The 57,671-nt window shown below is 39.6% G+C and carries 57 protein-coding genes (1 of these 57 running past the window's edge); 40 read left to right on the top strand and 17 right to left on the bottom strand.

Features of this window, described 5'->3' with window-relative positions; genetic code table 11:
• From SCSH_RS05220 to SCSH_RS05165, 12 genes are all read left to right on the top strand, one after another.
• Positions 1 to 974 carry the 3' portion of a glycoside hydrolase family 1 protein gene (locus SCSH_RS05220; protein ID WP_057490835.1) on the top strand. 490 nt of this gene lie to the left of the window's left edge, so only the last 974 of its 1,464 coding nucleotides appear in the window; its start codon lies off the left edge, out of view; it ends in the stop codon at positions 972 to 974.
• 58 nt (positions 975 to 1,032) lie between these two features.
• Positions 1,033 to 1,635 (top strand): histidine phosphatase family protein, encoded by a 603-nt coding sequence (locus SCSH_RS05215; protein ID WP_057490834.1) that lies wholly within the window; start codon positions 1,033 to 1,035, stop codon positions 1,633 to 1,635.
• A gap of 5 nt (positions 1,636 to 1,640) precedes the next feature.
• Positions 1,641 to 2,249, top strand: a complete 609-nt coding sequence (locus SCSH_RS05210) for a histidine phosphatase family protein (RefSeq protein WP_057490833.1) — start codon at positions 1,641 to 1,643, stop codon at positions 2,247 to 2,249.
• Positions 2,246 to 2,845, top strand: a complete 600-nt coding sequence (locus SCSH_RS05205) for a histidine phosphatase family protein (protein WP_057490832.1) — start codon at positions 2,246 to 2,248, stop codon at positions 2,843 to 2,845. Before SCSH_RS05210 ends, SCSH_RS05205 begins: the two co-directional genes overlap by 4 nt.
• Before the next feature lie 1,027 nt (positions 2,846 to 3,872).
• The gene (locus SCSH_RS05200; protein WP_057490831.1) at positions 3,873 to 5,312 is read left to right on the top strand and encodes a 6-phospho-beta-glucosidase; all 1,440 of its coding nucleotides are present in this window, start codon (positions 3,873 to 3,875) and stop codon (positions 5,310 to 5,312) included.
• 141 nt (positions 5,313 to 5,453) lie between these two features.
• A complete protein-coding gene (locus tag SCSH_RS05195; protein ID WP_057490830.1) occupies positions 5,454 to 6,110 on the top strand; it encodes a YczE/YyaS/YitT family protein in 657 nt (218 codons plus the stop codon).
• 70 nt (positions 6,111 to 6,180) lie between these two features.
• Complete coding sequence (locus tag SCSH_RS05190) at positions 6,181 to 7,305, top strand: AI-2E family transporter (RefSeq protein WP_057490829.1); 1,125 nt, start codon at positions 6,181 to 6,183, stop codon at positions 7,303 to 7,305.
• 124 nt (positions 7,306 to 7,429) lie between these two features.
• Positions 7,430 to 8,281, top strand: a complete 852-nt coding sequence (locus tag SCSH_RS05185; protein ID WP_057490828.1) for a Cof-type HAD-IIB family hydrolase — start codon at positions 7,430 to 7,432, stop codon at positions 8,279 to 8,281.
• Between the two features lie 175 nt (positions 8,282 to 8,456).
• Positions 8,457 to 9,422 (top strand): zinc-binding alcohol dehydrogenase family protein, encoded by a 966-nt coding sequence (locus tag SCSH_RS05180; RefSeq protein WP_057490827.1) that lies wholly within the window; start codon positions 8,457 to 8,459, stop codon positions 9,420 to 9,422.
• Complete coding sequence (locus SCSH_RS05175; RefSeq protein WP_057490826.1) at positions 9,419 to 9,901, top strand: MarR family winged helix-turn-helix transcriptional regulator; 483 nt, start codon at positions 9,419 to 9,421, stop codon at positions 9,899 to 9,901. The genes SCSH_RS05180 and SCSH_RS05175 overlap by 4 nt, the downstream gene beginning before the upstream one ends.
• Positions 9,898 to 10,623, top strand: a complete 726-nt coding sequence (locus tag SCSH_RS05170) for an ABC transporter ATP-binding protein (RefSeq protein ID WP_057490825.1) — start codon at positions 9,898 to 9,900, stop codon at positions 10,621 to 10,623. The genes SCSH_RS05175 and SCSH_RS05170 overlap by 4 nt, the downstream gene beginning before the upstream one ends.
• Entirely contained in the window at positions 10,620 to 12,140 is a 1,521-nt protein-coding gene (locus SCSH_RS05165; RefSeq protein ID WP_057490824.1) for an ABC transporter permease/substrate-binding protein, read from the top strand. Before SCSH_RS05170 ends, SCSH_RS05165 begins: the two co-directional genes overlap by 4 nt.
• 137 nt (positions 12,141 to 12,277) lie before the next feature.
• On the opposite strand, the gene SCSH_RS05160 is transcribed toward SCSH_RS05165, so the two are convergent.
• The 4 genes from SCSH_RS05160 to SCSH_RS05145 all read right to left on the bottom strand — a co-directional run bounded on the left by SCSH_RS05160 (position 12,278) and on the right by SCSH_RS05145 (position 15,601).
• A complete protein-coding gene (locus SCSH_RS05160) occupies positions 12,278 to 13,519 on the bottom strand; it encodes an NAD(P)H-dependent oxidoreductase (protein WP_057490823.1) in 1,242 nt (413 codons plus the stop codon).
• A 243-nt stretch (positions 13,520 to 13,762) separates the two neighbouring features.
• Positions 13,763 to 14,365, bottom strand: coding sequence for an NADPH-dependent FMN reductase (locus SCSH_RS05155; protein ID WP_057490850.1), 603 nt, complete (start codon positions 14,363 to 14,365; stop codon positions 13,763 to 13,765).
• A 24-nt stretch (positions 14,366 to 14,389) separates the two neighbouring features.
• Positions 14,390 to 15,325, bottom strand: a complete 936-nt coding sequence (locus SCSH_RS05150; protein ID WP_057490822.1) for an FAD:protein FMN transferase — start codon at positions 15,323 to 15,325, stop codon at positions 14,390 to 14,392.
• A 90-nt stretch (positions 15,326 to 15,415) separates the two neighbouring features.
• Positions 15,416 to 15,601, bottom strand: a complete 186-nt coding sequence (locus SCSH_RS05145; protein WP_057490821.1) for a 4-oxalocrotonate tautomerase — start codon at positions 15,599 to 15,601, stop codon at positions 15,416 to 15,418.
• A 482-nt stretch (positions 15,602 to 16,083) separates the two neighbouring features.
• Between SCSH_RS05145 and SCSH_RS05140 the strand changes: the two genes are divergently transcribed.
• From SCSH_RS05140 to SCSH_RS05100, 9 genes are all read left to right on the top strand, one after another.
• Positions 16,084 to 16,665: a thymidine kinase gene (locus SCSH_RS05140; RefSeq protein ID WP_057490849.1), complete on the top strand. Its 582-nt coding sequence runs from the start codon at positions 16,084 to 16,086 to the stop codon at positions 16,663 to 16,665.
• Between the two features lie 214 nt (positions 16,666 to 16,879).
• Positions 16,880 to 17,959 (top strand): peptide chain release factor 1, encoded by a 1,080-nt coding sequence (gene prfA, locus SCSH_RS05135; protein WP_057490820.1) that lies wholly within the window; start codon positions 16,880 to 16,882, stop codon positions 17,957 to 17,959.
• On the top strand, positions 17,959 to 18,789 hold the full coding sequence (prmC, locus tag SCSH_RS05130) for a peptide chain release factor N(5)-glutamine methyltransferase (protein WP_057490819.1): 831 nt from the start codon (positions 17,959 to 17,961) through the stop codon (positions 18,787 to 18,789). Before prfA ends, prmC begins: the two co-directional genes overlap by 1 nt.
• Positions 18,782 to 19,372 carry an L-threonylcarbamoyladenylate synthase gene (locus SCSH_RS05125; protein WP_057490848.1) on the top strand — a complete coding sequence of 197 codons (591 nt, stop codon included), beginning with the start codon at positions 18,782 to 18,784 and terminating at the stop codon, positions 19,370 to 19,372. The genes prmC and SCSH_RS05125 overlap by 8 nt, the downstream gene beginning before the upstream one ends.
• A 9-nt stretch (positions 19,373 to 19,381) precedes the next feature.
• On the top strand, positions 19,382 to 20,644 hold the full coding sequence (gene glyA, locus SCSH_RS05120) for a serine hydroxymethyltransferase (RefSeq protein WP_057490818.1): 1,263 nt from the start codon (positions 19,382 to 19,384) through the stop codon (positions 20,642 to 20,644).
• Positions 20,641 to 21,618 carry a nucleoid-associated protein gene (locus SCSH_RS05115; protein WP_057490817.1) on the top strand — a complete coding sequence of 326 codons (978 nt, stop codon included), beginning with the start codon at positions 20,641 to 20,643 and terminating at the stop codon, positions 21,616 to 21,618. The genes glyA and SCSH_RS05115 overlap by 4 nt, the downstream gene beginning before the upstream one ends.
• 1 nt (position 21,619) lies before the next feature.
• Positions 21,620 to 22,225, top strand: a complete 606-nt coding sequence (locus SCSH_RS05110; protein WP_057490816.1) for a lysozyme family protein — start codon at positions 21,620 to 21,622, stop codon at positions 22,223 to 22,225.
• Between the two features lie 18 nt (positions 22,226 to 22,243).
• Positions 22,244 to 23,974, top strand: coding sequence for an ABC transporter ATP-binding protein (locus SCSH_RS05105; protein WP_057490815.1), 1,731 nt, complete (start codon positions 22,244 to 22,246; stop codon positions 23,972 to 23,974).
• Positions 23,974 to 25,719 carry an ABC transporter ATP-binding protein gene (locus SCSH_RS05100; RefSeq protein WP_057490814.1) on the top strand — a complete coding sequence of 582 codons (1,746 nt, stop codon included), beginning with the start codon at positions 23,974 to 23,976 and terminating at the stop codon, positions 25,717 to 25,719. The genes SCSH_RS05105 and SCSH_RS05100 overlap by 1 nt, the downstream gene beginning before the upstream one ends.
• Before the next feature lie 72 nt (positions 25,720 to 25,791).
• On the opposite strand, the gene SCSH_RS05095 is transcribed toward SCSH_RS05100, so the two are convergent.
• The 4 genes from SCSH_RS05095 to SCSH_RS05080 all read right to left on the bottom strand — a co-directional run bounded on the left by SCSH_RS05095 (position 25,792) and on the right by SCSH_RS05080 (position 29,470).
• On the bottom strand, positions 25,792 to 27,507 hold the full coding sequence (locus SCSH_RS05095; RefSeq protein ID WP_057490813.1) for a phospho-sugar mutase: 1,716 nt from the start codon (positions 27,505 to 27,507) through the stop codon (positions 25,792 to 25,794).
• 95 nt (positions 27,508 to 27,602) lie between these two features.
• A complete protein-coding gene (locus SCSH_RS05090; RefSeq protein ID WP_057490812.1) occupies positions 27,603 to 28,175 on the bottom strand; it encodes an ECF transporter S component in 573 nt (190 codons plus the stop codon).
• 76 nt (positions 28,176 to 28,251) lie between these two features.
• Positions 28,252 to 28,791, bottom strand: coding sequence for a phosphopantothenoylcysteine decarboxylase (gene coaC / locus SCSH_RS05085; RefSeq protein ID WP_057490811.1), 540 nt, complete (start codon positions 28,789 to 28,791; stop codon positions 28,252 to 28,254).
• Positions 28,784 to 29,470, bottom strand: coding sequence for a phosphopantothenate--cysteine ligase (locus SCSH_RS05080; RefSeq protein WP_057490810.1), 687 nt, complete (start codon positions 29,468 to 29,470; stop codon positions 28,784 to 28,786). The genes coaC and SCSH_RS05080 overlap by 8 nt, the downstream gene beginning before the upstream one ends.
• 197 nt (positions 29,471 to 29,667) lie before the next feature.
• Here SCSH_RS05080 and SCSH_RS05075 point away from each other — a divergent pair, with 197 nt between their 5' ends.
• Both SCSH_RS05075 and SCSH_RS05070 read left to right on the top strand, forming a co-directional pair.
• Positions 29,668 to 31,338 carry a formate--tetrahydrofolate ligase gene (locus tag SCSH_RS05075; protein WP_057490847.1) on the top strand — a complete coding sequence of 557 codons (1,671 nt, stop codon included), beginning with the start codon at positions 29,668 to 29,670 and terminating at the stop codon, positions 31,336 to 31,338.
• Positions 31,339 to 31,542: 204 nt separating this feature from the next.
• The gene (locus SCSH_RS05070; protein ID WP_152972517.1) at positions 31,543 to 32,391 is read left to right on the top strand and encodes an alpha/beta hydrolase; all 849 of its coding nucleotides are present in this window, start codon (positions 31,543 to 31,545) and stop codon (positions 32,389 to 32,391) included.
• A gap of 256 nt (positions 32,392 to 32,647) precedes the next feature.
• On the opposite strand, the gene guaA is transcribed toward SCSH_RS05070, so the two are convergent.
• Positions 32,648 to 34,201: a glutamine-hydrolyzing GMP synthase gene (guaA, locus tag SCSH_RS05065; RefSeq protein ID WP_057490808.1), complete on the bottom strand. Its 1,554-nt coding sequence runs from the start codon at positions 34,199 to 34,201 to the stop codon at positions 32,648 to 32,650.
• A gap of 200 nt (positions 34,202 to 34,401) precedes the next feature.
• On the opposite strand from guaA, the gene SCSH_RS05060 reads away from it, so the two are divergent.
• The 10 genes from SCSH_RS05060 to radC all read left to right on the top strand — a co-directional run bounded on the left by SCSH_RS05060 (position 34,402) and on the right by radC (position 43,879).
• Positions 34,402 to 35,100, top strand: a complete 699-nt coding sequence (locus SCSH_RS05060) for a GntR family transcriptional regulator (protein WP_057490807.1) — start codon at positions 34,402 to 34,404, stop codon at positions 35,098 to 35,100.
• Between the two features lie 10 nt (positions 35,101 to 35,110).
• The gene (locus SCSH_RS05055; protein ID WP_057490806.1) at positions 35,111 to 35,743 is read left to right on the top strand and encodes a GntR family transcriptional regulator; all 633 of its coding nucleotides are present in this window, start codon (positions 35,111 to 35,113) and stop codon (positions 35,741 to 35,743) included.
• Positions 35,744 to 36,010: 267 nt separating this feature from the next.
• Positions 36,011 to 37,219 carry a quaternary amine ABC transporter ATP-binding protein gene (locus SCSH_RS05050; protein WP_057490805.1) on the top strand — a complete coding sequence of 403 codons (1,209 nt, stop codon included), beginning with the start codon at positions 36,011 to 36,013 and terminating at the stop codon, positions 37,217 to 37,219.
• A gap of 2 nt (positions 37,220 to 37,221) precedes the next feature.
• A complete protein-coding gene (locus SCSH_RS05045; RefSeq protein WP_057490804.1) occupies positions 37,222 to 38,958 on the top strand; it encodes an ABC transporter permease/substrate binding protein in 1,737 nt (578 codons plus the stop codon).
• A gap of 262 nt (positions 38,959 to 39,220) precedes the next feature.
• Positions 39,221 to 39,457: a hypothetical protein gene (locus tag SCSH_RS05040; protein WP_057490803.1), complete on the top strand. Its 237-nt coding sequence runs from the start codon at positions 39,221 to 39,223 to the stop codon at positions 39,455 to 39,457.
• Between the two features lie 132 nt (positions 39,458 to 39,589).
• Entirely contained in the window at positions 39,590 to 39,922 is a 333-nt protein-coding gene (locus SCSH_RS05035; protein WP_057490846.1) for a putative DNA-binding protein, read from the top strand.
• A 27-nt stretch (positions 39,923 to 39,949) separates the two neighbouring features.
• Entirely contained in the window at positions 39,950 to 41,500 is a 1,551-nt protein-coding gene (ffh, locus tag SCSH_RS05030; protein ID WP_057490802.1) for a signal recognition particle protein, read from the top strand.
• 155 nt (positions 41,501 to 41,655) lie between these two features.
• Complete coding sequence (locus SCSH_RS05025) at positions 41,656 to 42,336, top strand: SatD family protein (RefSeq protein ID WP_057490801.1); 681 nt, start codon at positions 41,656 to 41,658, stop codon at positions 42,334 to 42,336.
• Positions 42,329 to 43,060, top strand: a complete 732-nt coding sequence (locus SCSH_RS05020; protein ID WP_057490800.1) for a DUF3307 domain-containing protein — start codon at positions 42,329 to 42,331, stop codon at positions 43,058 to 43,060. The genes SCSH_RS05025 and SCSH_RS05020 overlap by 8 nt, the downstream gene beginning before the upstream one ends.
• A 138-nt stretch (positions 43,061 to 43,198) precedes the next feature.
• Positions 43,199 to 43,879: a RadC family protein gene (gene radC / locus SCSH_RS05015; protein ID WP_057490799.1), complete on the top strand. Its 681-nt coding sequence runs from the start codon at positions 43,199 to 43,201 to the stop codon at positions 43,877 to 43,879.
• Here radC and SCSH_RS05010 read toward each other — a convergent pair.
• The 6 genes from SCSH_RS05010 to SCSH_RS04985 all read right to left on the bottom strand — a co-directional run bounded on the left by SCSH_RS05010 (position 43,876) and on the right by SCSH_RS04985 (position 48,611).
• Entirely contained in the window at positions 43,876 to 44,577 is a 702-nt protein-coding gene (locus SCSH_RS05010; RefSeq protein WP_057490798.1) for a gamma-glutamyl-gamma-aminobutyrate hydrolase family protein, read from the bottom strand. The two genes, radC and SCSH_RS05010, sit on opposite strands and share 4 nt — an antisense overlap.
• Positions 44,578 to 44,586: 9 nt before the next feature.
• Entirely contained in the window at positions 44,587 to 45,249 is a 663-nt protein-coding gene (locus tag SCSH_RS05005) for a redox-sensing transcriptional repressor Rex (RefSeq protein WP_057490797.1), read from the bottom strand.
• Between the two features lie 247 nt (positions 45,250 to 45,496).
• Positions 45,497 to 45,844 carry a DUF1831 domain-containing protein gene (locus SCSH_RS05000; RefSeq protein WP_057490796.1) on the bottom strand — a complete coding sequence of 116 codons (348 nt, stop codon included), beginning with the start codon at positions 45,842 to 45,844 and terminating at the stop codon, positions 45,497 to 45,499.
• Position 45,845: 1 nt separating this feature from the next.
• Positions 45,846 to 46,961 (bottom strand): cysteine desulfurase family protein, encoded by a 1,116-nt coding sequence (locus SCSH_RS04995; RefSeq protein WP_057490795.1) that lies wholly within the window; start codon positions 46,959 to 46,961, stop codon positions 45,846 to 45,848.
• A 2-nt stretch (positions 46,962 to 46,963) separates the two neighbouring features.
• A complete protein-coding gene (locus SCSH_RS04990) occupies positions 46,964 to 47,944 on the bottom strand; it encodes a ribose-phosphate diphosphokinase (protein ID WP_057490794.1) in 981 nt (326 codons plus the stop codon).
• Positions 47,945 to 48,035: 91 nt separating this feature from the next.
• Positions 48,036 to 48,611, bottom strand: coding sequence for a CYTH domain-containing protein (locus tag SCSH_RS04985; protein ID WP_057490793.1), 576 nt, complete (start codon positions 48,609 to 48,611; stop codon positions 48,036 to 48,038).
• A gap of 94 nt (positions 48,612 to 48,705) precedes the next feature.
• Here SCSH_RS04985 and yjbM point away from each other — a divergent pair, with 94 nt between their 5' ends.
• The 4 genes from yjbM to pta are packed head-to-tail and all read left to right on the top strand — an operon-like array spanning position 48,706 to position 52,084.
• On the top strand, positions 48,706 to 49,371 hold the full coding sequence (gene yjbM / locus SCSH_RS04980; RefSeq protein ID WP_057490792.1) for a GTP diphosphokinase: 666 nt from the start codon (positions 48,706 to 48,708) through the stop codon (positions 49,369 to 49,371).
• A complete protein-coding gene (locus SCSH_RS04975) occupies positions 49,346 to 50,182 on the top strand; it encodes an NAD kinase (RefSeq protein WP_057490791.1) in 837 nt (278 codons plus the stop codon). Before yjbM ends, SCSH_RS04975 begins: the two co-directional genes overlap by 26 nt.
• Complete coding sequence (locus tag SCSH_RS04970; protein ID WP_057490790.1) at positions 50,179 to 51,078, top strand: RluA family pseudouridine synthase; 900 nt, start codon at positions 50,179 to 50,181, stop codon at positions 51,076 to 51,078. Before SCSH_RS04975 ends, SCSH_RS04970 begins: the two co-directional genes overlap by 4 nt.
• A gap of 13 nt (positions 51,079 to 51,091) precedes the next feature.
• Complete coding sequence (gene pta, locus SCSH_RS04965; RefSeq protein WP_057490789.1) at positions 51,092 to 52,084, top strand: phosphate acetyltransferase; 993 nt, start codon at positions 51,092 to 51,094, stop codon at positions 52,082 to 52,084.
• Between the two features lie 147 nt (positions 52,085 to 52,231).
• Here pta and SCSH_RS04960 read toward each other — a convergent pair whose 3' ends face one another.
• Together SCSH_RS04960 and SCSH_RS04955 are read right to left on the bottom strand one after the other, a co-directional pair.
• Entirely contained in the window at positions 52,232 to 53,845 is a 1,614-nt protein-coding gene (locus SCSH_RS04960) for a hypothetical protein (protein ID WP_057490788.1), read from the bottom strand.
• Positions 53,842 to 54,588 carry an ABC transporter ATP-binding protein gene (locus tag SCSH_RS04955; RefSeq protein WP_057490787.1) on the bottom strand — a complete coding sequence of 249 codons (747 nt, stop codon included), beginning with the start codon at positions 54,586 to 54,588 and terminating at the stop codon, positions 53,842 to 53,844. Before SCSH_RS04955 ends, SCSH_RS04960 begins: the two co-directional genes overlap by 4 nt.
• 168 nt (positions 54,589 to 54,756) lie before the next feature.
• Here SCSH_RS04955 and SCSH_RS04950 point away from each other — a divergent pair, with 168 nt between their 5' ends.
• The 3 genes from SCSH_RS04950 (at position 54,757) to xerS (ending at position 57,601) form a co-directional block, all read left to right on the top strand.
• Positions 54,757 to 55,515, top strand: coding sequence for an SDR family oxidoreductase (locus SCSH_RS04950; protein WP_057490786.1), 759 nt, complete (start codon positions 54,757 to 54,759; stop codon positions 55,513 to 55,515).
• Between the two features lie 21 nt (positions 55,516 to 55,536).
• Complete coding sequence (locus tag SCSH_RS04945; protein ID WP_057490785.1) at positions 55,537 to 56,379, top strand: glycosyltransferase family 8 protein; 843 nt, start codon at positions 55,537 to 55,539, stop codon at positions 56,377 to 56,379.
• A 151-nt stretch (positions 56,380 to 56,530) separates the two neighbouring features.
• Positions 56,531 to 57,601 carry a tyrosine recombinase XerS gene (gene xerS, locus SCSH_RS04940; protein WP_057490784.1) on the top strand — a complete coding sequence of 357 codons (1,071 nt, stop codon included), beginning with the start codon at positions 56,531 to 56,533 and terminating at the stop codon, positions 57,599 to 57,601.
• The last annotated feature ends 70 nt before the right edge of the window (positions 57,602 to 57,671 follow it).

Raw genomic sequence — 57,671 nt, 5'->3', positions numbered from 1 at the left:
TTATTGATTTCTTTGTGCATTATGCTGAAACGGTCTTCAAACGCTACAAGGATAAGGTCAAATACTGGCTGACTTTTAATGAAATCAACATTATTGGTATGACAGGTTATCTTTCAGGAGGTCTTCTTTTTGAAGATGGCAAATTAAATCTGCAGGAAATGTATCAAGCAGCCCATCATCAATTTGTAGCATCAGCCTTAGCTACCAAAGCCGGTCATGAAATTAATCCTGATTTTAAGATTGGCTGTATGCTAGCGCGCATGCAGGCTTATCCGGCGACCTGCAATCCGGATGATGTCATGGAAGAAGTTCGAAAGGATCATGAAAATCTTTTCTTTTCAGATGTTCAGGTGCGCGGCAAATACCCGTCTTATGCCAAACGGTTTTTCAAAGAAAATGGGATTGAACTGGAAATTGCTGATGATGACTTGGAAATTCTTCAGGACTATCCCGTTGACTTTATGTCTTTTTCTTACTACATGAGCTCCCTTGCTCGTAAGAAGAAGTCTGATGAAGAAACGGCAGGTAATCTTATTCTCAGCGAACCCAATCCTTATCTTCAAGCTTCGGATTGGGGCTGGCAAATTGATCCCGTCGGACTTCGTATCACCTTAAATAAACTTTATGACCGCTATCAGATTCCTCTCATGGTTGTTGAAAATGGACTGGGAGCTCTTGATAAGCTTGAAGAAGATGGTTCTGTGCACGATCAATACCGTATTGATTACCTCAAATCCCATGTCGAACAGATGTATGAAGCCATTGAAGACGGTGTCGACTTAATAGGTTATACGTGGTGGGGCTGTACTGACCTTGTCTCCGCATCGACATCAGAAATGTCTAAACGTTACGGTTTTGTTTATGTTGATGCAGATGACCAAGGCCAAGGAACGTTCAACCGTTCACGTAAGGATTCATTCTTTTATTATAAAAATTTAATTGCGACAAATGGAGCAAGTGTTTTAAATGATTGAGACAGCAAAAGAGTTGGACTGTGATTGTCTGACAATTAGAAAGAGAGTATAGAAATAAATGGTTCAGACGCTTTACCTTATGCGCCATGGGGAAACCTTGTTCAACACACAAAAACGCGTTCAGGGATGGTGCGATTCTCCCCTGACTGAAACAGGAATTGCTCAGGCCAAATCAGCAAGAGATTATTTTCAGGAAAAGGGTATTATCTTTGATAAAGCTTATTCTTCAACACAGGAGCGAGCAACAGATACTTTGAAACTCATTACAAATCAACCTTATCAGCAATTGAAGGGGCTAAAGGAAATGAATTTTGGTATTTTTGAGGCTCAGCCAGAAAGTCTATTGCCGCGTTTCAGACCTGGCGGATCTTCTTTTGAAGATTTGCTGGTTCCTTATGGCGGTGAAGACATTGCTCATGTCGGCAAACGTGTTTATGAAACGGTTCTTGCAGCTCTAGAAGATAAATCAGCTCAGACCATGCTGATGGTCAGTCACGGGGCTGCCTTATATGGACTGATACTTGAGTTAAACATTCAATTGCCTCAGGGACTTCATTTTGGAAACTGTGCCATTTGCAAGTATCAATATGATAACAACCATTTAGATTTAATCAGTGTTATTGATCCGCTGAAAAATCTTTCTGTTGATCTTAAAGGATAATGGTCATGAGTAAACAGTTTTATTTGATGAGGCATGGACAGACACGTTTTAATGAACAGCACCGTATTCAAGGAGTCTGCGATTCTCCCTTAACAGAGCTTGGCATTAAACAGGCCCAACAAGCTGCTGATTATTTTAAAAGCAAGGGCATTGTTTTTGATGAAGTTTATTCTTCTACGCAAGAGCGAGCCTGCGACACTGCTGAAATTGTTTCAGGCAGGCGCGATATTATCCGCTTGAAAGGACTGAAAGAATGGGACTTTGGAGCTTTTGAAGGCCAGCAAGAGTACCTCAATCCACCTTTGCAGGCAGGCGGTATCGGCTATGGCGATTATTTTGTTGTTCACGGCGGTGAATCAAATCGGGAAGTGCGTGAACGCATGGGAAAAGCAGTAAGAGAACTTTTGGAAAAAAGCTCTGCCAAGACCATTCTTGCTGTCAGCCATGGTGCGGCCATAGCTCAGTTTTTCCGCCATGTTTTGTCTGATCCACCGCAGATTCGCGGTATGCACAATTGTGCTATCCTGCATTTCTGCTATGATGGTGCTTTTGATCTCTTGTCAATTTATAATCCTGATGACAGCAGCTTTGTTTATCAAAAGGAGGAGAAATGACAGCAGATATTTATCTCATGAGACATGGTCAGACTTTATTTAATGTTCAAAAACGGATTCAGGGTTGGTCAGACTCACCTTTAACAGAAGAAGGGATTAAGCAGGCTAAGCAAGCCGGAAATTACCTTAAACAGTTAGGTCTGACATTTGACAGCCTTTATTGCTCAACTGCCGAACGCGCCAGTGATACATTGGAATTAGCAACAGGCCGAACCGATTATAGACGCCTTAAGGGACTTAAGGAAATGAACTTTGGAGTTTATGAAGGTCAGCAGGAATACCTTCATCCGCCGTATAAAGTTCGGCAAGAAACTGGTAACTACTATGAAAAATTTGGCGGCGAGACAGACAGAGCCGTTCAAGAGCGGTTGCTAAAAACGATGACAGCTATTGCAGAAGCAGAAACTGGCAAAACTGTTTTAGCGGTCAGTCATGCAGGTGCCCTAGCTCAATTTCTGCTAGCTCTTGGTTTAGAAAAGAAACTAACTTTCTTTCCAGGCAACTGCTGTGTTTTAGAATTTCACTATGAGGCAGGAAAATTTAATTTGCTGCGCTTTATCGATACTTTAGAAGAAAAAATAATACAGTTAAATTGAACATGGCTACGACACTGTGCAAAAAGAGAAAGACTTCCTAGATGCCAACTTTCCTATTCTGCCTTTGCTCGCTTACGCCTTTTGCGACACTTCGTTTGGTTAGTCGATCTTACTAACCAAACGACGTTAGCGGGAGAGGTAGCCAATTCACTATAGTGATTGGCGTTTGTTATCAAGTGCAAAGCACTTAGATAACATTCCTCTGCCGTATCTTATTAATTGAACACGCCGACGACACTGTGCAAAAAGAGAAAGACTTCCTAGATGCCTAGGCATCTTCGTCAGCTTTCCTATTTTGCTGTGTGTCGTTTACGCCTTTGTATCTTATTAATTGAACACGCCGACGACTCTGTGAAATTAGACTCGCCTTCCTAGAATCTTTAGGGATTCTTCGTCAGGCTCCCTAAATTTCTTTGAGTCGCTTAACGGCTTAGTACCTTATGTAATCGAACACGGGCTAAAAGCGTCGAGAAAAAGATAGCCTGCCTTATGCACAAAACGCATGGCGTTAGGCTCCTATTTTCTTCTCGCTTTCTTAACGCCCTTAGTATCTTATTAATTGAACACGCCTACGACTCTGTGAAATTAGACTCACCTTCCTAGAATCTTTAGGGATTCTTCGTCAGGCTCCCTAAATTTCTTTGAGTCGCTTAACGGCTTAGTATCTTATGTAACTGAACACGGGCTAAAAGCGTCGAGAAAAAGATAGCCTGCCTTATGCACAAAGCGCATGACGTTAGGCTCCTATTTTCTTCTCGCTTTCTTAACGCTCTTAGTATCTTATTAATTGAACACGCCGACGACTCTGTGAAATTAGACTCGCCTTCCTAGAATCTTTAGGGATTCTTCGTCAGGCTCCCTAAATTTCTTTGAGTCGCTTAACGGCTTAGTATCTTATGTAACTGAACACGGGCTAAAATCCTAGTAAAAAAGATAAACTTCCTTGTGTCTTAACGACACAGCGTCAGTTTCCTATTTTTATACGGATTTCTTAACGCCCTTTGTATCTTAATTAAAGGAGTTTAAAATGACACAATTAAAACCATTTCCAGACGGATTTTTATGGGGCGGCGCAACAGCTGCTAACCAATGCGAAGGAGCATATGATGTTGACGGACGCGGATTAGCCAATGTTGACGTGGTGCCGATTGGCGAAGATCGCTTTCCAATCATTGCCGGAAAAAAGAAAATGTTCGACTTTGAAGAAGGCTATTTCTATCCAGCCAAAGAATCCATTGATATGTACCATCATTTTAAGGAAGATATTGCGCTTTTTGGAGAAATGGGTTTTAAAACCTATCGTCTCTCTATTGCCTGGACGCGTATTTTCCCGCAAGGAGATGAATTGGAGCCTAATGAAGCTGGCTTGCAGTTCTATGAAGATTTATTTAAAGAATGCCATAAGTACGGTATTGAACCGCTGGTAACCATTACCCATTTTGACTGCCCTATGCATTTGATTAAAGAGTACGGCGGCTGGCGCAATCGTAAGATGTTAGAGTTTTACGAACGTCTCTGCCGCACCCTGTTCACTCGTTATAAAGGGCTGGTCAAATATTGGCTGACCTTCAATGAAATCAACATGATTCTTCACGCGCCGTTTATGGGAGCTGGCCTTTATTTTGAAGAAGGCGAAAATGAAGAAGAAGTGAAGTATCAGTCTGCTCACCATGAATTGGTAGCATCAGCCATTGCCACTAAGCTGGCTCATGAAATTGACCCTAATAACAAGGTTGGCTGTATGCTGGCTGCTGGTCAGTATTATCCAAACACCTGCAATCCTAATGACTATTGGAAGGCTATGCAGGAAGACCGGTCTAACTATTTCTTTATTGATGTACAAGCACGCGGCGAATATCCCAACTATGCTAAGAAGCAATTTGAACGCGATGGGCTTAACATTGTCATGACAGATGAAGATTTGCAGCTGCTTCGTGAAAATACGGTTGATTTTGTTTCCTTCTCTTATTATTCCAGCCGAGTGGCTTCTGCCGATCCAAAAGCCAATGATAAGACACAGGGTAATATCTTTGCTTCCATTAAAAATCCTTACTTGGCATCATCTGAATGGGGTTGGCAAATTGATCCGCTTGGTCTTCGGATTACCCTTAATACCATCTGGGATCGCTATCAAAAACCTATGTTCATTGTTGAAAATGGTCTTGGTGCAGTAGATAAACCAGATGAAAATGGCTATGTTGAAGATGATTACCGCATTGATTACCTGCGTGAGCACATTAAAGCCATGAATGCCGCTATCAATGAAGACGGTGTTGAGCTTTGGGGTTACACAACTTGGGGCTGTATTGACCTTGTGTCAGCAGGTACAGGTGAAATGAAGAAACGCTACGGTTTCATTTATGTTGACCGTGATAATGCTGGAAACGGTACTCTCAAACGTTCCAAGAAGAAATCATTTGACTGGTACAAGCAAGTTATTGCTTCAAATGGAACAGACATTGATTAATAACATAGGGAGTGAGGTTGGACTTTTGCCCAACCTCTTTTAAGGCTTGAAAGTTCTGTATAGGCATGAAGAGCTGATTAAATAGAAAAGACTGAGTGATTAGTTTATTTGCTGTAAGATTTTAGAAAGTTTGGTGAAAAGTTGAATTCAAAGAAAATAGGATTAAAGCAGGTGCTGATTTATTTGCTGGGAAATATCATTTTGGCAGCGGGAATCTGTCTGAATACTAAGACACACTTGGGAGTATCCCCTGTTATTTCAGTAGCCTATAATGGTGCACAAATTTTTAGACTCTCGATTGGGGTAGCCACCTTTGTTTATTACTGTTTTTTGATTTTCTTGCAATACTGCCTTTTAAGAAAGAATTTTGAAGCTGTGCAGCTATTGCAGGTTATCGCTAGTTTTTTAAGCAGTTTTTTTATCCAAATTTATGACACTATTTTCCCTGTCCCAGAAAGTCTCCTGTCCAAGTGGCTCTTGCTCTTTATAGCTATTATTTTAACTGGAATCGGCGCTTCTTTAACCATTGCTATGCAGATTATTCCTAATCCTGCAGATGGCTTGGCAAACACCCTGGGTTTTGTCTGCCGCAGAAATTTTGGCTTTGGTAAAAATCTTTTGGATGCCATTTGTATTTTCATCGCCTTATTTTTAGGCTGGTTTTTCAGGCGAAGTTTTTTAGGTATTGGTTTGGGAACAGTAGTGGCTATGCTGATGACAGGACGCGTTATTGCCTTTTGCCATCCTTACTCAGAAAAGCTGTTTAAAAAATTACAAAATCACACCGCAAAAGTCTAACTGCTAGTAAATTGCTTATTTTTAGGCAATAAGAATTCCCTTAAAGAAATTTTAGTGTATAATAACAGTTATGAAAATTAAAAAATCCTATATTGCTTATCCTGTTTTTGTTTTTCTGATTTGCTATGCTCTTGTAGCAAACTGGTCAACAGGAGCTAAACTATTAAATACCTTTTTGGCTGCTCTTTCTCCTTTTTTGACAGGAGCAGCTATCGGCTATATTGTGAATATTGTCATGAGTGCCTATGAAAAGCTATATGACAAGCTCATAAAGCCGCCTCGCCTGCAAAAGGTCAAGCGCCCCTTAACCATGATTTTGGCTTATGCTACCTTTGTTCTTGTTGTAACCTTGATTTTCACTATTGTATTGCCGGATTTGATTGCTAGTATTCAGTCGCTCTTAGCTATTAATCCTAAAGATGTTCAAGAGTTCATCAAAGATGTTCAGCACAACAAATGGGTTTCAAAATTTTTAACCACTTTTGGGTCAGATGCTCAGCTTGGCAGTTTAATTTCAAACTACAGCCGTCAGATTTTAAGTCAGTTTTTAGGAGTACTGACCAATATCTTATCTTCGGTGACTTCCATTGCCTCGACTTTAATTTCTATTTTTGTTAGCATCATTTTCTCCATGTATGTTTTGGCCAATAAGGAAAAGTTGGGCTATCAGTTTAATCTTCTAGTGAATACCTATCTTGGCAAGCATGCTGAGAAGGTGCATTATCTCCGTGCTATCTTACATGAGCGTTTTCATGGCTTTTTCGTTGGGCAAACCTTAGAGGCTATGATCTTGGGTAGTCTGACTGCACTGGGAATGCTGCTGCTTGGTTTGCCTTATGCAGCAACTATCGGTATTTTAATTGCATTCACAGCCCTAATACCGGTTGTAGGAGCCTACATTGGGGTGACTGTCGGTGTCATTCTCATTATGACCCAGTCATTTTCACAGGCCATTATTTTCCTAGTCTTTATCGTCCTTTTGCAGCAGTTTGAAGGCAATGTTATTTACCCTAGAGTTGTTGGCGGATCGATTGGTTTGCCATCAATGTGGGTGCTTCTAGCTATTACTGTTGGCGGCGCCTTGGCAGGGATTATCGGTATGCTGGTAGCCGTTCCGATTTTAGCCAGTCTTTATCAGATTATTAAAGACCATGTTTATAAGAAACAAGCTCAAAACCAACACCAAGGCAATTAAAAACCTTGGTGTTTTGCTGTTCTTTCAAGATAGTATAATAGTATCAGATATTAAGAGAATGACACTATCTTTTTACAAACAGCATCATTTATAATAAAACTAGAAAAACATTAGGAGTAGGTACATGAGTAGAAAAATTATTTTTTTAGATGTGGACGGAACTCTGGTAGATTACAACAACCGCATCCCGCAGTCAGCAATAAGGGCCATTCGCAAGGCGCGCCAAAACGGACATCTGGTATTTGTCTCAACAGGGCGCAGCCGGGCAGAAATGCAACCTGAACTTTGGGACATCGGTCTTGATGGTATGATTGGCGGCAACGGATCTTATGTGGAATATGATGATCAGGTTCTTATGCATCAGCTGATTTCTCCAGCGCAAGCTAAAGCGGCCGTTGATTGGCTGCATAAACGCGGTCTGGAATTTTACTTAGAAAGCAACAATGGACTTTTTGCCAGCGAAAACTTTAAGGAGCGTGCACGGGAAACCTTAAGAATTTATGCCATGCGCAAGGGGAAAACATCGGCTGAAGTTGAAAATCAGGAAGTCGAAGATGCCATACACGGTCTTATTTTCGGTGGCCGTCTTTACCGTGATGATCTCAATAAAATCAGCTTTGTCCTTGATTCTTATCAAGATTACCTAGATGCGCAAAAGGCCTTTCCGGATTTAAAGGTTGGAACCTGGGGCGGCCGCGGTGAAACTGCATTGTTTGGCGATCTGGGTGTTAAAAATATCACCAAAGCTCATGCTATTGATGTGCTCTTACAGCATTTAAAAGCCGATAAAAAAGATACCATTGCCTTTGGTGATGCCAAAGTTGATATTCCTATGCTGGACTACTGTGAAATAGGGGTTTCCATGGGCAATGGCGGACCTGAAATTTTAGCTATGGCTGATATGGTGACAGACGATGTGGAAGAAGACGGACTTTACAAAGCTTTTGAAAAATTAGGACTTTTGAGTTCAAAATGATACCAATTGTAAAGATAATGCTATCGTACTAAAATCCCTGACTTATATTTTAGTGATATAGTAAAAAAGATTGGACAATCCAATCTTTTAAAATAGATTTATAATAGTCAAAATATTTGACTATTATAAATTGACATGTTAAACTAAATCTAATCTTTATAGTAGGAGGTTGATGATGAAAGCAGTGCTTGTTGAACAACCAGGAACATCAGAACAGTTAAAAATTGTTGAAAGAGAGATTCCTAAAATTAAAGAGGGCTGGTCGTTGGTCAAAATCAAGGGATTTGGCATCAATCGTTCTGAAATTTTTACGCGCAAAGGTTACTCGCCATCTGTTGTTTTCCCAAGAGTTTTAGGCATTGAATGTGTTGGTATCATTGAAGAGACTTCGGATAAAAATCGTTTTTCCCATGGACAAAAGGTTATTTCGATTATGGGAGAAATGGGAAGAGCTTTCGATGGTAGTTATGCTGAGTATGTTCTGCTGCCTAATAAACAAATTTATCCAGTTACAACTGATTTAGCTTGGGATAAGTTGGCAGCAGTTCCGGAAAGTTACTATACTGCTTACGGGGCCTATAAAACCTTAAATTTGAAAAAGGAGGACCGTGTTCTCATACGAGCGGGAGCAAGTGGTGTTGCCCAAGCCTTTCTCAACTTGCTAAAGGCTTCGCTGCCTGAAATTAAAGTGACTGCCAGTGTACGTTCTCTAGAAAAAAAGGAACAGCTCTTAAACAGCGGTTATGACGATGTCATTAGCGATCATAAAGGCTGTTTGCAAACAAATCAAAAATTTGATAAGATTTTGGATTTGGTAGGTCCTGCCTGCATCGATGATACTTTAAAGCATGCTGCTAAGGGTGCTGTTGTCTGTATTGTCGGTTTATTAGGCGGTCAATGGACTTTAGATAATTTTGATCCCATCATGGCTCTGCAAAACAATGTTTACTTAACAGCTTTCTATTCTGGGGATGTGGATTTAATTAGATTGCAAGAACTCTTTGATTTTATTGCTAAATATAATGTTTCTGTTAAAGTAGAAAAAATTTTCACCATTGATCAAATAAAAGAAGCACATGATTATCTAGAAAGTTCACAAGCTTTCGGCAAAGTTATTGTTTTAAATGGAGATGCCTCATGACAGCAGAGCAAAAAGATAACAAACACTATTTGCGCATCTTTGATCAACAGATGTCTCTTTATGAGCACTATGCTCGAAAAAATGGTCTTCAAAGTAAGTCTTTGTTTATACTTCTTTGGCTTTATTACAGCCCACGGGGAATTACACAGAAGCAGATTGTCGAAAAGACCTATTCTACTAAGCAGGTTGTCAATGCTAGCTTAAAAAGATGGCGAGAAAAGGATTATATTACTTTTCTTGAATCACAAACAGATCACCGTGAGAAAAAAATGATTTTATCGCCTAAGGGTCAAAAATATGCCAAATCTATTATTGATCCCTTGGAAAAGATCGAAGAAGCAGCTTTCAACAGTTTATCTGTTCAAAAACAAAAGGCAATGATTCAGCTGACAGATCATTATTATCAAGCTTTGTTAGCACATATGCAATATTATTTTGTTCAAAAAGAAGCTGAAAAAACCACAAAGGAGAAACCATGATTCGTTTTGAAAATGTCAGCAAATTCTATGGTCGTGAGAAGGTATTAGATGACCTCACTTTTGAAATTGCTGAGGGAGAATTTTTTGTCTTGATTGGCCCCAGTGGCAGCGGCAAAACGACTACTCTCAAAATGATTAATCGCTTAATTGATCCCAGCCAAGGAGCTATTTATTTAAAGGGCAAAAAAATTAATGAGATTTCTTTAAGGGAGCTGCGCTTAGATATGGGTTATGTCTTACAGCAGATTGCCCTGTTCCCAAATTTGACTGTCAGAGAAAACATTGAATTGATTCCGGAAATGAAAGGCTGGTCAAAAGCGCAGAGGCTTGAAAAAACGAAGGGTTTACTGGATAAGGCCGGACTGCCAGCTGATAAGTATTTAGAGCGCTATCCGCGGGACCTTTCAGGTGGTGAACAGCAGCGTGTGGGTATCCTGAGAGCTATTATTGCTAATCCACCTATTCTTTTAATGGACGAGCCTTTTTCAGCTCTGGATCCTATTTCTAGAAAGCAGCTGCAGGATTTAACGCTGTCTTTGCAAAAGGAATTAGGAATAACTGTTGTTTTTGTGACCCACGATATTGAAGAAGCAAAAAAATTGGCTGATCGTATTGCTGTTTTTCAAGAAGGACAGATTATTCAAGTAGCTAATCCTAAAGACATGGCAAAAAATCCTGCCAATGACTTTGTGGCGGATCTATTTGGAGGTGACCGAAAATGACAGATTTAATTACTACCTTTCAAGATCGCTTTGGTGATTGGCTGCAGTCCTTGCTGGAACATTTGCAAATATCTTTGCTATCGCTTTTGATGGCCATTATTCTGGCTGTTCCTTTAGCCATTTTTATCAGTCATCGTAAGAAACTCTCTGAAGCTATTTTACAAATTTCAGGAATCTTCCAGACTATTCCTTCTCTGGCCCTTTTAGGGTTATTCATTCCTTTTATGGGGATTGGAACGGTGCCAGCAGTTGCGGCTTTGATTATCTATGCCCTTTTCCCAATTTTACAAAATACAATCACTGGACTGACAACTATCGATCCTAGTCTGGTTGAAGCCGGTCAGGCCTTTGGTATGACCAAGTGGGAACGACTGAAAAAATTTGAGCTGCCCTTGGCTATGCCAGTTATCATTTCTGGTGTCAGAACAGCGGCTGTTATGATTATTGGAACGGCAACTTTGGCGGCGCTGATAGGTGCTGGCGGTCTTGGCTCTTTCATTCTCCTTGGGATTGACCGCAATAACAGTTCTCTGATTTTAATTGGGGCTATTTCTTCAGCACTTTTGGCTATTGTCTTTAATCTAGCTATTAAATTTTTGGAAAAGGCTTCGCTGAGAAAGATTATGCTTGCTTTTGTGCTGATGCTGGTAGGCCTAGGAGCTTCCTATCTTCCCAATATCATTAAGGCCAGCCAGAGTCAGGAGGAAATTGTTATTGCAGGGAAATTGGGATCTGAACCTGAAATCCTGATTAATATGTACAAGGAATTAATTGAGCAAGACAGCAATCTGTCAGTAAAAATCAAACCTAATTTTGGAAAAACAAGCTTCCTTTATGAGGCTCTTAAAAAAGGTGATATTGATATTTATCCAGAATTTACAGGGACAGTTACGGCCAGCCTACTAAAAAATCCGCCTAAAGTTTCTAATAACTCGCAAATGGTTTATAAAGCAGCGCGTGATGGTATTTTGAAGCAGGATAATCTCGTCTATCTAAAACCGATGAAATATCAAAACACTTACGCTGTAGCCGTTAAGAAATCATTTGCCAAGGAAAATGGCCTAAAAACCATTTCTGATTTGAAAAAGGTTGCAAACACAGCAAAAGCAGGCTTTACCTTGGAATTTAACGATCGAGAAGATGGGAATAAAGGTTTGAAAGATCTTTATGGCCTTAATCTGCAAGTTAGGACAATGGAACCTGCTTTGCGTTATCAAGCCATCAAGAGCGGTGATATTGATATTACAGATGCTTATTCCACAGACTCAGAAATAAAAGAATACGGTCTAGTCACTCTTAAAGATGATAAAAGCCTTTTTCCACCTTATCAAGGAGCACCTTTGCTCAAAAAGAAATTGTTGCAGAAACATCCAGAGTTAAAGAGGATTTTAAATCGCTTGGCTGGAAAGATAAGAGAAGACCAAATGAGCGACATGAACTACCAAGTTAAAGCAAAAGGGAAATCTGCTAAAACAGTGGCCCACAATTATCTGAAAAAAGCAGGTCTGCTGGATTAAAGGATTCTTGCCTGATCTGCATTGATTTTAAAAAAGAGTGGATAGAAATATTTTCTATTTTTAAAGCTAGCTAAAAAGACGAAGATAAGCAGTACTTAAACCGTTTATCTCCGTCTTTTTTTATTTTTGTCTGAAAATCAATGGGCAGAAGCACCAGATGTTGCATCGGCAGCTCCTGAGTCACTGCTGTCGGATGCACCTGAGGTTGCATCAGCACTGCCGCTGTCAGAAGCACCGGAAGTTGCGTCAGCCCCTGCAGCACCACCGACCAGTCTTTGACCAGTTGTTTGCAGATACCAATCTAGCCAAGGTTTAAAGTTAAAAACAATTTCATTGATACCTGCAAAGGAACCATCTGGATAATACATTGCTTGGTAATTGTGAGTATTGAGCACAGCAGGATTTGGATTAGGAATAAGTGTACGAACGTATTCTTGGTTGCCATTACGGAGAGTTCCAATAACCCACTCAACATTTTTCATCCGTTCAGGCGGAAGACTGTTGTGAACTGTTGACAAACGGCTGCCGGATTGGGATGGTACCCGTTTAGCAAACATAGTATCTGGATCCTGATGAGCATTGTTGTAATAGAGGAATTGATTATTATCATCGGAATAAGTCAATTCAAAAGGCATAGCTTTTAAAAACATGTTGATTTGATCGACTGTTAAAATACCGTGATCAAGTTTGACATAGGTATTGCCGGAAACAGCGCCTGTAACCTCGGCAACTTTTTCAACCCATTCTGGATCGTCTGGGTCAACTTCTGTAACAGATGTTGCAATAGGATGATTGCAGTCTAAGTCTTCTGGTTCAATTGGTTTTGGTTTTTGCAATTTTGACACCACCCCTACATAGCTTACAAAATTATCTAAGCAGGTTTCTAAAAAATCAACAGTCCCTTTGTTAATAATATTGCCATCATCGTCAAAGGCTTCTTTTGCTTTACCAAGCAGAAATTCATTTCCCGGAAGGGTATAGGCATTAACTCCTGGAGCATCCAAAATTTTTCTCAGATGCACCTGAGCGCGTGAGGTTCCTTGATCGTAATAGGAAGCCCCGACAATCATAACCGGTTTGTTTTCGAAAGGATGCACTTCACAAGACAGCCATTCTAAGACGCTCTTTAAAGCAGCCGTAATCGTGTGGTTGTGTTCAGGAGTAGCGATAATAACCCCGTCTGCACGTGTGATTTTATTATATAAGAGCCGCAATTGAAAATTGTCTTTCCAGCTTTGATCCTGATTGAACATTGGAACGTCATCAATTTCCAATAACTCTAATTCAAATTTTAACTTAAATTGTTTTCTGATGTACTCTAATAATTTGCGATTGTATGATTGTTCTGCATTTGAACCTACAAGTCCTACAAATTTCATATTGATTTCTCCTTTAATTAAGATACAAAGGCGTAAGCGACACACAGCAAAATAGGAAAGCTGACGAAGATGCTTGGCATCTAGGAAGTCTTTATCTTTTTGCACAGTGTCGTAGCCGTGTTCAATTAACAAGATACAAAGGGCGTTAAGAAAGCGAGAAGAAAATAGGAGACTGACGCTGTGCGCTGGCACACAAGACAGTCTATCTTTTTCTCGACGCTTTTAGCCCGTGTTCAGTTTGCTTTATAAACTTTCCCAATCAAAATTTTCGGCTTCCTTATGCAGAAGCTCTTGGGCACTTGATAGTTTTTCAGTGATTTTAACAAAAATACGGAAGTCATCAAAGATAGCGTCAAGTTTTTGGAAGGTTTCTAAATCAGCGAGATTGCCATCTTTGTCAAATGCCTGCAGAGAGTGAGAAAGTAAAAATTCATCTGGCAGGACATTGGCTTTGATTTCGGGAGCATTGAGAATCTGCCGTAGCTGCAGTTGAGCGCGTGATGAGCCCAGTGTTCCGTAAGAAGCTCCGGTAATCATAACTGGCTTATTTAGAAGCGGATAAATACCATAGGAAAGCCAAGCCAAAGCACTCATTAATACAGCCGGGATGGAATGATCGTATTCAGGTGTTCCGATAATAACCCCGTCTGCAGCTTTAATTTTTTCAGCTATTTCAATAACTCCCTCAGGGAGCTTTTTGTCAGCTGGTTTATTAAACATAGGGAGATCCTTGATTTCGACTAGTTCAATATCAGCCTTATCAGCAAAGTGTTTTTGCATGTATTGTAGCAATTGACGGTTAGTCGATTTTTTTGAATTTGTCCCAACTAATCCAATAAGTTTCATCATGTTGTACCTCTTTCTTTAGGTTTAGTAAAGGGGGATAAAAGTATCTTTTAAGCCGTTTGAAACGGCGATGCGATTATCTCTGGTAATGATAATGCCTTCGATATGTTCGGTTTGATTGATTGTCCTCATAGCCAGCGGAATCGGCAGGCCAAACAAGCGTGTTGTCCAAATCTCACCGTCAAGCGAGAGCTTTGAGATAATACTGAGGCTGGCCATCTGTGTTTCAATCGGGTAGCCTGTATTTTTATCAAAAATATGATGGTAATCTTTTCCGTTGACTTGCAGATGGCGTTCGTAAATACCGGATGTGACAACAGACTGATTGTAGATTTTAACGATTCCAACATTTTGATTTCTAGGTCTTTTAGGGTCTTGAATCCCAATGTTCCAGAATCCGCCAGGACGCTTTGGATTGGGTCCGAAGACCAAAAGATTGCCACCCAGATTAATCATAGCAGAAGTAGCACCTTGACTTTTTAAGTAAGCAATAATTTTATCAGCAATATAGCCCTTGGCCAAAGCACCCAAATCAATTTTCATCCCCTTTTGAGATAGAAAAACTGTTTGTTTTTCTTCATCCAATATAATATTTTGGGGATTAATAAGAGCTAATTGTTCATTTATTTGAGTTTGGCTGGGAAGCTTGGCATCATCAAATCCAATGTGCCAAGTTTGTACCAGAGGTCCGATTGCAATATTAAGATTGCTTGGCTGATCAAGACTGTGCTTTTTTCCAATTTGAATTAATTCAAATAAATCCGGATGAACAGAAACAGCATTCAGTCCGGCTGAATGATTGACAGTCATCAATTCTGAGTCATCACTGTTAGCACTAAAGCGATGTTCGTAAGTTTTCAAAAGCCGGCAGACAAGTTCAACAAGTTCTTGAGCATTGCTGGCTTCAACCATAATATCAATCGTTGTCCCCATCATATGCAAGGTTTGTTGTGCCTGCAAATTTGTCCACCTCCTTCAACTAATCCTTACCTTTATGATAGCGTTTTCTGAAAATAAAATCAAGTCAAAATAAAAGAGTTAAGTACCGGCTTAACCCTTTTTCTTCATCTCACCGTGCGGGTAATAGGTTCCCTCCGGCATATCATTTATAAAGACGTGGATAGCTTCCTTAGGAGCTTTTGCCACACGGGAAACGACCTCAGTCACTTCGCGGGCAAGTTCAATTTTTTGTTCCTCAGTTCGGCCTTCAAACAAATCAATTTTAACAAATGGCATAAGTTTTCTCCTTTAATATAAGATACAAAGGGCGTGAAGAAATCCGTATAAAAATAGGAAACTGGCGCCGTGTCATAAAGACACAAGGAAGTTTATCTTTTTTACTAGGATTTTAGCCCGTGTTCAATTACATAAGATATTAGGGCGTGAGCGACACAAAGCAAAATAAGCGGTAAGTCAGAAATCTGAGATTTCGTTGACGCACCCTCGTCAGGACGACTAGAACTCTCAACGCCTGCAAGGCTCAGAGAGTTCAGACGTCTACGACGAATTTAAAACCAAGATCCGCAAAACTCTGGGAGAAGCTGTCTTTTTGCACAGTGTCGCAGCCGTGTTTAATTTACAATTGACACCTTTATTTTATCATATTTCCAAAGAATAGGCTCCCTTTAAACTGTCTTTTTATTGTGAAAACTCAGTGCGCCTTTTTAGCTTTTATGGTAAAATAGATGAGATACTAGTATGAGATGAGGTTGAAAGTCTTGGCACAGTTGTATTATAAATATGGGACCATGAATTCTGGGAAGACCATTGAAATTCTAAAAGTGGCTCATAATTATGAAGAGCAGGGTAAGCCTGTTGTTATTATGACCAGCAGTCTTGATACACGGGATGAATTTGGTGTCGTCTCAAGCAGGATTGGTATGAGACGTAAAGCAGTTCCCATAACAGATGACATGGATGTTTTTGCTTACATTGCTAATTTGCAAGATAAACCTTACTGTGTTTTGATTGATGAATGCCAGTTCTTAAGCAAGAAAAACGTCTATGATTTGGCTAGAATTGTTGATGACCTAGATGTTCCGGTAATGGCTTTTGGACTGAAAAATGATTTCCAAAATCATCTCTTTGAAGGGTCGCGCGAATTGTTGCTTATGGCAGATAAAATTGAAGAAATTAAAACCATCTGTCAATTTTGTTCTAAAAAAGCAACTATGGTGCTGAGAACTCAAGGCGGTAAGCCTGTCTATGAGGGCGAGCAGATTCAAATCGGCGGCAATGAAACCTATATTCCCGTTTGCCGGAAGCATTATTTTCACCCGGTTATAGGTGATGGCTGCTAAAAGCAGCTCAGCACCTAACGCCATTTCCTATGGGACAATGCCTAAACCGTGCATTAGGCTGAAGCGAAACAAAATTATCGCTTGTCTCTCTTCAGCCGTCCACCCGGTTATAGGTGATGGCTGCTAAAGCAGCTCAGCACCTAAGGCTATTCTGTTGTTATTGATTATGAGTTTAGTTATTTTGTGATGTAAAGAAGGAGAACTGTTTAAGAAAATGAATATTTATGACCAATTACAGGCTGTTGAAGATCGCTACGAGGAACTGGGTGAATTGCTCAGTGATCCAGATGTTGTCAGTGATACCAAGCGCTTCATGGAACTCTCGCGAGAAGAGGCATCTACTCGCGAAACGGTAACAGTCTACCGTGAATACAAACAAGTCATCCAAAATATCGCTGATGCAGAAGAGATGATAAAAGATGCTGGCAGCGATCCTGAACTTGAAGAAATGGCCAAGGAGGAGCTGAAAGAGTCCAAAGCAGCTAAAGAGGATTATGAAGAAAGACTCAAGATCCTCCTTTTACCTAAAGACCCTAATGATGATAAGAACATTATTCTGGAAATCCGCGGTGCTGCTGGCGGTGATGAGGCTGCTCTTTTTGCAGGAGACCTGCTGAATATGTACCAAAAATATGCAGAAAGCCAAGGCTGGAAATTTGAAGTCATGGAGGCTTCGATGAACGGTGTCGGCGGCATCAAAGAAGTTGTGGCTATGGTTTCGGGACAGTCTGTCTATTCTAAGCTCAAATACGAATCGGGTGCCCACCGGGTTCAGCGGGTTCCTGTCACGGAAAGCCAAGGGCGTGTCCATACTTCAACAGCGACAGTTTTGGTAATGCCTGAAGTTGAAGAAGTAGAGTACGAGATTGATCCCAAGGATCTGCGTGTGGACATTTACCACGCTTCCGGTGCCGGCGGTCAAAATGTCAATAAGGTTGCAACGGCTGTTCGGATTATCCACTTGCCAACCAATATTAAGGTTGAGATGCAGGAGGAACGGACGCAGCAAAAAAACCGCGACAAGGCCATGAAAATTATCCGCGCTCGTGTGGCAGACCACTTTGCGCAGATTGCTCAGGATGAGCAGGACGCCGAACGTAAGTCCACGATTGGGACAGGGGACCGCTCTGAGCGCATAAGAACTTATAATTTCCCGCAAAATCGTGTAACCGACCATCGCATCGGACTGACTCTGCAAAAGTTAGATACTATTTTAGTTGGGAAATTAGATGAAGTTATTGACGCCTTGGTCCTCTATGACCAAACACAAAAGCTAGAAGAGTTGGGTAACTAATGAATTACGCTCAAGCTTTTGCTCAGTATGAAGCGGATTTGGCCGCCAATGGTGAGGAAAAAGAAGCCTTGGCTTACGTCTTTAATGATTGGAAAAGCTGGAGCAGGCTTGATTTTATCCTTCATCAGTCTCGTGAAATACCAGAAGCTGATCTTAGGCAATTAGACAGAATCACAAAGCTGTTAAAACAGCACATACCTGCTCAGTACATTACAGGCAAGGCTTATTTTGCAGATTTGACTTTGGCTGTTGATGAACGTGTCCTTATCCCACGTCCTGAGACTGAGGAACTGGTGAATCTAATTTTGGAGGAAAATCCAGATAAATCATTGACAGTTTTGGATATCGGAACAGGTAGCGGTGCGATTGCTGTCGCACTGGCTAAGACTAGAACAAGTTGGCAGATCAGCGCCAGCGATATTTCTAAGGAAGCTTTACTGCTAGCACAGGACAATGCCAAGTCTAATCAGGCAACGATTACTTTCCTGCATTCGGATGTTTTCAGCCAGATTTCAGATAAATATGATATCATTGTTTCCAATCCTCCTTACATAGCGTTTGAGGACAGAAATGAAGTCGGACAAAATGTGCTGCTGCATGAGCCGCACCTAGCACTGTTTGCTGAAAATGACGGTTTAGCTGTTTATCAAAAGATAGCTGAAGGTGCTGCTGAACATTTGAATGCGGGAGGAAAGATTTATTTGGAAATTGGCTATAAACAGGGAAATCTTGTTTCTGAGCTTTTCCGAAATTATTTTTCGGATAAACGTATCCGCCTTTTGCGGGATAGCTTTGGCAAGGATAGAATGGTTGTGATTGATGATGGATAAGATTGAAGAGGCTTTACTGGCTGGACAGTCGGTTATTCTGCCTACAGAAACGGTTTACGGTCTTTTTGCCAGAGCTTTGGATGCCAAGGCTGTTGCAAATGTCTATGCTCTCAAAAAACGTCCGCCGGAAAAGGCCATGAATTTAAATGTTGCCTCTTTAGAAGACATTTTGGCTTTTTCCAAGGAAGTGCCGGCTTATTTGCCAGAACTCTATCAGGCTTTTTTACCAGGGCCTCTGACCATTATTTTAAAAGCTAATGAAAGGGTGCCAGCTTGGGTAAATTCTGGTTTGCCAACTGTTGGTTTTAGAGTTCCCAGCCATCCATTAACGTTAGCCTATATTAAGAAAGCCGGGTCTCTGATTGGTCCGTCTGCCAATCTATCGGGTCACGGCAGCGGTTTGGATTATGCCAGTGTTCAGGCCAGTTTTGGTCATCAGTTATTAGGCGTTCAAGATGATGAAGCGATTGGAAAAGTGGACTCGACCATTTTGGATATTTCCGGCCCAACCGCTAAAATTTTACGTCAGGGAAATATCACACAGGCTGATATTGAAGCCCGTGTGAATGCTATTAAATTTTAAGGAGAATTTATGATTTTTGATAAAGACAATTATGAAGTGTATGATGCAGAAGTATGGGAAGCCATTCATGCAGAAGAAAAACGACAGCAAAACAATATTGAATTAATTGCTTCTGAAAATGTCGTTTCGAAAGCTGTCATGAAAGCACAAGGTTCTATCTTGACTAATAAATACGCCGAAGGCTATCCAGGCCGCCGCTACTACGGAGGTACAGAATGTGTTGATGTGGTTGAAAGTCTGGCTATCGAACGTGCTAAACAGCTTTTTGGCGCTAAATTTGCCAATGTTCAGCCGCATTCCGGCAGTCAGGCCAATGCTGCAGCTTATATGGCGCTTATCAAGCCTGGTGATACTGTTATGGGACTTGATTTAGCTGCCGGCGGACACTTGACGCACGGATCACCTGTCAGCTTTTCAGGGCAAACCTATAACTTTGTTGCCTATAATGTCGATTCTGAAACAGAATTGTTGGATTATGACCAAATTTTAGAGCAGGCTAAAGAAGTTCAGCCCAAGCTGATTGTTGCAGGTGCTTCCGCCTATTCTCGCATTATTGATTTTGCTAAATTCCGCGACATTGCAGATCAGGTTGGTGCTAAGCTCATGGTTGATATGGCTCATATTGCGGGTCTTGTAGCTGCGGGTCTGCATCCAAGCCCTGTACCTTACGCTCATATTACGACAAGTACGACCCACAAAACCCTGCGCGGTCCACGCGGCGGTCTTGTTCTGACCAATGATGAAGACCTCGCTAAAAAGATTAATTCTGCCATTTTCCCAGGTTTGCAAGGCGGACCTTTAGAGCATATCGTTGCTGCTAAGGCCATCACTTTCAAGGAAAATATGGATCCAGCCTTTAAAGTTTATGCGCAGAATGTTCTGGACAATTGCCAGGCCATGGTTGAAGTCTTCAATGCTCATGATAAGTTCCGTGTAGTTTCAGGTGCCAGTGAAAATCATCTTTTCCTCGTTGATGTAACGCAAGTGGTTGAAAATGGGAAAATTGCGCAAAATATTCTGGATGACGTTCACATTACCTTAAATAAGAATTCTATTCCATTTGAAAAACTGTCTCCATTTAAAACTTCAGGTATCCGTATCGGAACAGCAGCAGTAACAGCGCGTGGCTTTGGTCCTAAAGAATGCCGCAAGGTGGCTGAGCTTATTGTTAAAACCCTTGAAAATACTGATAATGAAGCTGTTTTAGAAGAAGTCCGCCAAGAAGTGAAAGTGCTGACTGATGCTTTCCCGCTTTATGAGAGTCTCGCATGATGGATTTGTATTTAAAGAAAATTGTTATTCACCAATTTACGCCAGATGATACTGAGCTGATTTTTTCGGATAAACTTTTAAGCATCACACCCAAATTAGATGAGTATTTTCGAAAGAAATTAAGCAGGGTCTTTTCAGATGAAGCTAAGCGGGGAAAATTTGAGGAGGATAATGTTTTTCTCAGCTATCTCAGTGAGGACTTCTTGGAAAGTTCCAAGAAAGTCGCCCAGTTGTGGAAGGAAGAATTTGTCATCAGTGACAATCAAAAAACCAATGATTTGATTTTTGTCCAGTTTGACAAGGAAGGAATTGAGCATTTTGCTTTTTTGCGCATCGCTCTAAAGGAAAGTTTAGCACACATTACAGACGGCAGCGACAGCCCTATTCGCCTAACTCAAAATAACCTGCCCAGTGCTGCTCAAATGCCGGATGAAGCCTTGATTATCAATCGTCAGAATAGGCAATATTATCTGATTGAAAAACGAATCAAGCACAATGGTTCTTTTGCCAACTATTTTTCTGAAAATCTGCTTCAGGTTCAGCCTGAACAGTCCGTTAAAAAATCCATTAAACTGATGGAAAAAACGGCTCAAAAGGTAGCTGATAATTTCAATCAGGATGATTTTGCCTTTCAGTCTAAAATGAAATCGGCTATTTATAAAAATCTGGAAGAAGATCAAGAACTGTCTCCGGAAAAATTGGCGGATCAGCTGTTTGATGCCAATTTGACAGCGCGGCTCACCTTTGTTGATGAACTGAAAGAGACGATTCCAGAACCAATCAAGGTAGCTGATATTGATCATTCCCGTCAAATCAAAAAATTAGAAAGCCAAAAGCTGTCACTGTCAAACGGCATTGAGCTTTTGGTCCCCAACAATGTTTATCAGGATGCTGAATCAGTTGAATTTATTCAAAATCAAAATGGGACCTATTCTATTTTGATTAAAAATATTGAAGATATACAAAGTAAGTAATATGAAAAAAAAGCTAGTAAAAGTCATTCTTTTAGGCCTCTTACTCTTAATTGGCTACCAGATTTTTACGACCTATCAGAATGTCAAAAATGTTCTTGCTTACCGTCCTATGGTGCGGGAAATTTTAGATGAAAATGACACAAAAACCAATGAAAATTTGGTCCTGGCCATGATTTACACAGAAACCAAAGGGCAAGAAGACGATCTGATGCAGTCCAGCGAAAGCTCAAGCGGTATTGCCAATACCATTACAGACAACCGTGAAAGTGTCCGGCAAGGAGTGACGGTCCTATCAGAAAACCTAGAAGAGGCACAGAAAAAGAAAACGGATGTCTGGACAGCTGTTCAAGCCTATAATTTTGGTAAAAATTACATTGCCTATATCTCTAAAAACGGTGGCAAAAGCACTATCAAGTTGGCCAAACGCTATTCTAAAACTGTCGTTGCACCCAGTCTTGGCAATAAAAGCGGACAGACCTACCGTTATTACAATCTTGTTGCCTTCTTTTACGGCGGCGGTGAACTCTATAAAGACGGGGGTAATATTTATTATGCCAAGCAGGTCAAACTTAATCTTGCCTTGATTAAGTTTGTCAGTGCTTTTTAGAAGAAAGTGAGTTTTTAGATGAAGCACTTATTCATTTATTTTAAAGGCTATCTCAAAGAAACCATTCTAGGTCCTATTTTTAAGCTTTTAGAAGCTTCTTTGGAGCTTTTAGTTCCGCTGGTTATTGCTAGGATGGTGGATCGTTACATCCCTCATAATGACAAAAATCATCTCTATTTGATGATTTTCTTTCTTGTTTTACTGGCCTTTTCCAATATTATTGTAGCCATCATTGCTCAATTTTATTCTGCCAAGGCAGCTGTAGGCTATACCAAACAGCTCAGTTACAGCCTGTTTGGAAAAATAATGCGTCTGCCTAAGGAAAGCCGAGATGAACTGACAACATCAAGTTTAGTAACGCGGCTGGTCAGTGATACCTTTCAAATTCAGACAGGGATTAATCAGTTCTTGCGTCTTTTTCTGAGAGCACCGATTATTGTTTTTGGCTCGGTTTTGATGGCCTTTTTAATAAATCCGAGAATTACCATTTGGTTTTTCCTTATGGTTTTTGTGCTTTTTGCCTTGGTTTATCTGATGTCTGTTGTAGTAAATCCGCTCTATGACAAGATCCGGCATCTGACCGATAAAATAGTTGGACTGACACGTGAACAGTTAGAAGGAAGCCGTGTCATTCGTGCCTTTGGACAAATACAGGCAGAAGAGCAGCAGTTCCAACAAACCAATCAAGATTATACTAATTGGCAGATTAAAACAGGTTATATTGCAACCTTAATAACACCTTTAACCTATTTGGCAGTCAATGTAACCTTGATAATCGTTATCTGGCAGGGACAGACAGCCATTGAGAGCAATGATTTAAGTCAAGGAATGCTGATTGCCTTGGTCAATTATCTCCTGCAAATTCTGGTTGAACTTCTGAAACTGACCATGCTGGTTTCTTCTTTAAATCAAAGTTTCATCAGCGCCAGAAGAATTGCTCAGGTTTTTGAACAAAAAGAAGAAGACCTAACATCTCCTTTAGTTGTTGAGACAGCAACTGATGACAGTCTTGCCAAAGTCAGCGATATGAGTTTTTCTTATCCCCAGGCAGCTAAAGCAGCCTTAAAAGATATTTCATTTACAGTCCGTAAAAAGGAATTTTTCGGCATTATCGGCGGAACGGGTTCGGGTAAATCTAGTCTAATTCAGCTTTTAATGCGCCTTTATTTACCACAGCAAGGACAGGTCAATCTCTTTCGCAGTGGTAAGAGTGCTCGTACAATTAAAGAATGGCGCGACTGGATTAGTTTAGTTCCGCAAAGAGCTGAGTTATTTAAAGGAACCGTTCGTTCTAATCTAACACTTGGTTTGGATAAAATAGTAGGAGATGAAGAACTTTGGCGGGCGCTTGATATGGCGCAGGCTAGTGATTTTGTCCGTCAAAAAGCAGGCCAGTTGGATGCTCAGGTAGAAGCCTTCGGCCGCAATTTTTCAGGCGGTCAGAGACAGCGGCTGACAATTGCCAGAGCCTTGTTGCGTGATAGACCCTTGCTCATTTTGGATGACGCTACCTCAGCGCTGGATTACTTGACAGAAGCAAAGCTCTTAGCTGCTATTAAGAGAAATCTTCAGGAAACAACTCTCATCATGGTGTCTCAGAGAACGAATAGCCTGTCTAAGGCAGATCGGATTTTAGTTCTAGATCAAGGTAAGCAAGTTGCTCTTGCCAGTCACAAAGAATTACTGGAAACCTGCCCGCTTTATCAGGAGATTCACTATTCACAGCATCCAAAAGAGGAGGGAATCTAATGAAAGCAAGAAGCAATAAGAATACCCTTAGACGGTTGGCGGCTGATATAATGCAGCAAAAATTATTGGTTTTCTGTGCTTTGCTTGGAACCTTTATTCAAGTCGGCTTGACTGTTTATTCGCCAGTTCTAATCGGTCAGGCAGTTGATGCTGTAGTTGCTAAAAATGTTCACGAGCTTTTACCGATGATTTTAGGTAAAATGATTTTGGTTGTTACTTTTAACACCTTGATTCAGTGGGTCAATCCTCTCATTTACAATCGCCTGGTTTTCAAATACAGTCAAAAACTGCGCCAGGGAATGATTGAAAAGCTCTATCGTCTGCCTTTGTCCTATCTGGACAGCCACTCTGCTGGCGATTTGGTCAGTCGCATGACAACAGATGTTGAACAGCTTTCAAATGGTTTGCTGATGGTTTTTAATCAGTTCTTTGTAGGGCTTTTGACGATTTTGTTCACCATTTTGACCATGGCTAAGCTGGATTTTTTGATGATGGTTCTGGTATTGGCACTGACGCCACTTTCTTTATTCGTCGCCCGTTTTATCGCTCAAAAGAGCTATCGTCTTTATCAAAGCCAAACAAAGGCCAGAGGCGCTTTTACGCAGCATATTGAAGAAAGTTTACGGCAGGAGAGTCTCGTTCAGACCTTTAATGCTCAAGAAGAATTTATCGATACCTTTGCCCATCTTAATGATAAGTATGCTAAATATTCACAGGGTGCTATCTTTTATTCGTCAACAGTCAATCCTGCCACTCGCTTTATTAATGCCTTGATTTATGCATTGTTAGCCGGTATCGGAGCTCTGCGGATTATCAGCGGGAGTTTTACTGTCGGACAATTAACAACTTTTTTAAATTATGTCACTCAGTATACCAAGCCTTTTAATGATATTTCATCTGTTTTATCAGAACTGCAAAGTGCTTTGGCTTGTGCTGAACGGTTTTACATGATATTGGATGAGGAAGAGGCCAAGGATGAAGGACAAAAAGAATTGAACAGTCAATCCGTCAAAGGAGCCATTTCCTTTGATAACATTAGCTTTGCTTATAATGATAAGCAGCCCCTCATTCAGGATTTGTCTATCAATGTTCCTAAAGGCTCCAAGGTAGCAATTGTCGGCCCTACAGGGGCTGGTAAGTCAACTCTGATTAACTTGCTGATGCGTTTTTACGATTTGCAAAAGGGTCAGATTTTGCTGGATGGAGAATCGATAACAGCCTATAGTAAAGCCTCTTATCGCCAGCAGATCGGCATGGTTCTGCAGGAAACCTGGCTAAAAACGGCTACTGTCCTTGAAAATATTGCTTTTGGCTGTCCTCAGGCCAGCCGTGAACAAGTCATTGCAGCAGCAAAAGCAGCCAATGCCGACTTCTTTATCAAGCAGCTTCCTCAAGGCTATGATACTTATCTGGCGGATGCTGGGGAATCACTGTCACAGGGACAGCGGCAGCTTTTAACCATAGCGCGGATTTTTGTTGACATTCCTAAAATATTAATTTTAGATGAAGCAACCTCATCTATCGATACACGGACAGAAATTTTAGTTCAAGAAGCCTTTGAAAAACTGATGAAAAATCGAACCAGTTTCATCATTGCTCATCGTCTGTCTACTATCCAAAGTGCGGATCTTATCTTAGTTATGGTAGAGGGCAATATTGTTGAGCAGGGCAGTCACAAAGAACTGATGAAGCAGCGTGGTGTTTATTATCAAATGCAAACAGCTCAAGAGCGCATCACTACTTAAAGCAAAAAGAAAGAGCCCAGATTTGAAAATCTAGGTTCTTTTAATTTAATCAATTTTATCTGTTTCTGCTAATCAGCTGATAAAGTCATTAATTTCTTTTTCAATAGTAGCAATTTTACTTTCAGCATCTGCTAGTGAGTTGCCGACTGTCGCAATGTAGAATTTAATTTTTGGTTCTGTTCCTGACGGACGCACAGCAATCCAAGAATCATCTGTCAGAGTATACTTAAGCACATTGCTTGGAGGTGTTGTCAGCTTTTCGACGCCAGCAGCAGTAGTCGCTGTTTGTGCTTGGAAATCTTCCGTTTTGGCAATAGCCGTCGCATTGAACTGATTAGGACCATTGTCACGGAATTTATCCATGATTTTCTTGATTTCAGCGGCTCCATCAACACCTGATAAAGTAACGGAAATAGTCTTTTCAGCAAAGTAGCCGTATTCTTTGTAGATTTCTTCAATGCCATCAGCCAGAGTCAGACCGCGAGAACGATAGTAAGCAGCAATTTCTGCAACAATAAGTACAGCCTGAATAGCGTCTTTGTCACGTACGAATGGTTTGATGAGATAGCCGAAGCTTTCTTCAAAACCAAACATATAAGTGTGATTGTGATGATCTTCAAATTCCTGAATCTTTTCAGCGATAAACTTAAAGCCGGTCAGAACATTGAACATGGTCGCACCATAGCTTTCGGCAATCTTAGTTACCAACTCAGTTGATACGATAGATTTGCAGAGCGCTGCATTGGCAGGTAAAGTACCAGCTGTTTTATGTGCTTCAAGGATGTATTTAGCAATAATAGCACCGATTTGGTTCCCTGAAAGATTCTTGTAAGAACCATCTGCCTGACGAATTTCAACTCCCAAGCGGTCAGCATCTGGGTCAGTTGCAACCAGAACATCAGCATCAACTTGACGACCCAGTTCTTCAGCCAGTGAGAAGGCTTCTTGATTTTCTGGGTTTGGTGATTTTACAGTTGAAAAGTCAGCATCTGGCACAGCCTGTGCTTCCACAACCTGTACGGATTCAAAGCCAGCCTGAGCCAGCGCACGGCGAGCCAGCATTTCACCGGTACCGTGAAGCGGCGTGTAGACAATCTTCATATCTTTGCCATAGTCATCAATCAGTTTTTGATTGATATTAACACCCTTAACTTCTTTGAGGTACTCAGCATCAACGGCTTCACCAATGACTTCAATAAGTCCTGAAGCCTTACTTTCTTCCAAGTCAGCCAATTCGATAGCAAATGGATCATCAATGGCACGGATAAAGTCAGTCAGAGCATCGGCATCACTAGGAGGCATTTGACCGCCGTCTTCTCCATAAACCTTATAGCCGTTAAATGGCGCAGGATTATGACTGGCTGTAACCATGATACCTGCAAATGTACCTAAGTGGCGCACAGCAAAGGACAGTTCTGGTGTAGGACGCAGCGATTCAAAAACATAAGCCTTGATGCCATGCTGAGCTAAAACCTGTGCTGATTCAAAGGCAAATTCTGGAGAGAAATGACGGGAATCATAAGCAATGGCGACACCGCGTTTTTTAACAGCCTCACCCTTGGTTTCGATTAATTTTGCCAATCCTTCAGTTGCTTGGCGAACAACATAAATATTAATACGGTTGGTACCGGCACCGATATAACCGCGCATACCTGCTGTACCAAATTCAAGATTTGTATAGAAGGCATCTTCCTTGGTTTTTTCGTCCATTGCAAGCAGCTCTTCGCGAAGATAGGCAGGAAGTTCAGCGTAATCGAACCATTTTTGATAAGTTTCTTGATATGCCATAATAGTGCAAGACTCCTTTTTGAAAATTTCCGTTAATTTTAATTAACCGCTTTCATTATACCACTTTCAGCAAAAAAAATCACGCCTTCACGTGATTATTTTTTTACTTTTATCAATCGAGGAACAATGATTACAGTTAGGGCTGCCGAGATAATTAATTCTACGATAGAATTTGCAGAAACAATGCTAGCCAGCATGGCTTGAATATTGCCACCATACACCGAAGCAAAGAAAACAAAAATACCAGTCAAAACAAAAACTGTGTTTGTCGCCGATCCAACTGCACCAGCTAAAACAAGTCCCAAACGGTTTTGCAGCACTTTGTAAACAAAATAAGGGAAAATACCGATAAGAATGCGAGGAACCAAGGCCACAATCAAAGATTTAAAATTGCCGTGCTCTACAAAAGGTGAAAAGAGATAGCTGGTTGGCAGTAAAATAATGCTGTTATTAACAACACTAATCATGCCCATCAAACTGCCTAAAATGGCTCCGACACGGGGACCGTAAACGATAGAAGCAATAATAACTGGAATATGGACAATTGTTGGCTTAATCGGAACCGGCCACAGGTTAAAAATAAAACTGGAAAGTAGGTGAATAATCAACATAACCGCAAAAAAGATAGCAATAACAGCGATATCAGATGATTTTCTTTTTTTATTCATGGGATACTCCTTAAAACGGTAAACTATTTTTAGTATACAAGTTTACAGTAGATCTGGCAAGTTTTTCAATAAAATCCTATAAGAAGGCCTCTATTTTTTGGACAATGGTATCTAGGTCTGCCAGAGCTCCGCGCCCCACATCACCGCAGGCCAGAAGGCTTGAGCGAGGCTCTATTTCCTCATAGCCGAATTGTCGCAGCATATCCATATTGTGCTGGGTGGCAGGATTGTCATACATCTTGGTATTCATGGCAGGAGCAAATAGTTTTGGAACTTCCGGCGGCAGGGCTAAAGCAACACTAGTCACCATATTATCGGCAAAACCATGAGCCAAATGAGCAATAGTATTAGCAGATGCTGGCGCTAGTAAGAATAAATCAGCCTTTTTGGCCAGTTCAATATGATTAATAGCCTGGGGATCGTCTTCTTTCATCACATCAGTATGGACGGGGTTTTTTGACAAAACCTGCAAGGTTAAGGGTGTGATAAACTGCTCCGCTGATGCGGTCATTAAGACATTAACATTGTAGCCTAATTTAGTCAGCTGATGACTTAAATCAGCAGCTTTATAAGCTGAGATACTGCCAGAGACAGCTAAGAGTATATTTTTAGTCATGGTCAGTCACCTTCTCAAAAATTAAATCAGCAATTTCAGCCTTTGTCCTTGCCTTATAAGCATTAGTATTATCTAGGAGATAGGCTAGATGGTGGTCTGCTGAAATGTGGCTTAAATCATTAGCCAAAACATAATCCATTTGATTAGAGTTCAGACTAGTGCGTGCCACCTGAAAGAGCTTTTTTTTATCGACATCGACTAAAAGTTTAAAGCCGATTAATTTTATAGCTGGATTCCACTGTTTGACCAAGCTGATAACTTTCGGCGTCTTTTTTAAGAAAAGCACTTGATAATCTGCTTGGGATGAGATTTTGGTTTGCGTATTTTCTTTGGTCAAAAACTGAGCCAAATTGTCAGCATCTTCAACTTCTTCGAAATCAGTCATGTAAACGGGTGTATAGTCGGACACCGCCATGCTGTGAATCAAGACATCGTGTGTTTTGACTAGGGGTTCTAAAGTTTCAATCAAGTCAGCAACTGTTGAGATCTCTACAGTAGATAAGCCTTCTTGTTTAGGAGGTTTTACAGCAGAAGCAGTAGTTACTAAGGTTACTTGGTGCTGTGCAGCCAGAAAGCGCTCTGCTATTTGTTTACCCAAACGGCCTGTTGAGTGGTTGGTAATACCCCTTACTTGGTCGATTTTTTCAGTAGTCCCGCCGGATGTAATCAAAATTTTCATAGTGCTATTTTACTGTAAATTTAAGATTTAGTAAATAAAAAAAGTTCTTACAAATACTCCTGACCAAAACCGATTGCTGATCGAAGCCATCACTAAAATCCATGTAAAAACCGAACATTAAGAATTATTAATTTAAATAAAGTGCGCTTTTTATTGTTATTTGATATAATAAAGAAAAAATATGGATGGGAGCCGCCATGAAAACGGATATTGAAATCGCACAAAGTATTGAGCTGCAGCCAATTGCAGATGTTGTCAAAAATCTGGGAATTGATTTTGATGACCTTGAACTTTATGGTAAATATAAGGCCAAACTGACCTTTGATAAAATTAAAGCAGTTGAAAAAAATGAACCCGGGAAACTGATTCTGGTAACTGCTATCAATCCAACGCCGGCTGGTGAAGGTAAGTCAACTGTAACTATTGGACTTGCGGATGCTCTCAACAAAATAGGCAAAAAAGCCATGATTGCTATTCGCGAACCTTCTTTAGGACCTGTTATGGGAATCAAAGGCGGTGCAGCTGGCGGCGGTTATGCTCAGGTATTGCCCATGGAAGATATTAACCTGCATTTTACAGGCGATATGCATGCCATCACCACTGCCAACAATGCTCTAGCAGCGCTTATTGACAACCATCTGCACCAAGGCAATGAATTGGGAATAGATCAGCGCCGCATCATCTGGAAACGTGTAGTGGATTTAAATGACCGTGCCCTTCGTCATGTTACAGTTGGTTTGGGCAGTCCTATAAACGGGATTCCGCGTGAAGACGGTTTTGATATCACTGTAGCTTCTGAAATCATGGCCATCCTTTGTTTGGCAACAGATATTGAGGACTTAAAAGAACGTTTGGCAAATATTGTTATTGGCTACCGTTTTGATCGCAGCCCAGTTTATGTTCGTGATTTAGAAGTTCAAGGAGCACTTGCTCTTATTCTAAAAGAAGCTATCAAACCGAACTTGGTACAAACAATTTACGGCACACCAGCCTTTGTTCACGGCGGACCATTTGCTAACATCGCCCACGGCTGTAATTCTGTTCTTGCAACTTCAACAGCCCTTCGTTTAGCAGATTATACCATAACAGAAGCTGGTTTTGGGGCTGACCTTGGAGCTGAGAAGTTTCTTGATATCAAAACACCAAACCTGCCAACAAGCCCTGATGCTGTTGTTATCGTCGCAACTATTCGTGCGCTTAAAATGAACGGCGGTGTGGCTAAGGATTCCCTCAGCCAAGAAAATACAGAAGCTGTCAAAGTAGGCTTTGCTAATCTAGCACGTCACGTTGAGAATATGCGTAAATACGGCGTGCCAGTAGTAGTAGCCATCAATGAATTTGTCACAGATACGGCAGAAGAAATTGCTGCTTTACGAGAATTGTGCGCTGAAATTAATGTTCCTGTCGAGCTGGCAAGTGTTTGGGCTGACGGAGCTGATGGCGGAATAGACTTAGCAAATACACTCGTCAATACCATTGCCGACAATCCAGCGCATTATGAGCGGCTCTATGACAATGAGCTTTCAGTTGAAGAAAAAATTGCTAAGATTGCTAAAGAAATCTACCGTGCTGATAAGGTTGTTTTCGAAAAGAAGGCCAAGACACAAATTGGTCAGATTGTTAAAAATGGCTGGGATAAATTGCCAATTTGTATGGCCAAAACCCAGTACAGTTTTTCAGATGATCCAAAATTACTGGGAGCACCGACAGGTTTTGATATCACCATCCGTGAATTGGTTCCTAAATTAGGTGCAGGATTTATCGTTGCTTTAACAGGTGATGTCATGACCATGCCTGGTCTGCCTAAAAAGCCAGCAGCTCTTAATATGGATGTTGCAGAAGACGGAACAGCCCTTGGCTTGTTTTAGAAAAATACTTTTACAAATTAAAAACGGCGAAAATCATGATTCCTTGAAATCAATTTTTGCCGTTTTTATATACCTATTTGTAGATATTTAATATTTTAAAGTGTTTCTTTTTTTGATTTTAAATAATTTGACATATAGTTTTCTCCTATTTTTCTAAAAAGTATGATAAAATGAATTTTCAGATTTTAATTAAAGAAAGCAACTATAATGAAAAAGAAGTATCTACTTATCGGATTATTAACAGCTCTTACAATCATTTTGGGATTATTTTGTTATCAAAGCTGGGCTCATGATTTAAACAAAACTGACTATGTTCAATCCAAAACACCAACAATTTTCTTCCATGGCTATGGCAGCAGCGCTAATGCAGAGACACATATGGTTAATGCCGCCAAAAGTGCTGGTGTGACTAAAACAATTATTCTGGCAGATGTTGATCAAAAGGGACAGGTAACTCTAATAGGTACAATTCCTAAAAATGCCGTAAATCCTATTGTAAAAGTGAACTTTGCTGACAATCGCAATACCAATTATGAAACTGATGCCCTATACGCTAAAGCTGTTGTGACCAAGCTACAGAAAACCTATCATTTCAAGAAAATGAACATGGTAGGTCACTCCATGGGAAATATGGCCATCAATTTTTACATGTTAGCCAATGCTGGGGATAAGAGTCTGCCTCAACTGCAAAAGCAGGTGGATCTTGCCGGACATTTTGATGGTATCAAAGGTTATGAGCTTCCTGAAGGATTAACCGTAGATAAGAAGACTGGCCGTCCCAATAAAATGACAGCTGCTTATAAACGTTTGCTGCAGTTGCGCCAATCTTATCCTGAAAATCAGGTAGATGTTTTAAATCTGTACGGGGACATAGGAGATGGTTCTGATGGGGTTGTGACCAATGATTCCTCACGAACCTTAAAATACCTTATTGGTAAAAAAGCCAAATCTTATCAAGAACACCGTTTCACAGGAAAGTTAGCTAGTCACAGTAAACTGCATGAAAATCCTCAAGTCGATAAAGTCCTGATTAACTTTTTATGGGGAAAATAAAAAGACTGTTGGAGTTTATTGCCAATCAGTCATAGAGCTGGTCTCCAATGTGAAGTCAGCAAAACCATGGCTAATAATATAGGGTGAGTGTGACTTAATTTTGCTTACGCCATTGATATTCAAAATTGGGCTTGGTCATCTTACCTAAGCTCGCTAATCCAGCTCGTATCAAAAACTTTTTATCTCAGATTAACGATTTACAAACAAGAAAAATGCAGTAAAATCAACGTTTTACTGCATTTTTAAGTGTGGTTTTTTATTCCCATTCAACAGTTGCTGGTGGTTTACTGGTAATATCGTAGACAATGCGGTTGACGTGGTCGACTTCATTGACAATGCGAACAGAGATTTTTTGAAGAACATCCCAAGGAATGCGAGCGAAGTCTGCTGTCATGCCATCAATAGAAGTAATGGCGCGAATAGCAATAGTGTAATCATAAGTCCGGCCATCACCCATGACACCAACCGACCGAACACCGGTATTAACAGTAAAGTACTGCCAAATATCCCGATTTAGGCCTGCCGCAGCGATTTCTTCACGCAAAATAGCATCAGATTCACGAACTGTTTCCAGTTTTTCTGGAGTGATTTTCCCCATTATACGGATGGCAAGTCCAGGACCTGGGAAAGGCTGACGCCATACAATTTCATCCGGCATGCCAAGCGCAGTGCCCAGCGCCCGGACTTCATCTTTGAAAAGTGTATTGAGGGGTTCAATCAATTCAAACTGCATGTCTTCTGGAAGCCCTCCGACATTGTGGTGTGATTTAATCGTCTCAGCTGTTTCTGTACCTGATTCAATAACATCAGTATAAAGTGTTCCTTGCGCTAAGAAATCAACACCTTTTAATTTACTGGCTTCATCATCAAAAACATAAACAAACTCATTGCCGATGATCTTGCGTTTTTTCTCTGGATCTTCGATACCCGCTAAAAGATCCAAGAAACGTTTTGAAGCATCAACACGAATAATATTAAGTCCAAATTTACCGCCGAGCATTTTCATAACCTGATCGCCTTCGCCTTTGCGAAGAAGGCCATGATCGACAAAAATACAGGTTAGCTGATCACCAATTGCGCGCTGCAGAAGAACACCGACAACAGATGAGTCAACCCCGCCTGAAAGACCTAAAAGAACCTTGCGGCTGCCGACTTGTTCACGGATTTTTGCAATTTCCATGTCAATGAAATTATCCATGGACCAATCTCCTCTGCCGCCGCAAATATTAAGGGCGAAATTACGTAAAATATCATTACCGTAAACGGAATGGCGAACTTCGGGATGAAACTGAATGCCGAAGATTTTTTTATCTGTATTTTCAATAGCAGCATAAGGACAATCGGTAGATTCGCCGACAAGACAGAATCCTTGAGGAATTTCAGTGACAGCATCCCCATGGCTCATTAAGACGGTCTGATCTTTGGGAGTGTTTTTAAAAAGCTCTGAATCAGCCGCTAAATGCAAGACTGACTGACCATACTCACTATTACCGGTTTCTCCAGCTGGGACAACCTTGCCGCCCAGCCGATCGGTCAGCAGCTGCATTCCATAACAGATACCAAGAATTGGAATACCAAGTTCAAAAATCTCTTCATCGATTCCAAAGGCATTGTCAGCATAAACAGAATTCGGTCCTCCCGAAAGAATGATGCCGATAGGATTGATGGCTCGAACTTCATCAGCTGTAATTTTATGGTTTCTCAATTCAGAAAAAACACCGAATTCACGAATGCGGCGGGCAATAAGTTGGTTGTACTGACTGCCGTAGTCAAGCACGATGATTTTTTGAATGTCTTTAATGTCAGTCATTGTCTCCCTTTCTTTTCACATTTCACTAGGCTAGCTAGCAAAAGACATAATCATCTTATTTTAGCATAATTTGCAGTATTTGACAGCAGATTTTCAGAAAAAACCTTGATAAAACAGCACAGAAGGCTCTAAGGACCTTTGCAAAAGAATTTTAAATTTGGTACCATTAGTATAAAATCGTTTTAGCAGCAAGGAGAGACATGTTACCAGCTTATATTCGAATTCACGATCAAATCAAGAAAGAAATTGATGAAGGACTGTGGAAAATAGGCGCCCGTCTGCCCAGTGAGCGCGATCTGGCAGATCGATTTGAGGTCAGTCGCATGACACTCAGACAAGCTGTAACCCTGCTTGTAGAAGAGGGCATTTTGGAGCGCCGTGTGGGAAGCGGCACCTATGTTGCCAGCAGTCGAGTCCAGGAAAAGATGCGGGGGACAACTAGTTTTACCGAGATTGTCAAGTCGCAAGGAAAGACACCTTCAACTAAAGTGGTTTCTTATAAACGGGTACATCCGAGTGAGCAGGAAATTAAATTTTTAAATATTAAACCGAATGCTCATGTTATTCGAATGGAACGTGTACGGTATGCCGATGATATTCCCGTTGTCTTTGAGGTGGCCGCTATTCCCGAAAGAATTATTAAAAATTTTAAAAAGGAAGAAATTACCGAACATTTCTTTCAGACCTTAACCGATAACGGCTTTGTCATTGGTAAAAGCCAGCAAACCATTTCAGCTAGCAATGCCAGCGAAATAACAGCTGACTATTTAGATATTGCACGTGGTCATGCTGTCTTAAATCTGACTCAAATTTCTTTTTTCGAAGATGGCACCCCTTTTGAATATGTTCGCAGCCAATATGTTGGCGATCGATTTGAATTTTATTTAGAAAATAAGTAGAGTAAATGCAATGGCAGTAAAAGAAAGAATGATCAGCAATCCTCGTTACCAAAAGGTAGCCATCGGAATTGCTCAGCGGATTGTTGATGGAAAATTTCCTCTGGGACAAAAATTAAAATCCCGTTCAACCCTTTCCAGTTACTTTAATGTTTCTCCCGAAACAGCTCGAAAGGCAATTAATGTATTGGCAGATTTAGATATTGTTTCAGTCAAGCAAGGCAGCGGGGTTACAGTCGTTTCAAGAGATAAGGCAATTGAGTTTTTGGAGCAGTTTGAAGCTACTTCGGGCTTACAAGAGATTAAACAGGATATTCAGACTAGCCTTACTAAGCAAAAAGAAGAACTGGAAGAAATGAGCAAGATGGTTGACGTTCTCTTATCGCAGGCTAGCTTGATTCGTAAAAAATTCCCATTCGAACCCTTCGAATTAGTCCTTGACAGTGAGAGTGCCAATTTGAACAAAAGCTTGGCAGATTTAAATTTGTGGCATCAGACAGGAGCAACAGTAGTAGCTTTAAAAAGCCAGGGGGAGCTGCTTTTATCGCCAGGTCCTTATGCCACTGTCAGAAAAGGCGATACTCTTTATTTTGTCGGTGATGATCGTTCCTTTTCTCGTATGAAAAATCTTTTTGACATTTTTTGACATCATAATTTAATAATTATGAAGAGCAGATTAAAAATTATCATTTGCTAGAAATCGACTTTATAGACGTATCAAAGAGAAGCTTATCCCTTGCTAAGCAAGGGATAAGGGCTTTCGAATAACTATTGCCTCAAATGGTCATATTTAAAATAATTGAAAAGAGGAGAGACTTTTGTCTCAGCCTTTTCTTTTTGACATACTGACCATATAACTATATAATAGTGTGGTCAGTTGATTTTTGAATTAGATTAGAAATGAGGGATAAACTTGAACAAACTTGAAGTCAAGCATCTCACCAAAATTTTTGGTAAAAAGCAAAAAGCAGCGCTTGAGATGATCAAAAAACAAAAAAGTAAGACAGAAATTTTAGAACAAACAGGCGCAACAGTCGGTGTCTATGATGTCAGTTTCGATGTCAAAGAGGGCGAAGTTTTTGTCATCATGGGACTTTCTGGTTCAGGTAAGTCAACCTTAATCCGTCTTTTAAATCGTTTAATTGAACCTTCTTCAGGAGATATTTATATTAACGGCAGTGATATTTCAAAGATGAACAGCGAAGAGCTCCGTGAAGTCAGACGCCATGCCTTGAATATGGTTTTCCAAAATTTCGGACTCTTTCCTCATAAAACGATTTTGGAAAATACAGAATTTGGTTTGGAACTAAGAGGTGTTCCAAAAGAAGAGCGGGTCGAATTAGCTGAGCGGGCTCTTGACAACTCTAATCTATTGGCTTTCAAAGACCAATACCCTAGCCAGCTTTCTGGCGGGATGCAGCAGCGGGTTGGTTTGGCACGTGCTCTGGCTAATGATCCTGAAATTCTTTTAATGGATGAAGCTTTTTCAGCTTTGGATCCTCTAATCCGCAAGGAAATGCAGGATGAACTCTTGGATTTACAGGAAAAAGTTCACAAAACAATCATCTTTATCACTCACGATTTGAATGAGGCACTGAGAATCGGAGATCGTATTGCTTTGATGAAAGATGGCCAGATTATGCAGATTGGCACCGGTGAAGAAATTCTGACTAAGCCAGCCAATGATTTTGTCCGTGAATTTGTTGAAGATGTTGACCGTTCCAAAGTTTTAACGGCTCAAAACATTATGATTAAGCCGCTAACAACAATAATCGGTGTTGATGGTCCTCAGGTTGCCCTGACAAAGATGCACAACGAAGAAGTCAGCATGTTAATGGCTACTGATCGGCGTCGACAGCTGGTGGGCTCGGTATCTGCAGAAGCGGCTATTAACGCAAGACGCAAGGGACTTTCATTGTCTGAGGTTGTTGACCATGATGTTCGAACGGTTTCTAAAGATACAGTCATTACAGATATTATGCCTTTAATTTATGATTCTGCCGCACCGATTGCTGTCACAGATGACACTAATCGACTCTTAGGTGTTATTATTAAGGGGCGTGTTATTGAAGCTCTGGCTAATACGAAAGATGATGCGGATACAGAAGGAGGGGAAGAATAGTTTTGAATATACTTTTAGTAGGAAAATTACCTGTTGCTGAATGGATTGAAGCCTTCACCAATTGGCTAACCCATACTTTTTCAGGCTTATTTAATTTTATTCAGTCTGTTGGAAACTTTATCATGGACGGGATTACAAATACACTTTCCTTTGTCAATCCCTTACTTTTGATTGCTCTGATAACTGTAGCAGCCTTTTTCCTCGCTGGAAAAAAATGGACCTTGCCGTCATTTACGCTGATTGGTTTGCTCTTTATTTATAATCAGGGATTGTGGGAAGACTTAATTAATACCTTTACTTTGGTCTTGGTATCTAGTTTTGTTTCCATAATCATTGGGATTCCTTTAGGGATTTGGATGGCCAAAAGCAATACTGTAAAGCAGATTATCAATCCTATTTTGGATTTCATGCAAACCATGCCAGCCTTTGTTTACTTGATACCTGCCGTAGCCTTCTTTGGCATTGGTATTGTTCCAGGTGTGTTTGCGTCGGTTATCTTTGCTCTACCGCCTACTGTTCGATTCACAAACCTGGCCATTCGTGAAATTCCAACAGAATTGATCGAAGCAGCGGATGCTTTTGGTAGTACTTCAAGACAAAAGCTGCTTAAAGTAGAGCTACCCTTAGCGAAAAATACAATTATGGCTGGTGTCAACCAAACGATTATGCTGGCACTTTCAATGGTTGTAACAGGTTCAATGATCGGAGCACCTGGACTTGGACGTGGTGTCTTGTCAGCTCTTCAGCATGCCGACATCGGATCAGGATTTGTCAATGGTTTAGCCCTAGTTATTCTGGCAATCATTATCGACCGCTTCAGTCAGACAGCCAATAATACAACTAAATCGCCTAATGCTAAGAAAAATGCGTCAAAGACAAATACCTTTATTGCTTTGGCAGCTCTGATTTTATTTATATTTGCAAGTTTGGCTCGTTTAATTTTCCAAGGACAGTCTTCTGGTGCAGGTCAAACGGTTAAGTTGACCTATGTTGAATGGGATTCCGAAGTGGCTTCAACCAATGTTTTGGCACAGGTTCTCAAAGAGCAAGGTTATAAGGTAGAAATGACACCGCTTGATAATGCTGTCATGTGGCAATCCATTGCCAAAGGTGAAACTGACGCCACAGTCAGTGCGTGGCTTCCTAATACACATGCAGACCAATATAAGAAATATAAACAAGATGTTGTTGATTTGGGGTCAAACCTTAAAGGTGTTAAATTAGGACTCGCTGTACCAACTTATATGAAAGATGTCAATAGCATTGAAGATTTAAACAATCAAGCTGATAAGAAAATTACAGGAATCGAACCTGGTGCAGGTATTATGAAAGCTGCTAATAAAGCTAAGAAAGCATACAGCAGCCTATCTGATTGGGAATTGGTCTCTTCTTCAACAGGAGCTATGACAACCAGCTTAGATCAAGCATACAAAAACAAGAAAGAAATTGTTGTGACGGCTTGGTCTCCGCATTGGATGTTTGCTAAGTATAAATTAAAATACTTAAAGGATCCTAAGAAATCTTTTGGAAGCACTGAAAGTATTCATTCCATTGTTCGCAAAGGGCTGAAAAAAGATATGCCTAAAGTTAATAAGATTATCAATCGTTTTAACTGGACACAAGACGATATGGAGGCTGTTATGCTAGATATCAATGATGGAATGTCACCTGAAAAAGCAGCTAAAAAATGGGTGAAAAATCATCCTAAAAAAGTTGCTTCTTGGACAGCCAACAAATAAACTTAAAAAGAAAAAATGGGAACAAAAGCAACTATGCCAATCCCTAAACTCTAAACTCAAAAGATTAGTTTTGCACTGCGCAGAACTAATTTTTTTGCTTTTATTGATGGCGTTTGCTCCTGTGAGAAATCGAAGCATTTCTAAGAAACTATTGGCTTATTTTGCCTTTACAACAGTTTTTTCAGAAGGTTAAACAAGAGATTTTACAGTTTATCCAAAAAGGAGTATAGTATCTATTAGAATAAGGAGGATGATAAGTAGTATGACAACTGCTAATGAAAAAATTATTGCCCTGGTCAAACCTGAATACATGGAGCGTATTCCTCGTCTGGTGCGTGGACATGCAACCAAGGCAACCTGCAAATTGATTGCGCGGGAATTTCCGGAAGCCTATGCTGAGGCGGAAAAAGAAGGCGACTTAACTCCAGAAGCTAAAGAGACCTTAACTCTAATTGTCAACGATATTTTCAAAGAGCGTATGGCAAAACACAATCTTTAAGCATAACCTAAAAACCCTTAACTGGCAAGGCTAGCTAAGGGTTTTTAAGTTCTATAATAGATAAATCTAAAAGGGAGAAATTCTTTTCTTCATCAGATGATTTTAAGGCTCAAATATGATAAAATAAAGCTTATGGAAATTGAAAAAACCAATCGTATGAATGCCCTTTTTGAGTTTTATGCAGCGCTGCTGACCGATAAGCAGATGAACTACATTGAGCTCTATTACGCTGACGATTACAGCTTGGCTGAAATCGCTGAGGAATTTAAGGTCAGCCGTCAGGCAGTCTACGATAATATCAAACGAACGGAAAAAATCTTAGAAGATTATGAAATGAAACTGCATATGTATTCTGATTATATTGTTCGCAGTGAAATCTTTGACGATCTGCTAGACAAGTACCCTGAAGATGCTTATCTGCAGGAAAAGATTTCTGTTCTCATCAGTATTGACAATCGAGATTAATATTTCCAACAATAAGGAGAAAATGAAATGGCTTTTGAAAGTTTAACCGAACGCCTGCAGGGTGTTTTTAAAAATTTACGCGGCAAGAGAAAACTCTCAGAAAAAGATGTTCAGGAAGTGACCAAGGAAATCCGTCTGGCTCTTCTTGAAGCAGACGTAGCTCTTCCGGTTGTAAAAGACTTCATCAAGCGTGTGCGTGAGCGTGCTATCGGGCATGAAGTTATTGATACTCTTGATCCATCACAGCAAATTATTAAAATCGTTGATGAAGAACTGACAGCGATTCTAGGATCTGAAACATCTGAACTGGAAAAGTCTCCTAAGATTCCGACAATCATTATGATGGCCGGACTCCAAGGGGCAGGTAAGACAACCTTTGCCGGAAAGTTGGCTAATAAACTGGTCAAGGAAGAAGATGCCCGACCGCTGATGATTGCTGCCGATATTTACCGGCCAGCTGCCATTGACCAGTTGAAAACTCTCGGTCAGCAAATCAATGTTCCTGTGTTTGAAATGGGGACAGAGCACACAGCCGTTGAGATTGTAAGAGCAGGTTTGGCTCAGGCCAAAGAAAATCGGAATGACTATGTCTTAATCGATACAGCCGGACGTCTGCAGATTGACGAAAAACTCATGGCTGAGCTGAGAGATGTCAAAGCGCTGGCTCAGCCCAATGAAATTCTCTTGGTCGTTGACAGCATGATCGGTCAGGAAGCTGCCAATGTAGCTCGGGAATTCAACAATCAGCTGGAAATAACCGGCCTTGTCCTGACTAAGATTGATGGTGATACACGCGGTGGTGCGGCTCTTTCTATCCGTCAAATTACTGGCAAACCCATTAAATTTACAGGTACCGGTGAAAAGATTACTGACATTGAGACCTTCCACCCAGATCGGATGTCCTCGCGTATTCTGGGCATGGGTGACCTTTTGACCTTGATTGAAAAAGCCAGTCGAGATTATGATGAGCAAAAATCAGCAGAACTTGCTGAAAAAATGCGTGAAAACACCTTTGATTTCAATGATTTCATTGATCAATTGGATCAAGTACAAAATATGGGTCCCATGGAAGATCTTCTCAAAATGATTCCGGGAATGGCCAATAATCCGGCACTTGCTAATGTTAAGGTTGATGAGCGCGATATTGCTAGAAAACGCGCTATTGTATCGTCAATGACACCTGCTGAACGTGAAAATCCAGACCTTTTAACGCCGAGCCGCCGTCGCCGGATTGCTGCAGGTTCTGGCAATACTTTTGTTAATGTCAATAAATTCATCAAGGACTTCAATCAGGCTAAAAAAATGATGCAGGGCGTCTTGTCTGGTGATATGGACAAAATGATGAAACAAATGGGACTTAATCCTAATAATATGCCTAAAAATATGGATACATCAGCTTTCGAAGGAATGATGGGACAAGGCGGAATGCCTGATATGTCAGCTCTTGGTGGCAATATGGATATGAGTCAAATGTTTGGCGGCGGCTTCAAAGGTAAGGTCGGAGAATTTGCCATGAAGCAATCTATGAAAAAAATGGCTAAGAAGATGAAGAAGGCAAAGAAAAAAAGAAGAAAGTAAGCTTTTCAAATAGTTTTTATGAAATGTGGTCAAGCAGATTTATCCAAGCTTCATTTCTGGCTATAATTTCCGTTTTAAAGGATATTTTCTGAAATTTCCGTCACAATGGACATTTTCTGAAATTTCCGTTATAATGGAAATTGTAAGGAGTGCTTATGATCTATATAGCGATTATCGGAGATATTATTTCTTCAAGAGAGATAAAAGACAGGCATGAAAGTCAAAAACAGCTTCAGAAACTCTTAAATCAAATCAATTCTCAATACAAAACTGTGCTCAAGTCTCCTTTTACCATAACAACTGGGGACGAATTTCAAGCCCTGCTCTTTCCTGATTCGCGTGTCTTTCAAATTATTGATGATATCGCAATAGGATTCCAGCCTTATCAAATTAGGTTTGGAATTGGAGCAGGCGGTATGCTGACGGCAGTCAATCCTAAGCAGAGTATTGGATCAGACGGACCGGCTTATTGGCATGCCAGAGCCGCTATTGATTATATCCATGATAATGACGATTATGGCAGCAGCCATTTGGCAGTAATGCTAGATGATAAAGAAGCAGCCCAGCAAATTAATGCTGTCTTAGCTGCCTGTGAGTTTATTAAATCGAAATGGACAGCTACTCAGACTGAGCTGCTTAGCGGCCTTTTAGGAAAAGGAATCTATGAGGAGAAATTTTCTCATAAAGAAATGGCTCAGGCGCTCCATTTAAGCCCAAGCAGTTTTAATAAACGTCTTAAATCCAGCGGTCTGAAAATTTACTTAAGAAATAAAAAAGCTGCTACGAATATTTTGTTGAATGCTATCGAAACCAAAGGAGAAGTGACAGATGGTTAATCTAAATCTTGTATCACACTTCCTATCACATAATCCTCTATTAACATTGCTTTTAATTGCTCATTTTTTAGCTGATTTTCAATGGCAAAGCCAAAAGATGGCAGATTTAAAATCTCATAATTGGTTTTATTTATCTGAGCACCTTTGTATTGTCGCTTTGCCTTTGATTTTTATCAGTGTGTTTATTCCTGAAGCTTTTGTTATGGCTTTGTTGATTTTTATCAGTCATGCAGTGATTGATAGTGCTAAGCTCTTGCTTTATCCTTTTTATAAAAACCGTCAGTTAGATAAAATGATTTTTCTTCTTGATCAAGCTTTGCACCTTTTTATGATAGCAATGATTTACCTGCTGAGTAAACACATTGCTATAGACTGGTTAAAAGAAGCACAGTACAGTCTTAAACTGATTTTATTTTTGCTCCTTATTACAAAGCCAGTCAATATCATTTTTAAGCTCTTTTTCAACAAATATCAAGTGAAAAATACTGATGACGACGAAACCATCACAGGTGCAGGAGCAACGATTGGCTTACTGGAGCGCTTGATTATGGGAATATTCTTATTATTTGGTCAATTTGCTTCTATTGGTTTGGTCTTTACTGCCAAGTCAATTGCTCGTTATGATAAGATTTCAAAAAACCAAGCTTTTGCAGAATACTATCTAATCGGCTCACTGTTTAGTATCATCAGCGTTTTGCTTGTTTATGCAGTCTGCTTAATATAATAAAAAAGATTTCTATTTTGGTAAACTAGCTCCAAAAATCTAAGTTTTTGGAGTATCAGTCATAATCAATGGAAATCTTTTTTATTATAGGCAAAAAGTGATCCAATTAAATACGAATAATAGTAATGGAGGTAGAATATGTATAGTATTGAATTTACAAAAGAAGCATTGCTGCCGCGGGAACGCCTGCTCACTTACGGTCCTGAAAGCCTCAGCAATCAGGAACTGTTAGCTATTATCCTGAGGACTGGTACTAGGAAAGAACATGTTTTGAACTTATCCAATAATATTTTAGAGCGTTTAGACAGTATAGCTGACTTTCGGACCTTATCGTTAGAAGAACTGCAGACAATTGCAGGAATTAGTCAGATAAAATCTATAGAAATGAAGGCTATTCTAGAATTTTCAAAGAGAGTCAACCAAGCAGAATACAGTTTTAAAGAACGCATCCTAAGCAGCGAACGTTTGGCTAAAGTAATGATGGCTGAATTGGGAGATAAAAGGCAGGAACATTTGGTTGCTATCTATCTTGATACACAGAACCGCATTATTAAAAAGAAAATTATTTTTATTGGCAGCGTCCGACGCTCTGTTGCTGAGCCCAGAGAGATTTTGCATTATGCCTGTAAAAGTATGGCAACTTCACTGATTGTCGTCCATAATCATCCTTCAGGTACGACCTATCCCAGTGAAAATGATCTACTTTTTACAGAAAAAATAAAACGATCCTGTGATGACTTAGGAATCGTTTTTTTGGATCATATTATAGTTGGGAAGAAAGAATATTACAGTTTTCGTGAAGAAACTGACCTTGTTTAGAGTTCTTTGACAACGTACTCAAAAAGTTTTTGGTCCTCTGTTCGTGATTCAAGCAAAAGTTCCGGATGCCATTGAACGCCTAAAAAAGTAATATCGGGATTAGTTGATACAACGGCTTCAACAGTATCATCAACAGGATCATAGGCAATAACTTCCAAGTTATCCGCCAGCCGCCTGATACTCTGATGATGAAAAGAGTTGATAGAAGTAGAAGTCCCGTAAATTTTTTCCAGAGCAGTTCCAGTCTTTACCAGCATGTTTTGGCTGAGGTAATCACTGGGTTCATCCTGCCAGTGATGTTCAATGTCTTGGTTAAGTGTCCCTCCCAAAGCAATATTCATCAGCTGTGTGCCCCTGCAAACAGAAAAAATCGGCTTTTTTTGCTTAATGGTTTCCTCAACGAGAGCAAATTCAAATAAGTCACGCGCTAAATAAAAATCGTCATCGCTAGTATTTTTTTCTTCTCCGTAAAAAACAGGATCAACATTTTGACCGCCTGTCAAAATAAGTTTGTCAATCATGGAAACATAAGATGCAGCGAAATCCGGTTCACTAACAGGAATAACCAGAGGTAGACCACCGGCATTTTGGACGCCCTTAACATAGCCAGATGGAGTGTAGGACCATAAAATATCTGGAAACTTCGCATGTGGTCTTTCGTTGCCTGAAATACCAATAATGGGTTTAGGTTTGGTCATATACTTTCTTTACTTTTGCCCCTTCTTAGAATTTTTTTCTTGATTCATAAAGTACAACAACGTCTGCAATTCACTAGTTAAATCAACATACTGAGCGACGACTCCTTTCGGAAGTGAAAGATGAACAGGTGAAAAACACAAAATCCCTTTAATACCGGCTTCAATCAAAACATCGGCAACTTCTTGAGCCTTATTGCTGGGAACAGTCAAAATAGCTGTTTTAACGTCTGTTCCAACCAACTTATCTTTTATAGTGGAAATGCCATAAATAGGAATACCATCTTCTGTCTGCTTGCCAACCTGTTCGTTGTCATCAGTATCAAAAGCCATGATAATTTTCATCTTATTGCGCTCATGAAAGCGGTAATGGAGAAGAGCACGGCCGATATTACCGACTCCGACAAGCAGTACATTGGTCGTAGAAGTGTCGTTGAGGATATCTGCAAAAAAATTCATTAACTTTTTAACATCATAACCAAAGCCGCGTCGGCCTAATTCACCAAAGTAAGAAAAATCGCGGCGTACTGTCGCTGAGTCAACACCAATAGCTTCAGCAATTTGTTTAGAACTTGCTTTTTCAATATTTTCAGAATTAAATCGTTTAAAAATACGGTAGTAAAGCGATAAGCGTTTAGCTGTCGCCTTAGGAATAGATTTATCAAAAGTAACCATACTTTGTCTCCTTTGCTATGTAATACTATTTTAAAAAAAGATTGTGAAAATTGCAACATCTTTTCATTAAACTTCATATAAGTTTTTCAGATAGATATGTATCAGCTATACTAATGGATGTAAAAAAGAGAGATAGGCTGAAACTTCGAAAAAACTTATCGAAGTTTCAGCCCACCCTCTCCCTTAGAATATCAAAAATATCGCCCTTTAAAACAGCAGGGGTAGCTGTTATCTGTTATTTATCAGCTTAATTTTCTTTTTTCTCGAAAATATCACGCTCAACCAAACTATCCATCAAAAAATAAAATTTATCTTGGATTATTTTATTTTCCTCAGATTTAAAAATATTAACAATACGAAGTTTTGACTTGTCTGTAATACTTATCTTAAAACCTGTCAAATTCTTATTGATTGTAATTCTTAAAGGGAAACCATCATCACTGTTAGGAACTTTTTCCAAAAGGCGGTTAAGTTCATAATTCCCCAATCTGTTTTGGGTGAAAGTAGTATCTCGTAGAGTAAATTTTTTAATTTTAGGACTAATTGTATAACTGTATTTGCAATCAGGTAAGTTTACTGTTTGTTCAAAAGCCATTTTATTTTCCTACAATCTCTTTTATTTTTGCAGCTAAAGCTTTAGCTTCGTCTAATTTATTTAAATCTGAAAAACTAATACGAACAGATTCTTGAAGCCGCTGAGAATTTGCTCTGTATTTTGCGCTTAAGACATGACTGGGATCAACTGTTCCGGCCGTGCAGGCAGAGCCTGTCGAAATAGCAAAGCCGGCTAAATCCAACTGAGTGAGCAAAATGCCGTTATTATAATTAGGGAAACCAATATTAACAACATAAGGTAAAGCATCTTCGTTGGAATTGAGATAGTAATCAAGGCCATCCAATCCTTCTAAAAAAGTTTTTTTAAGGTTGCTGACATATTCCCAATTGTCTTTTTGATGAGTCTGTGCCTCGATTAAAGCCTGTGCTAGGCCTGTAATGCCAATAAGATTTTCTGTGCTGGCACGGCGCTTTTCTTCTTGCTCACCGCCATGAAGGAAATTATCAAAATGAAGATCACCGGCATAGAGAATTCCAACTCCTTTAGGACCGTGAAATTTATGAGCAGAAGCTGACAGAAAATCAATATTTAATTCTTTGGGATGAATAGGAATCTTGCCCACAGCCTGAACAGCATCCACATGAAAAGCTGCCTGATGCTCCTTGAGAAGATTGCCAATTTCTTCAATTGGCAGTAAATCTCCTGTTTCATTATTAGCAAACATAGTAGATACTAAAATCGTATCCTCACGCAGAGCATCACTGACTTGCTGAGCAGAAATTCGGCCTGCAATAGGATTTAGATAAGTCACTTCAAAACCAAACCGTTTTTCCAAGTAATGAAGACTGTTTAAAACAGAATGGTGTTCAATAGTTGTTGAAATAATATGCTTTCCTTGTTCCTGATGAGCAAGGGCATAGCCTTTAAGAGCAGTATTATTGCTTTCAGTTCCGCCAGACGTAAAAATAATATTTCTAGAAGGAACATCAAACACTTGAGCAACTTTCTGCCGACAGTCTCTTAACAGTTTGTTAGCAGCTCTGCCATAAGAATGAATGCTAGATGGATTTCCAAAAGTAGCAGCCATCATTTCAGTCATAGCCTTAATAACAGAATCTGTCATGGGAGTCGTTGCGGCATTATCAAAATAAATCAAGTTTAGGATTCATCTCCTTTACGATCATAAGCAAACAATGGACTGACAGGTCTTCTTTCGTGGATACGAATAATAGCGTCCGCAATCAGTTCACTGGCAGAAAGATAGTGTAAATTGTCGGGCAGCTTTTGCTTGGTGAAGACAGAATCAGTAATCAAAATATCTTTAATTGGAGCAGCCTGCAGTATTTCTGTTGCTCCGCTGGCAAACAATCCATGGCTGGCGACAGCATAGATTTCAGTAGCACCTCCGCGCTCAACAATTTTAGCAGCTTCTGCAAATGTTTTCCCTGTATTAAGAATATCATCAATGAGAATCGCTTTTTTACCAGCAACTTCACCGATAATATAGCCTTCTTCGCGCGATGAATCATCATCTTGAGCATAATCAATGATCGCAATTGGAGCATCAAGGTACTGGGCTAGACTGCGAGCGCGTTTTATGCCAGAATTTTTGGGGCTGACAACTACAATATCTTCACCATACAAGCCCAATTTAGTATAGTGTTCAGCAAACAAAGGAGTAGTAAATAAATTATCGACGGGAATATCAAAGAATCCCTGCACTTGAACAGCATGCAAATCCAAAGTCAGTACACGATCAACTCCTGCTTTAACTAGCATGTTAGCAACTAATTTAGCTGTAATAGGTTCACGTGCAGCTGCAATGCGATCCTGGCGTGAATAGCCAAAATAAGGAATAACAACATTAACACTATTAGCACTGGCACGTTTGCAGGCATCCACCATAATTAAGAGTTCCCACAGGTGATCATTAACAGGATAGCTGGTAGACTGAATGATATAAATATCATCTCCCCGAACGCTTTCTTCAATATTGATCATAATTTCACCGTCAGAAAATTTACGGGAAGACAGTTTTCCTAACGGAACTCCAGCATCTTTAGCGATTTTTTCAGCTATAGTAGTGTTTGAAGTTAATGAAAAAAGCTTAAGTTGTTTGTCGGCGTAACGTTCTGCCATGATATATATGTACTCCTTTATATTAGTAGTTTTATTTTACCAAATATTACAAGAAATTTCAGGTGATTTTATCAATTTCTCTTGTCAGAACTTATTTTTTCTGCTTGAACAAAGTTTGACTAAAACGAGCTACCTTACTTTTGGCATATTTGAACTGAATATGATTCGCCTTTAGAAAAGCCTCAAAATCTGCTTTCCCCTTTTCAGCATAAGAGACTTCCAATTCTAATTCATAATCCTTAATCCCTGCATAACGGTTGTAATCCAAAGCCATAAGACCGATTTTAGTAGCAATTTCACGCCGTACTGTTGTTAGGCTTCCCAGAACTTTCAGTTCTTTTAGGCTAATCCCTGTCTGAGCAATTATATGTTTAATCTCAATATCCGGCAGTTGTAACGTGTGGATTATTGTTTCGGCTTCACTCAGCAGCAGATCATGGTTATATTCCAAATTACCAATTTTTTGGGGCACTTTGAGGGTTAGTTCAGCCTTATCAGTAAAAGTTCTGATGCGCAGTGACATTTTACTCGCTTTTAAATCAAAATTATCAGTATCAAAATAATAATTAGTCTGTGTGACTGCTTCAATATGCGGCATTTGTTCTTTGATACGATTAAATTCTTCTTTGGTCAGCAGTGTTTTATATTCGATTTCAAGATGGTTCATTCTGTTTTCCTTTGTTTGGCTTATTATGGTATAATAAGGTATTAGTTTAATTCTATAAAAAACTCTTATTTTTGACAAGAAAGGGGTAAGTTTTATGGACTGGGAAGAATTTCTGGACCCTTATATTCAGGCAGTAGGAGAATTGAAAATTAAATTCAGAGGAATTCGTAAACAGTTTCATAAGCAAAACCGCCATTCACCAATTGAATTTGTAACTGGACGTGTAAAGCCCATTGAAAGTATCAAGGAAAAGATAGTTTTACGAGGAATAAAAAAGGAAAACCTCGTTCAGGATATGCAGGACATTGCAGGTTTGCGAATTATGGTTCAGTTCGTTGATGATGTTGATGAAGTACTAGAACTTTTGCGGCAACGCAAGGATATGAAAGTCGTGCAAGAACGGGACTATATTAATAATTTAAAGCCCAGTGGTTATCGTTCGTATCATGTTGTTATTGAGTATCCTGTCGATACAATCAACGGTCAGAAAATTATTCTTGCTGAGATTCAAATCAGGACATTGGCCATGAACTTTTGGGCGACTATTGAACATTCTCTTAATTATAAATACCACGGAGAATTTCCTGATGATATCAAAAAACGCTTAGAGCGAACTGCAAGAATTGCTTTTCAACTGGACGAAGAAATGCGGCAGATTCGTGATGATATAAAAGAAGCCCAGTTATTATTTGATACTGAAAAAAGAAAACTAAATGATGGTGTAGGAAATAGTGATGACACAGATGAACTTTATCGATAAAGCAACAAAGGTTGCTATAATTGCAAATGGAAAATACCAAAGTAAACGAGTAGCAAGCAAGCTTTTTTCTGCTTTAAGAGATGATAATGACTTTTATCTGACCAAGAAAAATCCTGATATTGTGATTACTATTGGCGGAGATGGCATGCTCCTGTCTGCTTTTCACATGTATGAAAAGCATCTGGATCATGTTCGGTTTGTCGGTATTCATACAGGGCATTTAGGATTTTATACAGATTATCGCGATTTTGAAGTTGACAAATTACTGGAAAACCTACATTCAGATGATGGGGAGAAGGTATCTTACCCCATTTTAAAAGTGACACTTACTTTAAGCGATGGCCGGCAATTGACCTCCAGAGCTCTTAATGAAGCAACTGTTAAAAGGTTTGAAAAGACAATGGTAGCAGATGTGATTATTAATAACGTTCAATTTGAACGTTTCCGTGGAGATGGTATTTCAGTTTCTACACCGACTGGAAGCACTGCTTATAATAAATCTTTAGGAGGGGCTGTTTTACACCCAACTATCGAAGCTTTACAGCTGACGGAGATTTCAAGTCTTAACAACCGCGTTTTTAGAACATTGGGAAGTTCTATCATTGTTCCTAAAAAGGATAAGATCGAAATTATCCCAAAACGTTTAGGATCTTATGTTCTGTCCATTGACAACAAAACTTACACGCATCGGAATATTGCTAAAATCGAATATGAAATTGATCAAAAAAAGATCAGCTTTGTTGCAACACCAAGCCATACCAGTTTTTGGGAAAGAGTTAAAGATTCTTTTATTGGAGATTGTGACTCATGAGGTTTGAATTTGTTGCAGACCGACAGACAAAGGTTAAGACATTCTTAAAAGGTCATGATATTTCCAAAGCCCTGCTGGCTAAGATTAAATTCAAGGGTGGTTCTATACTGGTCAACGGCAAAGAAGAAAACGCCATTTATTTGCTCAACATAGGCGATGAGGTAATAATTGATATTCCTGATGAGAAGGGGCACGAAAGTTTAAAACCGATTAAGCATGAGCTCAGCATTATTGATGAAGATGAACATTTTTTGGTTTTGAACAAGCCTGCTGGCTATGCCAGTATCCCCAGTATACTGCATTCCAATACCATGGCTAATTTTGTCAAAGGCTATTATCAGGAGAATAACTATCCAAATCAACAGATTCATATTGTAACTAGGCTTGATAAAGATACGAGTGGCCTTATGCTCTTTGCTAAACATGGCTACGCTCATGCTCGGATGGACAAACAGCTGCAAAAAAGAAGTATTGAAAAACGATACTATGCCTTAGTATCCAGCAGTAGTAAAAGTAAGCTAGCCGAAAAGGGTGAAATTATTGCTCCGATTGCCAGAAATGATGAAAGTATTATTACACGCTGTGTTCACCCTTCTGGCAAATATGCCCATACCAGTTATGAAGTTATAGAAAAATATGGAGATGTTTATTTGGTCGATATTCATCTGCACACCGGTCGTACCCATCAGATACGCGTACATTTTGCTCACATTGGTTTTCCGCTTTTAGGCGATGATCTTTATGGTGGCAATATGAACTATGGTCTTAAGAGACAAGCCCTTCACTGTCATTATTTAGCTTTTACAGATCCCTTTTCAAAAGAACACAAGCAGTACAATAATCCCTTGACAGATGACCTTGATAGCGTTATCATAGATTTACAAAACAATAGATAGAAGGTTTATATAAATGAGTATTCGTTCTTTATTTGGCAGTCTGCGGGAAAAAATTGTTGGTAAAAATATCAAAATTGTTTTTCCAGAAGGAAATGATGAGCGTGTTGTTCGTGCAGCAGCCCGTCTTAAATTCGAAGGTCTGGTTGAGCCCATTATTTTGGGAAATGAAGCCGATGTCCGCGGCTTGCTGACAAAGCTAGGTTTTGCTGATCAGAATTATACGGTTATCAATCCTGAAGATTATCCTGATTTTGAAAAAATGAAGCAGGAATTTGTAGAAATACGCAAAGGCAAAGCTACTTTTGAAGATGCTGATAAACTTCTGAAAGATGTCAATTATTTTGGTGTCATGCTGGTGAAACTGGGACTGGCTGACGGTATGGTTTCTGGAGCCATTCATTCAACAGCAGATACTGTTCGCCCAGCTCTGCAAATTGTAAAAACAAAACCAGGAATTTCTCGTACATCAGGTGTTTTCCTCATGAACCGTGAAAACACTAGTCAACGGCTGATTTTTGCTGACTGTGCCATCAATATTGATCCTAACGAGCAGGAATTAGCGGAAATTGCTGTTAATACGGCAGATACAGCAAAAATTTTTGATATTGATCCTAAGATTGCTATGCTCAGCTTTTCAACTAAAGGCAGTGCCAAAGCACCTCAGGTTGAAAAAGTTCAGGAGGCAACTCGAATTGCTAAAGAACTGCGTCCCGAAATTGCCTTGGACGGAGAACTTCAGTTCGATGCAGCTTTTGTGCCTGATACAGCAGCTATTAAGGCACCAGGCAGTGATGTTGCAGGACATGCCAATGTTTTCATCTTCCCAGATTTACAATCAGGTAATATTGGCTATAAAATTGCTCAGCGGTTAGGAATGTTTGAAGCAATCGGCCCAATCTTGCAAGGGCTTAATAGTCCTGTGAATGACCTTTCACGTGGTTCCAGCGCTGAAGATATTTACAAGTTGGCTATCATCACGGCTGCACAAACCCTTGAAAATAAATAGTAAAAAGTAAGAGTAGCTTCTTGGAAACTCTAATGTCCATAACTATAGCTAGCGCCTTTGGGGCGCTGCTTTTTTTATCTAGTAAATCTTAGGTAGTAAAAAAATCCTTATACCAATATAATGGCATAAGGATAAAGTGTAATGACTTTAATCAATTTTTTTCCAGAAATGTTGCTGTATATAATAGTGAAGGAAGGCACACAAAGCTAAGATAATGATTGTTAATCCAATTCCTACTCCTAAAACTGAAGTTTTCAGGGAGACTATAATCGCTAAAACTACCAAGGCTCCGCCTAAAATCAAACTACCAAAAACAATTCCCATATAGAGCCATTGTCCTGACCCTCTTGAGAATAACTGTGCAACATTCTGCCAATTCAGAGTTAAAAGGCGATAATCGCGCCAGTACATCAATTCACCAACAATAATACTTGAAAGAACTACACCTAAAAGAAAACTTAGCAACAAAATAATAGGAATTTTCAGCAAGGCAATTCCCAAAATAAGGTAGACAATAAAGGGCAAACTAATTTGTACCAGAATAAGGCAATAGAATTTTTGCTGCAAAAACTTTTTAAAAGAAATTGGCAAGGTTTTTAGGAAGGTATAGTTATTCTTTTCTAAGGAGATACCAACTCCTAAGAAACTGCTGGGACTAGAGATAAAGTTTCCCATAATAAAACCGATAACAAGAGCTATTCCAAAGAAATTAGAATCAATACTTGCAAACATGGCCCTTCCTGATGAAAGACTCGGTCCGATAAAAGCTACGACAAAAATTAAAGGCATTAAATAACTCTGAACAATCAAGGTCGCATCTTTAAGCGAATTTAAATGATGTTTAAGTAAGGTTTGCTGCAGACTGGAATTTGCTGTAGTTTTTTTAATTTTCTTTTTAAGGGTTGGTTTATTTGTTTGAATAGATAAAAATTGTTCAAAGTAATTAGAAATAATAGCACGTTTGATGAAAATCAAAAGGAGTATTGTTATGAGAATTCCCAATCCAAAATTTAAGATACTGGCTATTGAAAAAGGAGCTTTGACAACATCGTAAAAGCCTCTAAAATACGGCAAATTCGGCATTTCAACTAGGCCGCCTCTTGTATTGATTGAGCTATTGCTAAACTGCAAGTAAAATACGACACTGAGAGCGATCAAGGTTGAAATTATCATAAGTACTGTAGAAATTAATTTTTTGTGCGCACTTCTGACCAAGATCTGTCCGATAAAATAAATCAAAATAATGCTAATACAGTTTGTTGCAAGCAGCAGAAGCAGAAAGTTAATGATAGTTGCAACAATAGTGATAATAATAGAATGAGTAAGCTGCCAATAAGTAATTATAAAAAGAGACAGCAGCGGCATTAAAAACGGCAGACTGCCGCCTTGAGAGGAAATAAGTTTGGCCAAATAAACCTCTTTTTCCTTGACCGGCAAGGGCAGATAAAGTTTGGTATCATCACTTTCATAAAAAACAGCAAAGAGCGTTGTAAATCCCGAAATAATAGCAACAATACTGAAAAGAGCTGTTTGAAAGGAGAAGTAGCCACTTGATTTAGAGTAGTCAACCGCTAAAAAGAGAGTGAAATAGAAAACTAAAAAGAACAAAACTAAGAAAAGCTGTTGCCCTAGTACCGATTTGTAGGCCGAAAAATGTTTGTCTGGGTGTCTTTCTCGTTTTTTCTGAATACTAGTCAAGGCTTGAGGGTTAGAATAGAGGATATTAATCTTTATCATTTCCCAAATGTTTTTATAATTCATGCCTCATCACCTGCCTTTGGCTCTTCTTTGCGCCCGGCCAATTCGAGGTAAATACTTTCTAAATCCTTATCTGGATAATTGGCTTTTAATTCTTCCAAGGTTCCAACAAAAATGAGCTTTCCTTGTCGCAAAATACCGATACGATCGCATAACTGTTCAGCAACCGAAAGGACATGAGTTGAAAAAAGAACCGTATTTCCATTATGAGCGTGCTCTTTCATCATTTCTTTCAAATCAAATGAGGCTTGAGGATCCAGACCAGTCAGCGGCTCATCTAAAATCCAAATATCAGGATTAGGAATAAGCGCTCCAATAACAATAACCTTTTGGCGCATACCATGAGAGAAACTCTCAATCGTTTCAAAACGTCGGTCAAAAATATCAAACAGACCTGCTAATTTAGCGATGCGCTCCTGGGCTGTTTTGAGATCAACGTCATAAATTTTTGCCAAAAATAGCCAATATTCTTGGGCAGTAAGATTAAGGAAAATATCAGGAGAATCAGGGACATAGGCAATTCGCCGTTTGACTTCATCACGATGATCGGTTAATTTTAAATCATCAACAAAGATATCACCATAGCTAGCGTTGATAATTGATGTCAGCATATTGATTGTAGTTGTCTTTCCGGCACCGTTATGGCCGATCAAACCGAAAATTTCACCGTTGTTAATGGTTAGGTTCAAATCACTAAGGGCTTCGGCCGTCCCATATAATTTAGAAACATGTTCAAATCTAATCATAAAAAGCTCCTCCTTAATTAAAAACCATTATACTACTAAAAGCATACAATTGAAAGCTTATTTTCAAAAAATCATGAAAATGATATAAAGTTTTATTTACTGATGTTTTTCTAGGAAAAACGAAAATAATGTGCTATGATAAAGTAAAAAAGCAAAGGAGATTGAAAAATGGCAGAAGTAGTATTAATTACAGGCGCATCAGTTGGTTTTGGCAAGGCTATGGCTCAAACCCTTGTCAAAGAAGGCTATCGCGTTATTGGAGCTGCTAGACGGCTTGAAAAATTAGAAGATCTTAAAGCAGCCTTAGGAGAAAATTTTTATCCGCTGCAACTAGATATGACAGATACAGCATCTATAGATACCGCTTTGGCCAGTCTCCCTCAAGAATGGTCAGAAATTGAATTATTAGTTAACAATGCTGGTTTAGCTTTGGGACTTGATAAGGCTTATGAAGCTAATTTTAAGGACTGGGAAACCATGATTGCCACCAACATCATCGGGCTGACCTACCTGACACGTCAGATTTTACCTGGCATGGTCACAAGAAAATCAGGACATATTATTAACATCGGATCTACAGCAGGAACTTATCCTTATCCAGGAGGCAATGTTTATGGTGCCAGCAAGGCTTTTGTTAAGCAGTTTAGTCTGAATCTGCGAGCTGATTTGGCTGGTACTAAAGTGCGTGTAACCAATATTGAACCCGGTCTTTGCGGCGGAACTGAATTTTCAAATGTACGCTTTAAGGGTGATGATGAACGTGCTGAACAACTTTATCAAGGCGCTCACAGTATCCAGCCTCAGGATATAGCCAACACTGTCCTCTGGGTTTATCAGCAGCCAAAACATGTCAATATTAACCGCGTTGAGATTATGCCAACTTCACAAAGTTTTGGTCCGCAGCCAGTTGACCGAGATTCCGATTAGAGAGAAGCGCCTCAAATTTTTATGAAAGAAACCGAAAATATTAATCTTTTGTTTGCAATTAACGATCAATTTGTGGATCAATTTAAAGTGACCCTTTACTCTTTATATGAAAACAGTTCTTGCAAAAATCTGACCATCTACATCTTACAAAAAGGTCTTTTAAACAGACATGAGGAAATTGTCAATTTTTGCCAGCAGCTAGGACTTGCTTATGAGCCGGTTGTCATCAGCAAAGATGACTTTAAAGACGCTCCAGTCAGCGATCGCTATCCTGAGACAATTTATTACCGGCTTTTAGCTCAGGAATATCTTCCTCAGCATCTATCAAGGATTCTCTATCTGGACGCTGATATTCTTTGTCTTAATGACCTTGTTTCTCTTTATCAGATGGATATGGACGATAATTTATATGCTGCCGCCAGCCATGTGTCAGATAAGGGCATAACAGATATCGTCAACAAGCTGCGTTTAAATAATTTTGAGGCAGAAAGCTATTTCAACACTGGCGTTTTGCTGATGAATCTAGAGGAGTGTCGTCAGCAAATTAATCGTCAGCTTATTATGGATTATATCGCCAAAAAAGGAAGAACCTTGCTTTTGCCTGACCAAGATGTTCTCAATGCATTGTACGGCTCAAAAACAAGCCAAATTCCCGATGAAATCTATAATTATGACGCTAGGTACAATGTCATTTACTTTACACGCAGCCTAGGGGAATGGGATCTTGATTGGGTTATCCAGAACACCGTTTTCTTACATTTTTGCGGTAAAGATAAACCGTGGAAAAAAGATTATAAAGGCCGTTATGCAGCCTTATATAAACATTATCAGCACAAGACTGAATTATTTGCTAGTAAAAATTAAAATTGATTGAAAAGAGAGAGTTTTGCTTTTCTCTTTTTGTTTAACTTTTTCGGATAAGTTCCTATAACATCTTTCCGAAAAACTGTAATTTTCTTGAAAATAATATATGGATATGTTATACTTCTAATATCAAAAACTGGGGAGAATTTAAATGAGACGTGACCTTTTACTTAAAAAAATTGATGAACTAAAAGAACTTATGCCCTGGTATGTTTTGGAATATTACCAGTCTAAATTAACAATTCCTTACAGCTTTACGACTCTATACGAATATCTAAAAGAATATCGGCGTTTCTTTGAATGGCTGATTGATTCTGGTGTTTCTGATGCTGAAAAACTTGCTGATATTCCTTTAGAAACTTTGGAAAATCTCAGCAAAAAAGATATGGAGACTTTTATTCTTTATTTGCGGGAACGAACGCTTCTGAATTCTAAAACTAAGCGTCAGGGTGTTTCTCAGACAACTATCAACCGTACGCTGTCGGCCTTGTCCAGTCTGTACAAATATTTGACTGAGGAGGTTGAAAATGCTGATGGTGAACCTTATTTTTATCGGAATGTCATGAAAAAAGTTTCAACTAAAAAGAAAAAGGAAACGCTGGCAGCCCGTGCTGAAAATATTAAGCAGAAACTTTTTTTAGGCAGCGAAACAATGGATTTTTTAGAATATGTAGATTGTGAATATGAACACAAACTTTCTAAACGTGCTCTGTCATCTTTCCGAAAAAATAAAGAACGTGATTTGGCTATTATTGCTTTGCTGCTAGCATCTGGTGTTCGTCTTTCAGAAGCTGTTAACCTTGATCTTAAAGATATCAATCTGAAAATGATGATTATTGAGGTTACTCGTAAGGGTGGCAAGCGTGATTCGGTCAATGTGGCCAGTTTTGCAAAACCTTATTTGGAAAATTATATGAACATTCGTCAAGCTCGTTACAAGGCTGAAAAGACTGATATTGCCTTCTTCTTATCGGAATACCGTGGCATTCCTAATCGCATGGACGCTTCTTCTATCGAAAAAATGGTCGCTAAGTATTCAGAAGACTTCAAAATCCGCGTTACTCCCCATAAATTACGGCACACATTGGCTACAAGACTCTATGATGCCACAAAATCTCAGGTATTGGTCAGTCATCAATTAGGACATGCTAGCACTCAGGTAACAGATCTTTACACTCACATCGTTAACGATGAACAAAAGAATGCTTTAGATAAATTATGACGTAATTAAATTTATGTAAAGTTAAATATAATATATTCTTTCGCATATAGATTTAAACTGTAAAAATAAA

Source organism: Streptococcus orisasini (assembly GCF_001431045.1).
GTDB lineage: Bacteria > Bacillota > Bacilli > Lactobacillales > Streptococcaceae > Streptococcus > Streptococcus orisasini.
Note: the sequence above shows the minus strand (reverse complement) of the source record. Positions and strands in the feature narration are given on the sequence as shown.

Excerpts from the sequence above, each read along its gene's own strand:
- SCSH_RS05215 (WP_057490834.1), top strand. The coding sequence starts at position 1,033 with ATGGTTCAGACGCTTTACCTTATGCGCCATGGGGAAACCTTGTTCAAC.
- SCSH_RS05210 (WP_057490833.1), top strand. The coding sequence starts at position 1,641 with ATGAGTAAACAGTTTTATTTGATGAGGCATGGACAGACACGTTTTAAT.
- SCSH_RS05205 (WP_057490832.1), top strand. The coding sequence starts at position 2,246 with ATGACAGCAGATATTTATCTCATGAGACATGGTCAGACTTTATTTAAT.
- SCSH_RS05200 (WP_057490831.1), top strand. The coding sequence starts at position 3,873 with ATGACACAATTAAAACCATTTCCAGACGGATTTTTATGGGGCGGCGCA.
- SCSH_RS05190 (WP_057490829.1), top strand. The coding sequence starts at position 6,181 with ATGAAAATTAAAAAATCCTATATTGCTTATCCTGTTTTTGTTTTTCTG.
- SCSH_RS05185 (WP_057490828.1), top strand. The coding sequence starts at position 7,430 with ATGAGTAGAAAAATTATTTTTTTAGATGTGGACGGAACTCTGGTAGAT.
- SCSH_RS05180 (WP_057490827.1), top strand. The coding sequence starts at position 8,457 with ATGAAAGCAGTGCTTGTTGAACAACCAGGAACATCAGAACAGTTAAAA.
- SCSH_RS05175 (WP_057490826.1), top strand. The coding sequence starts at position 9,419 with ATGACAGCAGAGCAAAAAGATAACAAACACTATTTGCGCATCTTTGAT.
- SCSH_RS05170 (WP_057490825.1), top strand. The coding sequence starts at position 9,898 with ATGATTCGTTTTGAAAATGTCAGCAAATTCTATGGTCGTGAGAAGGTA.
- SCSH_RS05165 (WP_057490824.1), top strand. The coding sequence starts at position 10,620 with ATGACAGATTTAATTACTACCTTTCAAGATCGCTTTGGTGATTGGCTG.
- SCSH_RS05160 (WP_057490823.1), bottom strand. The coding sequence starts at position 13,519 with ATGAAATTTGTAGGACTTGTAGGTTCAAATGCAGAACAATCATACAAT.
- SCSH_RS05155 (WP_057490850.1), bottom strand. The coding sequence starts at position 14,365 with ATGAAACTTATTGGATTAGTTGGGACAAATTCAAAAAAATCGACTAAC.
- SCSH_RS05145 (WP_057490821.1), bottom strand. The coding sequence starts at position 15,601 with ATGCCATTTGTTAAAATTGATTTGTTTGAAGGCCGAACTGAGGAACAA.
- prfA (WP_057490820.1), top strand. The coding sequence starts at position 16,880 with ATGAATATTTATGACCAATTACAGGCTGTTGAAGATCGCTACGAGGAA.
- prmC (WP_057490819.1), top strand. The coding sequence starts at position 17,959 with ATGAATTACGCTCAAGCTTTTGCTCAGTATGAAGCGGATTTGGCCGCC.
- SCSH_RS05125 (WP_057490848.1), top strand. The coding sequence starts at position 18,782 with ATGGATAAGATTGAAGAGGCTTTACTGGCTGGACAGTCGGTTATTCTG.
- glyA (WP_057490818.1), top strand. The coding sequence starts at position 19,382 with ATGATTTTTGATAAAGACAATTATGAAGTGTATGATGCAGAAGTATGG.
- SCSH_RS05115 (WP_057490817.1), top strand. The coding sequence starts at position 20,641 with ATGATGGATTTGTATTTAAAGAAAATTGTTATTCACCAATTTACGCCA.
- SCSH_RS05110 (WP_057490816.1), top strand. The coding sequence starts at position 21,620 with ATGAAAAAAAAGCTAGTAAAAGTCATTCTTTTAGGCCTCTTACTCTTA.
- SCSH_RS05105 (WP_057490815.1), top strand. The coding sequence starts at position 22,244 with ATGAAGCACTTATTCATTTATTTTAAAGGCTATCTCAAAGAAACCATT.
- SCSH_RS05100 (WP_057490814.1), top strand. The coding sequence starts at position 23,974 with ATGAAAGCAAGAAGCAATAAGAATACCCTTAGACGGTTGGCGGCTGAT.
- SCSH_RS05095 (WP_057490813.1), bottom strand. The coding sequence starts at position 27,507 with ATGGCATATCAAGAAACTTATCAAAAATGGTTCGATTACGCTGAACTT.
- SCSH_RS05090 (WP_057490812.1), bottom strand. The coding sequence starts at position 28,175 with ATGAATAAAAAAAGAAAATCATCTGATATCGCTGTTATTGCTATCTTT.
- coaC (WP_057490811.1), bottom strand. The coding sequence starts at position 28,791 with ATGACTAAAAATATACTCTTAGCTGTCTCTGGCAGTATCTCAGCTTAT.
- SCSH_RS05080 (WP_057490810.1), bottom strand. The coding sequence starts at position 29,470 with ATGAAAATTTTGATTACATCCGGCGGGACTACTGAAAAAATCGACCAA.
- SCSH_RS05075 (WP_057490847.1), top strand. The coding sequence starts at position 29,668 with ATGAAAACGGATATTGAAATCGCACAAAGTATTGAGCTGCAGCCAATT.
- guaA (WP_057490808.1), bottom strand. The coding sequence starts at position 34,201 with ATGACTGACATTAAAGACATTCAAAAAATCATCGTGCTTGACTACGGC.
- SCSH_RS05060 (WP_057490807.1), top strand. The coding sequence starts at position 34,402 with ATGTTACCAGCTTATATTCGAATTCACGATCAAATCAAGAAAGAAATT.
- SCSH_RS05055 (WP_057490806.1), top strand. The coding sequence starts at position 35,111 with ATGGCAGTAAAAGAAAGAATGATCAGCAATCCTCGTTACCAAAAGGTA.
- SCSH_RS05040 (WP_057490803.1), top strand. The coding sequence starts at position 39,221 with ATGACAACTGCTAATGAAAAAATTATTGCCCTGGTCAAACCTGAATAC.
- SCSH_RS05035 (WP_057490846.1), top strand. The coding sequence starts at position 39,590 with ATGGAAATTGAAAAAACCAATCGTATGAATGCCCTTTTTGAGTTTTAT.
- ffh (WP_057490802.1), top strand. The coding sequence starts at position 39,950 with ATGGCTTTTGAAAGTTTAACCGAACGCCTGCAGGGTGTTTTTAAAAAT.
- SCSH_RS05025 (WP_057490801.1), top strand. The coding sequence starts at position 41,656 with ATGATCTATATAGCGATTATCGGAGATATTATTTCTTCAAGAGAGATA.
- SCSH_RS05020 (WP_057490800.1), top strand. The coding sequence starts at position 42,329 with ATGGTTAATCTAAATCTTGTATCACACTTCCTATCACATAATCCTCTA.
- radC (WP_057490799.1), top strand. The coding sequence starts at position 43,199 with ATGTATAGTATTGAATTTACAAAAGAAGCATTGCTGCCGCGGGAACGC.
- SCSH_RS05010 (WP_057490798.1), bottom strand. The coding sequence starts at position 44,577 with ATGACCAAACCTAAACCCATTATTGGTATTTCAGGCAACGAAAGACCA.
- SCSH_RS05005 (WP_057490797.1), bottom strand. The coding sequence starts at position 45,249 with ATGGTTACTTTTGATAAATCTATTCCTAAGGCGACAGCTAAACGCTTA.
- SCSH_RS05000 (WP_057490796.1), bottom strand. The coding sequence starts at position 45,844 with ATGGCTTTTGAACAAACAGTAAACTTACCTGATTGCAAATACAGTTAT.
- SCSH_RS04990 (WP_057490794.1), bottom strand. The coding sequence starts at position 47,944 with ATGGCAGAACGTTACGCCGACAAACAACTTAAGCTTTTTTCATTAACT.
- SCSH_RS04985 (WP_057490793.1), bottom strand. The coding sequence starts at position 48,611 with ATGAACCATCTTGAAATCGAATATAAAACACTGCTGACCAAAGAAGAA.
- yjbM (WP_057490792.1), top strand. The coding sequence starts at position 48,706 with ATGGACTGGGAAGAATTTCTGGACCCTTATATTCAGGCAGTAGGAGAA.
- SCSH_RS04975 (WP_057490791.1), top strand. The coding sequence starts at position 49,346 with ATGACACAGATGAACTTTATCGATAAAGCAACAAAGGTTGCTATAATT.
- SCSH_RS04970 (WP_057490790.1), top strand. The coding sequence starts at position 50,179 with ATGAGGTTTGAATTTGTTGCAGACCGACAGACAAAGGTTAAGACATTC.
- pta (WP_057490789.1), top strand. The coding sequence starts at position 51,092 with ATGAGTATTCGTTCTTTATTTGGCAGTCTGCGGGAAAAAATTGTTGGT.
- SCSH_RS04960 (WP_057490788.1), bottom strand. The coding sequence starts at position 53,845 with ATGAATTATAAAAACATTTGGGAAATGATAAAGATTAATATCCTCTAT.
- SCSH_RS04955 (WP_057490787.1), bottom strand. The coding sequence starts at position 54,588 with ATGATTAGATTTGAACATGTTTCTAAATTATATGGGACGGCCGAAGCC.
- SCSH_RS04950 (WP_057490786.1), top strand. The coding sequence starts at position 54,757 with ATGGCAGAAGTAGTATTAATTACAGGCGCATCAGTTGGTTTTGGCAAG.
- SCSH_RS04945 (WP_057490785.1), top strand. The coding sequence starts at position 55,537 with ATGAAAGAAACCGAAAATATTAATCTTTTGTTTGCAATTAACGATCAA.
- xerS (WP_057490784.1), top strand. The coding sequence starts at position 56,531 with ATGAGACGTGACCTTTTACTTAAAAAAATTGATGAACTAAAAGAACTT.